The 51,299-nt window shown below is 67.4% G+C and carries 50 protein-coding genes; 21 read left to right on the top strand and 29 right to left on the bottom strand.

Annotated features, from left to right (window positions below; all coding sequences use genetic code 11):
* Positions 1-184: 184 nt before the first annotated feature.
* Complete coding sequence (locus tag ASF16_RS10960; protein ID WP_235507339.1) at positions 185-1,318, top strand: alpha/beta hydrolase; 1,134 nt, start codon at positions 185-187, stop codon at positions 1,316-1,318.
* 243 nt (positions 1,319-1,561) lie between these two features.
* Positions 1,562-1,939, top strand: a complete 378-nt coding sequence (locus ASF16_RS26460; RefSeq protein ID WP_162241070.1) for a DUF4952 domain-containing protein — start codon at positions 1,562-1,564, stop codon at positions 1,937-1,939.
* Positions 1,940-1,954: 15 nt separating this feature from the next.
* Here the strand turns inward: ASF16_RS26460 and ASF16_RS10970 are convergent, their stop codons facing one another.
* Together ASF16_RS10970 and ASF16_RS10975 are read right to left on the bottom strand one after the other, a co-directional pair.
* Entirely contained in the window at positions 1,955-2,578 is a 624-nt protein-coding gene (locus ASF16_RS10970) for a flavin reductase family protein (RefSeq protein ID WP_056166575.1), read from the bottom strand.
* A 144-nt stretch (positions 2,579-2,722) separates the two neighbouring features.
* Positions 2,723-3,544, bottom strand: a complete 822-nt coding sequence (locus ASF16_RS10975) for a helix-turn-helix domain-containing protein (protein ID WP_056166578.1) — start codon at positions 3,542-3,544, stop codon at positions 2,723-2,725.
* Between the two features lie 130 nt (positions 3,545-3,674).
* On the opposite strand from ASF16_RS10975, the gene ASF16_RS10980 reads away from it, so the two are divergent.
* The 4 genes from ASF16_RS10980 (at position 3,675) to ASF16_RS10995 (ending at position 7,089) form a co-directional block, all read left to right on the top strand.
* Positions 3,675-4,928, top strand: coding sequence for an MFS transporter (locus tag ASF16_RS10980; protein WP_056166581.1), 1,254 nt, complete (start codon positions 3,675-3,677; stop codon positions 4,926-4,928).
* A 180-nt stretch (positions 4,929-5,108) separates the two neighbouring features.
* Positions 5,109-5,990, top strand: a complete 882-nt coding sequence (locus ASF16_RS10985) for a hypothetical protein (RefSeq protein ID WP_156372031.1) — start codon at positions 5,109-5,111, stop codon at positions 5,988-5,990.
* 41 nt (positions 5,991-6,031) lie between these two features.
* Positions 6,032-6,415 (top strand): VOC family protein, encoded by a 384-nt coding sequence (locus tag ASF16_RS10990; protein ID WP_056166587.1) that lies wholly within the window; start codon positions 6,032-6,034, stop codon positions 6,413-6,415.
* A gap of 161 nt (positions 6,416-6,576) precedes the next feature.
* The gene (locus ASF16_RS10995; protein WP_056166591.1) at positions 6,577-7,089 is read left to right on the top strand and encodes a DUF1993 family protein; all 513 of its coding nucleotides are present in this window, start codon (positions 6,577-6,579) and stop codon (positions 7,087-7,089) included.
* Positions 7,090-7,415: 326 nt separating this feature from the next.
* On the opposite strand, the gene ASF16_RS11000 is transcribed toward ASF16_RS10995, so the two are convergent.
* Genes ASF16_RS11000 through ASF16_RS11010 form a run of 3 tightly spaced genes read right to left on the bottom strand, consistent with a single transcriptional unit; the run spans position 7,416 to position 9,756 of the window.
* Positions 7,416-7,754 carry a DUF3325 domain-containing protein gene (locus tag ASF16_RS11000; protein ID WP_235503861.1) on the bottom strand — a complete coding sequence of 113 codons (339 nt, stop codon included), beginning with the start codon at positions 7,752-7,754 and terminating at the stop codon, positions 7,416-7,418.
* Positions 7,747-9,432, bottom strand: a complete 1,686-nt coding sequence (locus tag ASF16_RS11005) for a PepSY domain-containing protein (RefSeq protein ID WP_056166597.1) — start codon at positions 9,430-9,432, stop codon at positions 7,747-7,749. The genes ASF16_RS11000 and ASF16_RS11005 overlap by 8 nt, the downstream gene beginning before the upstream one ends.
* A 27-nt stretch (positions 9,433-9,459) precedes the next feature.
* The gene (locus tag ASF16_RS11010; protein ID WP_056166599.1) at positions 9,460-9,756 is read right to left on the bottom strand and encodes a hypothetical protein; all 297 of its coding nucleotides are present in this window, start codon (positions 9,754-9,756) and stop codon (positions 9,460-9,462) included.
* 257 nt (positions 9,757-10,013) lie between these two features.
* On the opposite strand from ASF16_RS11010, the gene ASF16_RS11015 reads away from it, so the two are divergent.
* Together ASF16_RS11015 and ASF16_RS11020 are read left to right on the top strand one after the other, a co-directional pair.
* Positions 10,014-11,408 carry an ATPase domain-containing protein gene (locus ASF16_RS11015; protein ID WP_082516871.1) on the top strand — a complete coding sequence of 465 codons (1,395 nt, stop codon included), beginning with the start codon at positions 10,014-10,016 and terminating at the stop codon, positions 11,406-11,408.
* Between the two features lie 16 nt (positions 11,409-11,424).
* The gene (locus ASF16_RS11020; RefSeq protein ID WP_056166604.1) at positions 11,425-11,871 is read left to right on the top strand and encodes a response regulator; all 447 of its coding nucleotides are present in this window, start codon (positions 11,425-11,427) and stop codon (positions 11,869-11,871) included.
* Between the two features lie 109 nt (positions 11,872-11,980).
* Here ASF16_RS11020 and ASF16_RS11025 read toward each other — a convergent pair whose 3' ends face one another.
* From ASF16_RS11025 to ASF16_RS11050, 6 genes are all read right to left on the bottom strand, one after another.
* Positions 11,981-12,883, bottom strand: coding sequence for a sugar phosphate isomerase/epimerase (locus ASF16_RS11025; RefSeq protein ID WP_056166607.1), 903 nt, complete (start codon positions 12,881-12,883; stop codon positions 11,981-11,983).
* 5 nt (positions 12,884-12,888) lie between these two features.
* On the bottom strand, positions 12,889-14,100 hold the full coding sequence (locus ASF16_RS11030) for a dihydrodipicolinate synthase family protein (RefSeq protein WP_056166609.1): 1,212 nt from the start codon (positions 14,098-14,100) through the stop codon (positions 12,889-12,891).
* A gap of 94 nt (positions 14,101-14,194) precedes the next feature.
* Positions 14,195-15,358: a Gfo/Idh/MocA family protein gene (locus tag ASF16_RS11035; protein WP_056166613.1), complete on the bottom strand. Its 1,164-nt coding sequence runs from the start codon at positions 15,356-15,358 to the stop codon at positions 14,195-14,197.
* Between the two features lie 152 nt (positions 15,359-15,510).
* Entirely contained in the window at positions 15,511-16,503 is a 993-nt protein-coding gene (locus tag ASF16_RS11040) for a tripartite tricarboxylate transporter substrate binding protein (RefSeq protein WP_056166615.1), read from the bottom strand.
* Between the two features lie 273 nt (positions 16,504-16,776).
* Positions 16,777-17,427: a TetR/AcrR family transcriptional regulator gene (locus tag ASF16_RS11045; protein ID WP_056166618.1), complete on the bottom strand. Its 651-nt coding sequence runs from the start codon at positions 17,425-17,427 to the stop codon at positions 16,777-16,779.
* A 141-nt stretch (positions 17,428-17,568) separates the two neighbouring features.
* Complete coding sequence (locus tag ASF16_RS11050) at positions 17,569-18,030, bottom strand: Lrp/AsnC family transcriptional regulator (protein WP_056166706.1); 462 nt, start codon at positions 18,028-18,030, stop codon at positions 17,569-17,571.
* Between the two features lie 241 nt (positions 18,031-18,271).
* Here ASF16_RS11050 and ggt point away from each other — a divergent pair, with 241 nt between their 5' ends.
* The gene (gene ggt, locus ASF16_RS11055) at positions 18,272-20,149 is read left to right on the top strand and encodes a gamma-glutamyltransferase (protein ID WP_056166623.1); all 1,878 of its coding nucleotides are present in this window, start codon (positions 18,272-18,274) and stop codon (positions 20,147-20,149) included.
* A gap of 166 nt (positions 20,150-20,315) precedes the next feature.
* Here ggt and ASF16_RS25445 read toward each other — a convergent pair whose 3' ends face one another.
* Together ASF16_RS25445 and ASF16_RS11065 are read right to left on the bottom strand one after the other, a co-directional pair.
* Complete coding sequence (locus tag ASF16_RS25445; RefSeq protein ID WP_235507340.1) at positions 20,316-21,542, bottom strand: S9 family peptidase; 1,227 nt, start codon at positions 21,540-21,542, stop codon at positions 20,316-20,318.
* A gap of 91 nt (positions 21,543-21,633) precedes the next feature.
* On the bottom strand, positions 21,634-22,584 hold the full coding sequence (locus ASF16_RS11065; RefSeq protein ID WP_056166626.1) for a LysR family transcriptional regulator: 951 nt from the start codon (positions 22,582-22,584) through the stop codon (positions 21,634-21,636).
* Positions 22,585-22,729: 145 nt separating this feature from the next.
* Here ASF16_RS11065 and ASF16_RS11070 point away from each other — a divergent pair, with 145 nt between their 5' ends.
* Complete coding sequence (locus ASF16_RS11070; protein WP_056166630.1) at positions 22,730-24,130, top strand: hypothetical protein; 1,401 nt, start codon at positions 22,730-22,732, stop codon at positions 24,128-24,130.
* A gap of 208 nt (positions 24,131-24,338) precedes the next feature.
* Here ASF16_RS11070 and ASF16_RS11075 read toward each other — a convergent pair whose 3' ends face one another.
* The 7 genes from ASF16_RS11075 to ASF16_RS11105 all read right to left on the bottom strand — a co-directional run bounded on the left by ASF16_RS11075 (position 24,339) and on the right by ASF16_RS11105 (position 34,424).
* On the bottom strand, positions 24,339-26,576 hold the full coding sequence (locus ASF16_RS11075) for an NADP-dependent isocitrate dehydrogenase (RefSeq protein ID WP_056166633.1): 2,238 nt from the start codon (positions 26,574-26,576) through the stop codon (positions 24,339-24,341).
* A gap of 298 nt (positions 26,577-26,874) precedes the next feature.
* Positions 26,875-27,258 carry a tetratricopeptide repeat protein gene (locus ASF16_RS11080; RefSeq protein WP_162241071.1) on the bottom strand — a complete coding sequence of 128 codons (384 nt, stop codon included), beginning with the start codon at positions 27,256-27,258 and terminating at the stop codon, positions 26,875-26,877.
* A 115-nt stretch (positions 27,259-27,373) separates the two neighbouring features.
* The gene (locus tag ASF16_RS11085) at positions 27,374-27,862 is read right to left on the bottom strand and encodes a hypothetical protein (protein ID WP_056166638.1); all 489 of its coding nucleotides are present in this window, start codon (positions 27,860-27,862) and stop codon (positions 27,374-27,376) included.
* Between the two features lie 64 nt (positions 27,863-27,926).
* Entirely contained in the window at positions 27,927-28,670 is a 744-nt protein-coding gene (pdeM, locus tag ASF16_RS11090) for a ligase-associated DNA damage response endonuclease PdeM (protein ID WP_082516873.1), read from the bottom strand.
* Between the two features lie 26 nt (positions 28,671-28,696).
* On the bottom strand, positions 28,697-31,522 hold the full coding sequence (locus ASF16_RS11095; RefSeq protein ID WP_056166641.1) for a ligase-associated DNA damage response DEXH box helicase: 2,826 nt from the start codon (positions 31,520-31,522) through the stop codon (positions 28,697-28,699).
* Positions 31,519-33,357 (bottom strand): ATP-dependent DNA ligase, encoded by a 1,839-nt coding sequence (locus ASF16_RS11100; RefSeq protein WP_056166644.1) that lies wholly within the window; start codon positions 33,355-33,357, stop codon positions 31,519-31,521. The genes ASF16_RS11095 and ASF16_RS11100 overlap by 4 nt, the downstream gene beginning before the upstream one ends.
* On the bottom strand, positions 33,354-34,424 hold the full coding sequence (locus tag ASF16_RS11105) for a ligase-associated DNA damage response exonuclease (protein WP_056166646.1): 1,071 nt from the start codon (positions 34,422-34,424) through the stop codon (positions 33,354-33,356). The genes ASF16_RS11100 and ASF16_RS11105 overlap by 4 nt, the downstream gene beginning before the upstream one ends.
* Positions 34,425-34,753: 329 nt before the next feature.
* On the opposite strand from ASF16_RS11105, the gene ASF16_RS11110 reads away from it, so the two are divergent.
* Positions 34,754-35,212: a BON domain-containing protein gene (locus ASF16_RS11110; protein WP_056166713.1), complete on the top strand. Its 459-nt coding sequence runs from the start codon at positions 34,754-34,756 to the stop codon at positions 35,210-35,212.
* Between the two features lie 51 nt (positions 35,213-35,263).
* On the opposite strand, the gene ASF16_RS11115 is transcribed toward ASF16_RS11110, so the two are convergent.
* Both ASF16_RS11115 and ASF16_RS11120 read right to left on the bottom strand, forming a co-directional pair.
* Positions 35,264-35,965 (bottom strand): hypothetical protein, encoded by a 702-nt coding sequence (locus tag ASF16_RS11115; RefSeq protein WP_056166649.1) that lies wholly within the window; start codon positions 35,963-35,965, stop codon positions 35,264-35,266.
* A 65-nt stretch (positions 35,966-36,030) separates the two neighbouring features.
* A complete protein-coding gene (locus ASF16_RS11120; protein WP_156372033.1) occupies positions 36,031-36,534 on the bottom strand; it encodes a hypothetical protein in 504 nt (167 codons plus the stop codon).
* 296 nt (positions 36,535-36,830) lie between these two features.
* Between ASF16_RS11120 and ASF16_RS11125 the strand changes: the two genes are divergently transcribed.
* Positions 36,831-38,369: an ABC transporter substrate-binding protein gene (locus ASF16_RS11125; protein ID WP_369817138.1), complete on the top strand. Its 1,539-nt coding sequence runs from the start codon at positions 36,831-36,833 to the stop codon at positions 38,367-38,369.
* Between the two features lie 377 nt (positions 38,370-38,746).
* Here ASF16_RS11125 and ASF16_RS11130 read toward each other — a convergent pair whose 3' ends face one another.
* Together ASF16_RS11130 and ASF16_RS11135 are read right to left on the bottom strand one after the other, a co-directional pair.
* On the bottom strand, positions 38,747-39,070 hold the full coding sequence (locus ASF16_RS11130) for a YnfA family protein (protein WP_056166658.1): 324 nt from the start codon (positions 39,068-39,070) through the stop codon (positions 38,747-38,749).
* Positions 39,067-39,828, bottom strand: coding sequence for a helix-turn-helix transcriptional regulator (locus ASF16_RS11135; RefSeq protein WP_082485698.1), 762 nt, complete (start codon positions 39,826-39,828; stop codon positions 39,067-39,069). The genes ASF16_RS11130 and ASF16_RS11135 overlap by 4 nt, the downstream gene beginning before the upstream one ends.
* A 90-nt stretch (positions 39,829-39,918) precedes the next feature.
* Here ASF16_RS11135 and ASF16_RS11140 point away from each other — a divergent pair, with 90 nt between their 5' ends.
* Together ASF16_RS11140 and ASF16_RS11145 are read left to right on the top strand one after the other, a co-directional pair.
* Positions 39,919-40,263: an NIPSNAP family protein gene (locus tag ASF16_RS11140; RefSeq protein ID WP_056166661.1), complete on the top strand. Its 345-nt coding sequence runs from the start codon at positions 39,919-39,921 to the stop codon at positions 40,261-40,263.
* A complete protein-coding gene (locus ASF16_RS11145) occupies positions 40,260-40,604 on the top strand; it encodes an antibiotic biosynthesis monooxygenase (protein WP_056166664.1) in 345 nt (114 codons plus the stop codon). The genes ASF16_RS11140 and ASF16_RS11145 overlap by 4 nt, the downstream gene beginning before the upstream one ends.
* Before the next feature lie 44 nt (positions 40,605-40,648).
* Here the strand turns inward: ASF16_RS11145 and ASF16_RS11150 are convergent, their stop codons facing one another.
* From ASF16_RS11150 to ASF16_RS11165, 4 genes are all read right to left on the bottom strand, one after another.
* On the bottom strand, positions 40,649-41,386 hold the full coding sequence (locus tag ASF16_RS11150) for a metallophosphoesterase (protein WP_056166669.1): 738 nt from the start codon (positions 41,384-41,386) through the stop codon (positions 40,649-40,651).
* A gap of 14 nt (positions 41,387-41,400) precedes the next feature.
* Positions 41,401-42,156 carry a hypothetical protein gene (locus ASF16_RS11155; RefSeq protein WP_056166671.1) on the bottom strand — a complete coding sequence of 252 codons (756 nt, stop codon included), beginning with the start codon at positions 42,154-42,156 and terminating at the stop codon, positions 41,401-41,403.
* A 101-nt stretch (positions 42,157-42,257) separates the two neighbouring features.
* Positions 42,258-42,998, bottom strand: coding sequence for an alpha/beta fold hydrolase (locus ASF16_RS11160; RefSeq protein ID WP_056166675.1), 741 nt, complete (start codon positions 42,996-42,998; stop codon positions 42,258-42,260).
* A gap of 88 nt (positions 42,999-43,086) precedes the next feature.
* Entirely contained in the window at positions 43,087-44,511 is a 1,425-nt protein-coding gene (locus tag ASF16_RS11165) for an FAD-binding oxidoreductase (RefSeq protein ID WP_056166679.1), read from the bottom strand.
* Between the two features lie 373 nt (positions 44,512-44,884).
* Between ASF16_RS11165 and ASF16_RS11170 the strand changes: the two genes are divergently transcribed.
* The 5 genes from ASF16_RS11170 (at position 44,885) to ASF16_RS11190 (ending at position 48,896) form a co-directional block, all read left to right on the top strand.
* A complete protein-coding gene (locus ASF16_RS11170; RefSeq protein ID WP_056166681.1) occupies positions 44,885-45,748 on the top strand; it encodes a GntR family transcriptional regulator in 864 nt (287 codons plus the stop codon).
* Positions 45,745-46,566 carry a transporter substrate-binding domain-containing protein gene (locus ASF16_RS11175; RefSeq protein WP_056166684.1) on the top strand — a complete coding sequence of 274 codons (822 nt, stop codon included), beginning with the start codon at positions 45,745-45,747 and terminating at the stop codon, positions 46,564-46,566. The genes ASF16_RS11170 and ASF16_RS11175 overlap by 4 nt, the downstream gene beginning before the upstream one ends.
* Before the next feature lie 214 nt (positions 46,567-46,780).
* A complete protein-coding gene (locus tag ASF16_RS11180) occupies positions 46,781-47,455 on the top strand; it encodes an amino acid ABC transporter permease (RefSeq protein WP_056166688.1) in 675 nt (224 codons plus the stop codon).
* Between the two features lie 6 nt (positions 47,456-47,461).
* Entirely contained in the window at positions 47,462-48,115 is a 654-nt protein-coding gene (locus tag ASF16_RS11185; RefSeq protein WP_056166691.1) for an amino acid ABC transporter permease, read from the top strand.
* Positions 48,099-48,896, top strand: a complete 798-nt coding sequence (locus tag ASF16_RS11190; protein WP_056166694.1) for an amino acid ABC transporter ATP-binding protein — start codon at positions 48,099-48,101, stop codon at positions 48,894-48,896. Before ASF16_RS11185 ends, ASF16_RS11190 begins: the two co-directional genes overlap by 17 nt.
* Positions 48,897-49,087: 191 nt before the next feature.
* Here ASF16_RS11190 and ASF16_RS11195 read toward each other — a convergent pair whose 3' ends face one another.
* A complete protein-coding gene (locus tag ASF16_RS11195; RefSeq protein WP_056166696.1) occupies positions 49,088-49,450 on the bottom strand; it encodes a calcium-binding protein in 363 nt (120 codons plus the stop codon).
* Between the two features lie 370 nt (positions 49,451-49,820).
* Between ASF16_RS11195 and ASF16_RS11200 the strand changes: the two genes are divergently transcribed.
* A complete protein-coding gene (locus ASF16_RS11200) occupies positions 49,821-50,258 on the top strand; it encodes a hypothetical protein (protein WP_056166699.1) in 438 nt (145 codons plus the stop codon).
* Between the two features lie 230 nt (positions 50,259-50,488).
* A complete protein-coding gene (locus tag ASF16_RS11205) occupies positions 50,489-51,058 on the top strand; it encodes a cob(I)yrinic acid a,c-diamide adenosyltransferase (protein WP_056166700.1) in 570 nt (189 codons plus the stop codon).
* Positions 51,059-51,299: the final 241 nt, after the last annotated feature.

Consider the following 51,299-nt stretch of genomic DNA (forward strand, 5'->3'; position numbering starts at 1 on the left):
CGACGCTCAGGGGCGGGGTGGGGGCTATCTTTGCCAGTCGGTCAAAGCCGATAGCCGGTATTCAGGCCCTCCACCCCAACACCTCCACCATACAAGCCAGTTCCACGGTGGCACTTGCCTGGGGCGTGCCAGTGCGGGGCGCTGTGCCATAGTGTTTGACGGCATTTCTGAGGACATTGCGGCCATGCCAGACTTCGGTGTGCACCACGCCCGGCAACCACCGCTCCAAACCCTTTCCTTTCGGTCGTCCGCCGCATCGCTGCGGCCCCGGGCCAGCCTTGTGCTGGCCTTTTGCATGGTGCTGGGTGTGGCGGGGCTGCTGACCGGGTGCGCGGCGCCGGTGCAGGTTGATGCATCGGCAGTGTCTGAGACCATGGCGGGCGGGTATGAACCCGCTTCTGCCGATGACGCCGACGCTGCTGCAGTGGCTGCAGCGCAGGGCGAGCACTTCGTGCGCCGGTCGCTGCCAGGTGCGGACGGGGCCACGACGCTGCAGGTCCTCACGCGCGACGCGCGCACCGCGCCGTTACGTTACCGCGTGATCGTCATCCCGGGCTCCGGCTGCGCGGGCATGGGGCCGATCGCCGAGCGCTACTTCGCCAGTCTGCTGCACGCGCAGGTGCTGGTGCTGCACAAGCCCGGTGTGGACCCGCAGGCACGCACGGCCCCGGGCGATTGCGCGCGGGACTTTGTGCTGCACGACCGCCTGTCCGCCTGGCTCGCGCATGCACGCGCTGCCCTGCAGGCCGATGCGCAGCAGCGCGCGCGGGAAGGCGGGCCCGCGCTGCCCCAGCTGCTGGTCGGCATCTCCGAAGGGGCCGAGCTCTTGCCCGCCCTGGCGCCCGAAGTGCCGCAATTGGCGGGTCTGGTGATGCTGTCGGCCAGTGGGCTCGATCCGCAGGAGGCGGGCACGCTGCAGGCGCAGCGCCTGGGCGCGCAGGCGGACTGGGACGCACTGGCCCGCAGGGTGGCCAGCCGCCAGCCCGACACCGTCGTGGCACAGGGCCGCAGCCTGGGCTACTGGCGCGACCTGTGGAGCTGGCCGCTCACGCTGCCGCTGGTGCACAGTCCCTGGCCGCTGCTGCAGGTGTGGGGCGCCGACGATGCGCTGGTGCCTGCTGCGGCCTACGAACGTTTTGCCGGGCTGGCCGCGGTGCGCACCGTGCCGTACTGCGCGCGCAGCCTTGCCGGCGCCGACCACGGCCTGCAGCGCCGCACTGCCGATGTGGCCGCCGACGGTGTGCAGCAGGTCTGGGCCTGGACCGAGCAATGGGCACGCACCCCGGCCGCCGGGCTGTGCGCGCCCCTGGGGCGCTAGCTGGCAATGGCGCAGCACCACGTTGCACCGCAGCCTTGCGATAGAGCGAAAGCGCCTAGCGGGAATGCGCAGCTTGGTTGGCAACACGGTGGACACTGGCGGTTCTGGCCGTGCCGCGGGGGCTTGGGTCAGCCTGGACGCGGCGGCTTGGGTCAGCCTGGACGCGGCGGCTTGGCGCGCACCGCTGCGCTGTGTTTAAGCCTTGGCCTGGCCCTGCTGGCACCTGCCGCGTTTGGCCAGACCATGCCTGCTCCCACATGCGGTGATTTCCTGGCAACGCTGCGGCACAAGCCGCCGGGCCTGGAATGGACGGGCTGTACCGAAGACCACTTTCACCAACTGCGCGCCCTGATAGCCACCTACCGCGTGCCGGGCGCGCAGGCCGCCGCTGTGGAGCGCTACCTCGCGCGCCGCACCGGCATGGCGCGCCTGCACTTCGTCTGCTGCGGCTGGGAGCCCCGCAGCCGCCGGGGCCGCGAGGGCGCTGGCAGCCTGTCGGGTCCGGCCGAGGCCTACATTGTGGAGATGAGTGCGGGCGAAACCCTGGTCACGCGCCGCAGCGACTGGGCGCAGATCCCGTGGTTCGAGGTGCGCGTCACGCTGCCGCTGGAGTCGCCGTAGCCCCGGCGCTTCCGTTCAGCGCGGCCGGTGCATCTTGAACAACTGCTCCGGCCCCACCGTGAAGTAGTCGGCCGGGCCCCCGGCGCGCAGGATGTGGCCGGCGTTGGCGGTGTCATACACGCCGTCCTTGAGCAGCCGCTTGTCGATGTGCACGGCCACCACCTCGCCCAGCACCAGCCAGGTGGGCACCTGCACGCCATCGGCGCCCTGCAGCTGCAGGATCTGCGTGCTGCGGCATTCGAAGGCCACGGGGCTCTCGGCCACGCGCGGCGGGCGCACCTGCGTGGACGGCTGGGGCGTAAGGCCCGCAAGGGTGAACTCGCTGACCTCGGGCGGCGCGTTGGCGCAGCTCTGGTTCATGGCCTCGGCCAGGTCGCGCGTGGCCAGGTTCCACACGAACTCGCCGGTCTCCTGCACATTGCGCACCGTGTCCTTGAAACCGATGCTCGCAAAGCCCACGATGGGTGGCACGTAGTTGAACGCGTTGAAAAAACTGTAGGGCGCCAGGTTGGTGGCGCCCGCCGCGCTCTGCGTGGAGATCCAGCCGATGGGGCGCGGCCCCACGATGGCGTTGAACGGGTCGTGCGGCAGGCCGTGGCCTTGGCGGGGTTCGTAGCTGTGGATGTCGGTGGCGGTCATGTCGTGCGTCGCAAAGGCAAGGGTGAGTCCATCGTAGGCGCTCGGGGCGCCCGGCGCAGGCCTGGGGTCATGCGGACAACGTATGTGGCCCTATGGTTTGAAATGCTATAAAAATAGTAGCTGGTAGCGCTTGTGCAGCAAGCGCTAGGCCGCATTTTTGCCCATGAAACCGCTTGGCGGCTGTCCCATGGCCGTCTTGAACATCGCCGAAAACGCGCTGTCGCTCGCGTAGCCGCTGGCCGCCGCCACCTGGCCCACGGGCTCGCCGCGCGCCAGGCGGGGCAGGGCATGGGCCAGCACCGCCTGGCGGCGCCACTGCGCAAAACCCATGCTGAACTGCGCGCGGAACAGGCGCGCCAGCGTGCGCTCGCTGGCGCCGCTGTCGGCCGCCCAGTCGTGCAGCGTGGCATAGCGGCCGGGCGCATCCAGCACCGCTTGGCACAGCGCACGCAGGCGCTTGTCGCTGCCCGGCCCGGGCAGGGGCACGCCCAGGGCCAGGCTTTCGGCGTGGCCGATCTCATCGAGCACCAGACCGGTCAGGGCGGCCATGCGCGCGGGGCCGGGCGGCGGGCCGCCCACCGGGTCCAGCGCGGACACCAGCTCGCGCAGCAGCGGCGTCACCGCCATCACGCGGCAGTGGGCCCCCACGGCCGGCACCACGCTCGGGTCGATGTACAGCGTGCGAAAGGCCGCGGCCTCCAGCACTGCCACCGCATGCAGCGCGCCGGGGGCGATCCACACTGCCCGCGAGGGCGGCACGATGTACGCCGTGGCGGCGGCCGCGGCATGCACGCTCACCTGGATCACCCCGCTGGCGCAGTAGGCCAGCTGCCCCCAGGCGTGGCGGTGGGGCTCGAAGTGCATGTCGGCCGGCATGTCGCGCGCCCGCACCCGCACGGGGCTCTCGGGCGTGGGGGTGAACGGGTCGATGTCTCCAAGCGGAGCGGCTTGGCTGGTGCGGGCCATGGCGGGGTTGGCAAAAAAAGCGGTGTGTTGCGCTGGCGGTCTGCCGCAGACCGACGGTTTGGCGCAAATTCGCCGAAACCTGTCGTTCCGTCGCATTCCAGAAACCGGGGCCCAATACTACGATGCCCCCATGACCACCGCAAACGCCACCAGCCTTCCGCCTGCCCCCATCCCGTTGCGCGCTGACGCCAGCGTCATCGGGCTGGTCGGCATCGCCCACCTCATCAGCCACTACAGCCAGCTGCTGCTCGCCCCGCTGTTCCCGTGGCTGAAAGACGCGTTCCAGGTCGGCTACACCGAGCTGGGTTTTCTCATGACCATCTTCTTCGTGGTCTCGTGCGCGGTGCAGGCGGGCTCGGGCTTCGTGGTGGACCGCTTCGGGCCCCGGCCCATCCTGTTCGGCGGCCTGGCGTTGCTGGGCCTGGCGGCCTTCGGTTTTGCGGCCAGCACCAGCTACGCCATGCTGGCGGGCTTTTCGGTGCTGGCAGGCATCGGCAACGGCGTGTTCCACCCGGTGGACTACACGCTGCTCAACCGCCGGGTGAGCGCGCCGCGCCTGGGCCATGCCTACAGCGTGCACGGCATCACCGGCAGCCTGGGCTGGGCGCTTGCGCCCGCCATGCTGGTGCCGATCGCCATCGCCACCTCGTGGCGCGTGGCGCTGGTGTGCGCGGGCGTGCTGGCGTTCTCGGTGCTGCTGGTGCTGCTGGTCAGCCGCCGCCACCTGGCGCTGCCACCCCTGCCTGCGCCGAGCCCTGCGGCCAAGTCCGCCGCCACGGGTGCGGCGGGGCAGGGCGGCAACTTCGCGTTCCTGCGCATCCCGGCCGTGTGGATGTGCTTTGCGTTCTTCTTCTTCTACGCCGTGGCGCTGAACGTGGTGCAGGCCTTCGCCCCCGAGGCCGCGCGCCAGCTGCACGCCGTGCCCGTGGCGCTGGCGGCGATGTGCCTCACGGTCTACATGGTGGCCAGCGCGGGCGGCATGGTGCTGGGCGGCTTCCTCGCGGCCGACCCCACCCGCTGCGAGCGCATCGTGGGCATCGGTTTCGGCCTGGCGGCCTGCGTGGCCGTGGCACTGGCCCTGGCGCACCCGCCCGGCGTGCTGGTGCCCGTGCTGTTCGGCGTGATGGGCTTTTGCGCGGGCATCGCCGGCCCGTCGCGCGACCTGCTGGTCAAGCGCTCCACGCCCGAGGGCTCCACCGGCCGCGTCTACGGCATCGTGTACTCGGGCCTGGATATCGGCCAGGCGCTGTCGCCGCTGCTGTTCGGCGTGCTGCTCGACCAGGGCCGCTTCACGGCTGTGCTGCTGGGGCTGGCCGTGGTGCAGGGCGTGCTGATCGCCAGCGCGTTCAATGTGCGCCGGGTGCGCAGGACAGCCCTGGCTTGATGGAGAGAACTGGCTGAGCCACCAGCTGTTGCGACCCCTGTGCGGTGAGATCGTGCGACGAGGCTGGGCGACGATGTAGCCGTGCGTTGGACGATGCAAGCCGTGACTTGGTACGCGATGTCCACCGCAGCCGCAGGTTCAGCGAGAGCCTATTTCGTTGTGGCAATAGTGGACTGAAAGATGGCTAAAAAGAAATTGACCACCAAAGGGGTGGCATTGCCTGGTAATCCTGACGGCATGCCGCTCAGTGAACTGCTGGCATTGCTGGAGAACGACTCCAACGACGAACATGCGCAGACGGCAATATTGGACACCGGAAAAATCCTGTTTTCGTCTTCGAGGCGCAAAGGGCTCGCTGCCTGGAAGACGCTCGGGACCTCGATAACTGCAGCGCCGAAGACCAGCTTGGCTGCCTGGCTAGGACACCGCGATTCCATTGCGGCCTTGGAGCGGCAAGGTCTGGCGGTTCCCCACTCGAAAATCTTTGCGCGCGATCCACAATTGAAGTCCGACCCCCATGGCCTGGGGCTTTCTGTGGAGCAAAAAGCTACGGATCTTTTTGTGCGCTGCGTGGCCTTCTGGGGCGCGCAGTCGATACAGCGCGCGGCTCTCGCGTGCGCAGAGCTGCAGTTCGCTGCGCGCAACCGCGCTCCTGCTGCGTTGTTGGTGTTGCGAAACGCTGCGATGGCCGCGGCCCGCAACTACATCGCTTGTCCCGGTGACGCCACCCGGTTGGCTGCGGTACAGGCATCCGAGGCTTGCTGGCAACACTGGGAAAAGCACCGCAACCCAGACAGTGCTGCTGCCCGTGCCACCTGGGAACACCTAGGCGCCCCCTGGTTTGCCGCCACGTTGGCGGGGGACGCCATGGACCTGACGGAATATGACGGCCCTCCGCCCCGAGTCGCCAGCAGTACCTGGGGTGCCCGCAGCACGAGTCATCTGAACCGTGCTGCAGAAGCCGCAGGGCACTGGACAAGTCCAGCCGAAGCCTTGCGTGCGATGCAGGAGGCCTTGCTGGCTTGGGCACTGAGCGACGCACCAGAGGCAGAGTTCACCTAGACTTCTCGTCCACCATAGCTTCAGGAAAAATTGTGTCCACCATGCCCCCGTCCGGCGCCGTCGTTTTTGCCAAGGATATTCAGCGGCTCGCTGCGTTCTACGAGCAGCTGTGCGGCCTGACCGTGGTGCATGCCGAGAGCGACCACATCGTGCTGGAGTCGGGCGCGGTGCAGATCGTGGTCCACGCCATTCCGAAGCGGATCGCCCGGACCATCACCATCACGCAGCCGCCCGTGGTGCGCGAGGAGACCCCCATCAAGCTGTTCTTCGCCGTGCCGGACCTCGCCCAGGCCCGGCTGCGGGCTGTGGAGCTGGGCGGGCAGATAGCGCCTGCAGGCAAGGAATGGGAGGCCCGGGGCTTTCGGGCCTGCGATGGCCATGACCCCGAAGGCAATGTGATCCAGCTGCGCCAGCGCCTGGCCTGACGCGGCCGGGCCGGCGCGCAGAAAAAGGCAGGGTGCCAGCACGGAGTGCGCCGATGTGCTGCAATGCGCTCCGGTCCCGGCAGGCAACGAACAACCCAGCCGCCGGGCACTGACCATTCTTTCCCTGTGCTTGACCCCATCCCCAGACCAGAAACCCTGCCATGACCTCTCCCCTGTACAACGCCAGCGTCCCGGTCCTTCGCCAGATGCTGAACTCGCTCAAAGACATCCTGGCCAAGACCGAGGCCCACGCCACGGCCCGCAAGATCGAGCCCGACGCCCTGCTGCAGGCGCGGCTGTTCCCGGACATGTTTCCCCTGGCGCGCCAGGTGCTGATCGCCTGCGACTTCGCCAAGGGCGTGGCGGCGCGGCTGGCGGGTGTGGACGTGCCCTCGTACCCGGACGCGGACCGCCCCGGTTTTGCTGATCTGAACCAGCGCATCGACACCGTGCTCGCCTTCATCGCGAGCCTGCCCGTGGAGGCCTTTGCCGATGCCGCCACGCGCACCATCATCCTGCAGGCCGGCACGCCGAAGGAAAAGCAGTTTGTGGGCGAGCAGTACCTGCTGCACTACGGCCTGCCGCAGTTCTTCTTCCACGTGACTACCGCCTATGCGCTGGCCCGCCACAACGGCGTGGAGCTGGGCAAGCGCGATTACATGGGCAAGGCCTGAAGCCCCCTGAGCCGCTGCGCGGCTTCCCCCTCAGGGGGACGCACCCAGTGGCCCGGCGAAGCCGGTTCCACGGGAAGGACTGGCTGCCCCCTGAGCCGCTTCGCGGCTTCCCCCGAGGGGGACGCACCCAGTGGCCCGGCGAAGCCGGTCCCACGGGTGCACTGGCGTTGGGGCGCGCCAGTGTTTGAGGGCGTGGAGGAATCGGGCTTGGGCAGCCACGCCTCCCGATATTTCACAACCCGTTCGGGCTGAGCTTGTCGAAGCCGGTGCGCAAACGTTGCACCATCAAGCCCTGAGTTCAGCGAGCAATCTGTGGGTGACGGCGGTTACCTGGCCACGCCAGCGGGACTGCGGCGCACCCAGGCAATCAGCACCCCCAGCACGCGGGGCCGCCACGACAGCGTGAACGCGATGGTGAGCGCCGCGCCCGCGAGCGCCATGAACCATACCAGCGACGCCATCGATGCGTGGTCCACGGCCAGGCACAGGGCCAGGGCCACGAGCAGGCCGGTGGCGCCCATCCAGCGCAGGGTGCGCACGGTGTGGCGCTGCAGTGGCTCGGTGCCGCGCACCTGCTCCCAGTGCGCGTCCATCGACAAGGCCAGCCATCCGAGGCTGATCACATTGACCGCCACGGCGGCGGTCAGCAGCAGGGCGTCAGGCACGGGCGGTCTCCAGCGCAGCGGCGGCGCCTGCATCTGTGCCAGAGGGGGTCAACTGACCCTGAGCGCGGCGATGGAGCTTGCGCGCGGCGAGCACGGCGATGGCGCTGCTGGCCAGGATGGCCAGGTCCACACCGGCCACCGGCCAGTAGCCGTTGCCGATGGTGCGCAGCAGGTGGTCGCCGGTGGTCACCCAGTTGAGCAGCACCGCGGCCACGCCCAGCACGGCGATGGCCCAGCACTGCTCGGCCCAGGCCGGTGCCATGCGGGCGCTGGCGACGGGGGCGGTGCGCCAGATGCCGTGCGCAAACGCCAGGGCCCAGGCGCCCCAGAAGATGGCTTGTTCCCAGTCTCCGCGCCCGGCGAGGTCTGTGGGCAGCAGGCGGTTGCCGATGAGCATGGTCAGCGCTGCGATGACGATGCCCGTCACGGTGGACACCGCGAACGCATCCACCCAGCGCGCACCGGTCACGCCCTGCTTGGCGTGCTGGCGCTTGCGCTTTTCCACGAAGAAGATGAAGCCGGTGGCAATGCACACGCAGCCCGACAGGCCGCCCAGCACATACAGCCAGCGCAGCAGCCAGTGGCGAAAGTGCTGCAGGTGCAGGCCGGTGAGGAAGGTGTTGACGCTGGCCACCGCGGTCTGGGGCGGGTCCTCGCGCAGCACGTCGCCGGTGCTGCCCTTGAAGTGGATGCCGTTGCCCACCAGCGCAATGCGGTCGGTGCCGGCGCGGTAGATGCTGACGTACGCGTTGGCATCGCCCACGTGCCGCACCACCAGAAAGCCCACGTCGCCCGCCATGCCCTGCGCGGCCCATCGGCGCTGGGCTTCGGTCACCATGGTGTCCACGGAGGCCAGGGTGCCCGGCACGTTGGCGCGGTCGTGGGGCAGGCCGGTCTCGGCGGCCTCGTGTTTTTCATGCAGCTCGTGCAACGGGTGCAACTGCGTGTGCGTGATGGGGAAGTACGTGCCGCCAAAGATCACCAGCCCCGAGAACGCGAAGATGAAGTGAAACGGGAGCGCTACCACGCCCGTGAGGTTGTGCAGGTCGAGCGCGCTGCGCTGCGTGTGCTTCTTGGGCCGAAAGGTGAACAGCTCGCGGAAGATCTTGCGGTGCATCACCACGCCGCTGACCAGGGCCACCAGCATCATCAGGGCTGCGAACCCCACGATCCAGGTGCCCAGGCTCTTCCAGTTCAGGTTCAGGCTGTAGTGCAGCGGGTAGAAGAACTGGCTGCCGATCTTGAGGTGGTCATCGGGCAGCGAGGCCCCTGAGCGCGGGTCGATGGTGCGGTTGCCCCAGACCATGTCCTCGGGGTCCTTGGCGTTGGGCAGCTCGTAGCCCGCAAACAGGCCCAGCACCGGATCGCGGTGGGTGGTGTAGGCGCTCCAGGTGTTGATGACCGGAAAGCTCTGCGCGATGGGCCCGTTCACGCGGCTCTTGGCCGCCTCCACGTTGGCCGCATCGGGCTTCATGTCCTGGAACACCGGCTTCAGGATCTTGTCGAACGAGGGCATCGGCTGCGGCTCGAACCGGGTCGCAGGAATCGCCCAGCGGTCGATCTCGCGGTCGAACACCGACAACGAGCCGAAGAAGAAAACGACCATCAGCACGAAGCCCAGCACCAGGCCAAACCAGGTGTGCAGCCAGGCCATGGTGAGCCGGAAATTTTGAAACATGGGACCTATCTCCTCAAGGCGTGCAGGTCACAGAATGGCGCGCTGCACCAGCCAGGCCGCGCCGGTCATCACCGCGCCGCCACCCGCCAGCACCAGCCACACGCGCTTGACGCTCGCCGCCGCAAAGGCCCACACAAAGGCCACCAGAAAGATGATGAAACCCACGATGTAGCCCAGCGCCTCGGCGTCGTGGAACTCCATGCGGGCCGCGAACAGCAGGCCGATGGCCAGCGCGATGAAGCCCCAGGTGAAGGCATAACCGCCCAGCACCCCCGCTGCGATGCGCGAAACGATGTTCAGGCGGGAGACTGCGCTGGTGGCCATGGGTGCGAAGATGCGAGTGGGATTGTGGATGAGACTGATTCGTAATTATGCCGTCCCTCGACCGATTACCCCATGGATGCCATGGTGATTGGGCGTCTTGCGGCGGCTGTGCGGCGCGCCGGAGGCGGGCGCTCTGCGCGCGTTTCGCAGGCCGCGTGCCGTCCTAGAATCGGCATTTCCGGTACCCCGGTCCCGCGCGCCGCCGGCGTGCGGTGGCGCGGGTCTCTTCTCCACCACCTCCTGTCACGCCAATAAGAATGAAACGATTGCCCACCCTTGTGGAAGGTTTGGACGAGATCCTCAACGGCGGTCTGTTCGAGGGCGGCGTGTACATCTTCGAGGGCCCGCCCGGGGTCGGCAAGACCACGCTGGCCAACCAGATCGCCTACACGCTGGCCCGGCGCGAGATCCGCACGCTGTACGTCACCATGCTGGCCGAATCCCATGCGCGCATGCTGCAGCACATGGAGCAGCAGATCTTCTTCGACCAGCAGGAAGTCAGCGCCACCGTGTTCTACGTGAGCGGCTACCGCGAGCTGGAGCAGGGCGGCCTCAAGTCCGTCGTCGAGCTGCTGCGCGCCGAGCTGATGCGCCACCGGGCATCGCTGCTCGTCATCGACGGCCTGGTGGTCAACAGCCTGGAGACCATGACCAACGACTCCGTGCGCCAGTTCGTGCACGAGCTGCAAAGCCTGGTCAGCGCCATGTCCTGCACCAGCCTCGTTCTCACCAGCGGCAACGGCAACGCGCTGAGCGCAGAGCAGACCATGGTGGACGGCATCTTCTCGTTCGAGGACCACGGCTTTCATTGGCGTGCAGAGCGCCGCATGCAGGTGCGCAAGTTCCGCGGCAGCCAGATCATCCGCGGGCAGCACACGTTCTGCATCTCCACGCAGGGCCTGCAGTTCTTTCCGCGGCTGGAGAGCCTGCCGCTCACCGGCACCCACGCGAAACTGGGCAAGACCGCCATCTCCACCGGCATGCCCGCGCTCGACGGCGTCCTACACGGCCGCGGCATCCTGACCGGCAGTGCGTCAGCGGTGATAGGGCAAACTGGCACAGGAAAAACCACATTGGCTCTGGCCTTTGCCGCCTGCTCCACACCCGACGCGCCAGGCTTGGTGCTTTCGTGCACGGAACTGGGCAGCGACCTGCGCCAGCTCGGCTCGGAACTGGGGCTCGGCATCGAGGCCGCGGTCGCCTCCGGGGCCCTGTCGATCAGGAACCTGGGACACGAGGACGAGTCGATGGACGAGATGGGCCACAAACTGCTGCGATTGGTCGATGAGCTGAAGATTCGGCGGCTGGTCGTGGATGGGGTTGCCGGGCTGGCGGACACCCTGGCGTTTCCGGAGCGTGGCTACCGGTTCCTGGGCCGGCTGCTCATCGAGTTGCGGCTGCGCGGTGTGACATCGTTGTTCACGGTCGATCCGGATGCGCTGGCCGTGGCGGCAGGAACGCCGCTTGCAGATGGCGTGACGGGCTGGTTCGACAACGTGTTCACGTTCGAGACGGTGCCCACGCGCGACAGAAAGGTGGACCAGCGTGTCCTCACGATCGGCAAGGTGCGTGGAGGCGGCGGCGGGGCCACGCAGTCGACCGTCGACTTGTTCGTTTCATTCTCCAAGGCCGCTGAGCCCTCAGCCGTTTAAATGAAAGATCGTCTCGATGAAACTAGTTCTGATTGTCGAGGACGAATATGGGAACGCCGAAGTGCTGCAACTCCTGCTCGAAGCGGAGGGCTATCGCGTCGCCGTGGCGTCCAATGGCAAGCACGCGCTGGACATACTGCAAACCGGTGAGCACCCTGCGCTGATCCTGTCGGACTTCATGATGCCCATCATGAATGGCGGTGAGTTCGGCACCGTGTTGAAGCAACATGCCACGCTGGGCCAGATCCCATTCGTGTTCATGAGTGGAACCAGCGAGGACGTGGTGCGGCGCGTCTTCCAGGGCTACGACGCCTTCCTGGTCAAGCCTATCGAGCTCGACAGCCTGCTGGCCGTCGTCAAGCGCTTGGTAGAAGAAGGTCCGCAGCGCCAGTCCAGCGCCGAACGGGTGGAAGCATCGACGCGCCAGGTGCTGCAAGGCATGCGCGTACCACCCCGCGACTGACGCGGCCCCGTGCCGCGCTGGTGCACCCCATCGCGGCGTCACGGCCATCGCCGTGCCATGCCAGAGTGATGTCGGCGATCGCGGCGATCGCATCGCCTGCGTTGACGGGTCAGACCACGCTGCGGTGCCGCTCGATGCAGGTGTCCAGCGTCTCCTCGCCCGTGCGCTGCCACCAGTCCAGCGCCGAGAAAATCTCCACCTCGGAATAGCCCGCAAAGCCCGCAGCCTCCACCCACTGGCGGATCTTCTTTAGCTCGATCACGCCGTCGCCCATCATCCCCCGGTCACTGAGCAAGTCGCGCGTGGGCAGGCGCCAGTCGCAGACGTGAAAGGCCAGCAGGCGCTCCTTGCCGGCGCGTGCGATCTGCTGCTGTAGCTTGGGGTCCCACCACACGTGGTACACGTCCAGGGCCACGCCCAGCGCGGCTTGCCGTGCGTCTCCAGTCGCGCCGGTGGCGAGCGGGTCCAGCGCATCGCAGATGTCGAGCGCGTGCTCCAGCGTGTTGATGCAGGCGCGGTCGGCCGCCTGCATGGGGTGCAGCGGCTCGATGGCCAGCGGCATGCCCACCTGGCGCGCGTACTCCAAGGATGCGGCGATGCCGTCGACCACCTCGCTGCGCGCACGGGCGAGGTCGGTGTAGTGCGGCGTGCCGTCGAGCGCACCGGGCAGCGCACCCACCACCAGCACCAGGCAGGCGGCGTTCAGCGTCTTGGCCTCGTCGATGGCGCGGCGGTTGTCGTCGAGCGCGGCGCGCAGGCCCGCTGCGTCCGCGGCCGGGAAGAACCCCCCGCGGCAGTAGCCCGACAGCTCCATGCCGTGGGCGCGCAGCTGGCGCGCGGTGGCATCGAGCCCGGCCGCCGCCACCTGGTCGCGCCAGGGGCTGATGGCGCGGATGCCGCGCTCCGCGCACTGGTCGATGATGCGTGCGAGCGGCACTTCCGCACCCTGCTGCTTGCGCACGGTGGCGGTGTTGATGGAGAGCCAGCGGTGGTCTTGGGTGAAATCGCGCATGGTGGTCAGGCGCTCACGCCATGCAATGCCAGCAGATGGCCCATGCGCTGCACCGCCAGCTCGGGCTGCTCCAGCAGGTCGGCCTGGTCGGCCAGCCGGAACAGCTCGGCAAAGTGCACCAGCGAACGCGTGCTCTGCTGCCCGCCCACCATGGTGAAGTGGCTCTGGTGCCCGTTGAGCCAGGCCATGAAGACCACGCCGGTTTTGTAGAACCGCGTGGGCGCCGCGAAGATGTGGCGCGACAGCGGCACCGTGGGCCCCAGGATGGCGTGGAAGCGCGCCGTGTCGCCCGCGGCCAGGGCGGCCAGCGCCGCGCTGGCGGCCGGTGCGATGGCGTCGAAGATGCCCAGCAGCGCATCGCTCTGGCCCTGGCGCGGCGTGCCGCCCGCGCCGTCGCCGGCGATGAGTTCCGCGTAGTTGAAATCGTCGCCGGTGTACATGCGCACGCCCTGGCCGTCGGTGCCGCCGGTGGCGGGCAGGCGGCGGCGCATGGCGACTTCCTTGTCCTTGTCGAGCAGCGAGATCTTGATGCCGTCGACCTTGTCCGGGTGCGCGGCGATCACGGCCAGGGCGGTGTCCATGGCCGCATCCACGTCGCGCGAGCCCCAGTAGCCCGCGAGCGCCGGGTCGAACATGTCGCCCAGCCAGTGCAGCACCACGGGCTGCTGTGCCTGCGAGAGGATGCGGTCGTACACACGCTCGTAGTCGGCGGGGCTCTGCGCCACGCGGGCCAGCGCCCGGCTGGCCATCACGATGAGTTTGCCTCCCAGCTTCTCGATGGCTTCCATCTGCTCCTCATAGCCGCGGATCACGTCGTCCACGGACTTGACCTCGTCGAGTACCAGGTGGTCCGTGCCGCAGCCCGAGGCCACCAGCGCGCCGTGGCCGAAGTCGCGCGCCGCGTCCAGCGAGCGGCGGATCAGCTCCAGCGACGTCGGCCAGTCCAGCCCCATGCCGCGCTGCGCGGTGTCCATGGCCTCGGCCACGCCCAGGCCCAGCGACCACAGGCGCTGGCGGTAGGCAATCGTCGCGTCCCAGTCCACCGCGCACTGCAGCCACGGGTCGATCGCGGCCAGCGGGTTGGCCACCACGTGGGCGGCCGAGTAGGCGATGCGGTTGAACGCCGCGCCTTGCTGCGGCACGACCGGCGGGCGGCCTTGCAGGGTGTAGGGGCTGATGCGGCCATCGGCCGTGGGCAAGGGGAGGCTAAGGGCCATGGTGTGCTCGCGGATTGAAGTCAAAATGCTGCCTGCCGCTTGATGAGTAAGCGCTAGCAGCTATTAAATTGATAGTGATTGCCTTTGGTAGCCGTCACGCCTGCAATGGCGCCACGTCCACCCAGCGGCGTTCCTTCCAGCTCTCCAGGGCCGCTTCGACCAGCTGCACGCCCTTGGCGCCTTCGGGCAGGGTCCAGCGGTACGGTGCGTCTTCCACCACGTGGCGGATGAAGTGCTCCCACTGGATCTTGAAGCCGTTGTCGTAGACCTGCGAGTCCGGAATCTCCTGCCACTGGTCGAAGAAGTTCATGGTCTGCTTCTCGTCGGGGTTCCACACCGGGCGCGGCGTGGCAACGCGGCTCTGCGCGCGGCAGCTGGAGAGGCCCGCAACGGCCGAGCCATCGGTGCCGTCCACGTGGAAGGTCACGAGGTCGTCGCGCCGCACGCGCGTGGCCCAGCTCATGTTCAGCTGCGCGATCACCGGCTCGCCGTTGTGGCCGGTCAGTTCGCAGGTGGCATAGGCCGCATCATCGGCCGTGGCCTGGTACGGCTGGCCGGCCTCGTCCCAGCGGGTGGGGATGTGCGTGGCACCGATGCAAGACACCGACTTCACCTCGCCGAACAGGTTATCCAGCACGTAGCGCCAGTGGCACATCATGTCCAGGATCATGCCGCCGCCGTCTTCGGTGCGATAGTTCCAGCTCGGCCGCTGGATGGGCTGCAGGTCGCCTTCGAAGACCCAGTAGCCGAACTCCAGGCGCACGCTCAGCATGCGGCCGAAGAAGCCCGCGCGGCGCAGCATGTCGAGCTTGCGCAGGCCGGGCAAAAAGAGCTTGTCCTGCACCGCGCCGTGCTTGAGGCCCGAGCCCGAGGCCAGGCGCGCAATCTCCACCGCCTCGTTCAGGTTGGTGGCAATCGGCTTTTCGCAGTACACATGCTTGCCCGCGCGGATCGCCTTGGCCAGCAGTGTGGGGCGCATCTGCGTGGTGCCGGCGTCGAAGAACACCGTGTCCTCGGGGTTGGCCAGGGCGGCGTCCAGGTCGGTACCCCAGCGCGCGATGCCGTGGGCTTTGGCCAGCGCCTCCATCTTCTCGGCATTGCGGCCGATGAGGATGGGGTCGGGCATCACGCGATTGCCATTGGAGAGCACCACGCCGCCCTGCGCGCGGATCGCGCAGATGGAGCGGATCAAATGCTGGTTCATGCCCATGCGGCCGGTAACGCCGTGCATGATGAGTCCGAGTCGTTGGGTTGCCATGGCGGTGGTGCTTTCGTTCAGTTCTAAGGTTGCGAATAGAGAAGAAAAAATGGGCAAAGCGCGGCCCGCACGCCCCGCGAATGCAGGGCGCTGCTGACGGGGTCACTGCATCGCGGTATTCACCGCGCGCTGCGTGCCCTGACGGATCGTGTTTACTGCGCGGGCTGCAAACCTGCGGCTTTCACCAGCGTGGCGTTGCTCTTGATCTCGTCCTTGATGTAGGCATCGAACTGCTCGGGCTTGAGCGTCCAGGCATCGGCGCCGAGCTTCAGGAAGCGTTCCTTCACCTCGGGCGTGGCCAGCGCCTTGACCACCTCGTCGTGCAGGCGGTTGACGATGTCGCGCGGCGTCTTGGCCGGCACCATCATCCCGATCCAGAAGTTGAACTCCGAGCCGGGCACGCCGGCCTCGGCCGTGGTGGGCACATCGGGCAGGGCGGCGGCTCGCTTGGGCGAGCCCACGGCCAGCGCCAGCAGCTGGCCGTCCTTGATCTGGCCGATGACGGGCGCAATGGGCGAGAAGTAGTAGTCCACGCGGCCCGACAGCACCTCGGTCACGGCCTCGGCCGAGCCCTTGAAGGGGATGTTCTGCGCGTCGATCTTGGCGGCCAGCTTGAACTTCTCGGCGTTCAAATGCGTGGCACTGCCCTGGCCGGCCGAGGCGAAGTTCACCGTGCCCGGCTTGGCCTTGGCCGTGGCCACCAGATCCTGCAGCGTCTTGATGCCCTTGGCGGGCGAGATCACCAGCGCGTTGGGCAGCGACGAGATCGGCGTCACGCCCGCGAAGTCGCCCACGGTATCGAACGGCAGCTTGGCGAAGGTCGAGGGGCTCACGGTGTGCGACGACGAATGGATCATCACCGTGTAGCCGTCCGGCGCGGCCGTGGCAACGGCCTGCTGCCCGATGGTGCCGCTGGCGCCGCCGCGGTTGTCCACCACCAGGGTCTGTCCCATGCTCTGCCCCATCTTGTCGGCAATGGCGCGCGCAATGATGTCGGTGGTGCTGCCCGCCGCGAACGGCACGATCACGCGCACCGGTTTGGTCGGGTAGCTGCCTTGCGCCAAAGCGCCGAAGGACAGGGTGGTGAGCGCGGCCGCCGCCAGGGCGGTGGCCGCTGCGCGGCGGGTGGTGCGGGTGATGGGCATGGATTTGTCTCCGTTGGCAGGCTTGGACTTGCTCTTTAATTCACTGATTGGTGAATAGAGTGCATTTTTGAGGAATGCGCTGCGCACGTCAACGCGCTGTGACTGCCAAGGTTTAGGGGTTTACCCGGGGCTGCGCCGAAGCCCCGGCACTGCGGTGCCTCGCCTGACCGTCCTGCCGCCTGCCGCGCGCCGCTCAGTGGCGAGGCGAACTGCGGTCCCGTCGCGCAGCGTGCAGTTGTTGAAGGGCCTGCGCCATCAGCGCGCCAGGCGCCTCTAGCCCCGCAGCACGTAGCCGAGGATCACATCGCACATGTGCGACAGCCGCTCGTTGCACGCCTTGGGCGCCATGAGGTCGCGGCCGAAGATGGCCGACAGGGTGTGGTTGTTCGACAAATAGAAATATGACAGCCCGGCAATCGACACGTACAGCTGCAGCGGGTCCACCCCGCCGCGAAAACTGCCGTCGCTGCGGCCGCGCTCCAGCACCTCGGCCAGGGTGGCGATCAGCGGCGAGTTCATCTCCCGTGCACGCTGCGACTCCTGCAGGTGCCGCGCCTTGTGCAGGTTGGCGCTGTTGAGCAGGGTGAGGAACTGCGGGTTCTCCAGGTAGTACGTCCAGGTGAACTCCACCAGCCGCCGGATGGCCGTGGCGGGCGCCAGCTCCAGCAGGTTGAGCTTGCGCTCCTCCTCGCGGATGTGCAAATACGCCTGCTCCAGCACCGCCTGGAAGAGCTTTTCCTTGTCTTCGAAGTAGTAGTAGATCAGCCGCTTGTTCAGCCCCGCCCGCTCGGCGATGCGATCCATGCGGGCGCCGCCCAGGCCGTGCTCGGCGAACTCGTCGCGCGCGGCGCTGAAGATCACGCCCTGCGAGCGGTCGGCATCCCGCTGGCGCTCCTTGGCGGGGGTCTCGGTGTCTTTGGTCATGCCCGAATAGTTCACTATCTGGTTAACAAAATCCAGTCCGGGCTGGATATCAAGGGGCGGGCAGCGGCGATGTGGGGGCGCGCGGTGCGGCGCAGTGGCCGGATTGTGCCGTGCGCGCAAGCGCTGGCTTGTACAGCGATCTCACTGCGCATAGTCGAGCGGCAGCGCGGTGGTGAACTTGATCTCCTCCATCGCAAAGCTGGAGCTCACGTCCGACAGCGCCACGGCCCGGGTCAGCCGCTTGTACACCGCGTCGTACGCGCGGATGTCGGGCACCACCACGCGCAGCAGGTAGTCCACGTCGCCGCTCATGCGGTAGAACTCCACGATCTCCGGGATGCCCATCACCACGTCGCGCAGGGTCTCGAACCACTGCTGGTGGTGCTGGTTGGTCTTGATGGCCACGAACACGGTCACGCCCACGTTGACCTTGCGCGGGTCCACCAGCGCGACGTGCCGGGTGATGTAGCCCTTCTCGCGCAGCCACTGGATGCGCCGCCAGCAGGGCGTGTTGGACAGGTTCACCGCATCAGCCAGTTCGGCCAACGGTGTCTCGGCGTTGTGCTGCAGCAAAGCCAGCAGTTGGCGGTCGATGGAATCCAGATTCTGTTTCACGGCAAATATGAAAACTCGTTTCTCCTATTTGGCGCCCCGGCGGGAATAAAAGCAAAATGATTTTCATCAAACCGTCACATACTGGATGGGCGCTTCTGGCACGGAATCTGCGCACTGTTGCTGCGCGGGGCCGAGCCGCACCCACCGTGGTGCGAGGCGGTCGGTGGCGTGCCGTGCCACGGTGCGGGCGATTCGTTTACTTTTCCCTTTTCTACCAAGGACTTCATCCATGACGGCTTCTGCCTTTCGACGCCAACCCGCCCTCTGGGGCTTGAGCATTGCCGCCCTGGCCGTGCTGGCCGCCTGCGGCGGCAATGACGGCCCCGCTACGCCCGTCGCCACGCCCGAGCCCGTCGAGCAGTACGTGCCGCCAGAGCCGCCCTCGGGCTACACGCCTAAGACCATCAGCTATGCCAACAAGGACATGGTGTCCACGGCCAACCCGCTGGCCACCAAGGCCGGGGTCGACATCCTGGCCAAGGGCGGCTCCGCGCTCGATGCCGCGATTGCCGTGCAGATGGTGCTGAACCTGGTGGAGCCGCAGTCGTCGGGCATCGGCGGCGGCGCGTTCATGCTGCATTTCGACAAGGGCGCCAACAAGCTCCTGGCCTATGACGGCCGCGAGACCGCGCCCAAGAACGCCACCCCCAACCTCTTCATCGGTGCAGACGGCAAGCCCCTGGCCTTCTTGGCGGCGGTGGACGGCGGCCTCTCGGTGGGCACGCCCGGCGTGCTGCGCATGCTCGAAGCCGCGCACAAGGTGCACGGCAAGCTGCCCTGGAAGGACCTGTTCGAGCCCGCCATCGCGCTGAGCGACAACGGTTTTGCCATCTCGCCGCGCATGAGCGTGTCCATCGCCGGCTCGGCCGCGCGCATCAAGGCACAGGGTGAGCCCGGCGCCAGCTACTTCCTCAACGCCGACGGCACGGCCAAGGCGGCCGGCACGCTGCTCAAGAACCCCGAGCTGGCGGCCACGCTGCGCGCCATTGCGGCCGGCGGTGCCGATGCGTTCTACAAAGGCGACATCGCCAAGGACATCGTGGCCAAGGTTGCGAGCCACCCCACCAACCCCGGCAAGCTCTCGCTGGACGACCTGAACAGCTACACCCACAAGGTGCGCGAGCCCGTCTGTGGCGTGTACCGCACCCAGTACCGCGTCTGCGGCATGCCCGCGCCGAGCTCGGGCGGCATCGCCGTGCTGCAGACGCTGGGCCTGCTGCAAGGGTTCGATCTGGCGGCCATGAAGCCCAACACGCTGGATTCGGTGCACGTGGTGTCCGAGGCCTACCGCCTGGCGTATGCCGACCGCGCCGTGTATGTGGCCGACCCTGACTTCGTCAACGTGCCGCAGGCCGGCCTCATCAACGCCGACTACCTCAAGGACCGCGCCAAGCTCATCAGCCTGACCAAGAGCATCGGCACGCCCACTGCCGGCACGCCGCCCGGCGTGAGCGGCGCCAAGGGCCTCGACAACTCGGCCGCCCTGCCGTCCACCACCCACCTGTCCATCATCGACAACGCGGGCAATGCGGTGTCCATGACGACCACCATCGAGAACGGCTTCGGCAGCCTGCAGATGGTGCGGGGCTTTTTGCTCAACAACCAGCTCACGGACTTCTCGTTCACCGCCACCGACGCTGCAGGCTTGCCGATCGCCAACAGCGTGCAGCCCGGCAAGCGCCCCCGCAGCTCCATGGCGCCCACCATCGTCTTCAACGCCACCACCGGCGACCTGGAAGGCGCCATCGGCTCGCCCGGCGGCAGCGCCATCATCCAGTACACCGCCAAGGCCATCCTGGGCATGACGGACTGGGGGCTGAACGTGCAACAGGCGATCAACCTGCCCAACTTCGGCGCGCAGACCAACGCCACCACGTCCATCGAAAAAGGCTCGGTCATCGACACGGTGGCCATCCGCGACGGCCTGAAGACCCGCGGCCACACCGTGGCGCAGACCGACACCTTCACCAGCGGCCTGCACGGCGCGGTCTACAACGGCGTGCGTGGCAACGGCACCCCCGGCCTGTTCGCGCGCAACCCCGGTGCAGGCACCTTTGCCGGTGGCGCGGACCCACGGCGCGAAGGCACGGCGCAGGGCAACAACTGATCGGTTGATATGCAAAAGGCCGCCGCGCTCCGAGAGGGGCGCGGCGGCCTTTTTTTGTGGCCCGCCCGCTGGGTGGCGATGGTGTGCGGTGGGCAGGCATCGGCCCACCGGCCCACGCTCAGCGCGGCGGAACGACCCGCTGCAGATAGTCCGTGACTGCGCTCTCCTACAAAGTTCTTTCGGTGTGGATGAAGTGCCCGTTGCCGCCCGCGGGCGCGGGCAGTGCGATGAATTGGCCCGTGCCGCCGGCTGCTTCAAAGGCCGCGAAATTCTGCCGGCTGTGTTGTAGAGAGTAGTACGGGTCCTTGTCCCCATAGAGCCACAGCGTTGGCTTGCGAAAGGCCGCGCCCCGGCGAAAGGCCACCGGGTTGATCTCGTCTGCCGCAGGGCACAGGTCACCCACCCAGCCGCCCACGAAGTTGATCACGCCCGCGAACATCTGTGGCTGGCTGCCCGCATACGCCACCGACAGGATGCCGCCGCGCGACACGCCGCCGATGAGCGGGCGCGTGGTGTCGACATCCGGCCGCTGGCGCAGGTAGGCCATGGTGGCGTCGAGGTCCGCGATGGCACGGTCCACGCCGGGCAGGGACCGCTCGGGCCGGCACGCATAGCGCGAGCGGTCGGCTTCGAAACCCTCGTCGTACAGCCCGTCGGACTGGCCGCGCCCGCGACGCTGCGGAAACACCACCTGCCAGCCGCGTTCGGCAAAGTAGCGGCCGACCTCGGGGCTCGCCGAGGTGAACTTGAACCACGCGGGCTGGTTGCCCTCGCCGGTGGAGCCGTGGTTGAAGACCAGCGTGGGCCAGGGTCCGGGCGTTGCCACCGGGCGGTACACCACCATCTCCAGCGTCTGGGCCTGGCCGTTCTCCGTCCAGGGCGTGGGCACGCGCTCGGTGCTGCTGCGGTAGGGCCGGGCCTGCGCTTTTTGCGTCAACACACCTGCAGCCAGCAGCTGCGCATTCGGGCGCCACAGCGACATGTCCATGTCGCCGTCGGCCCGCAGGCGCAGCACCAGCTTCGTGCCGGTCTTGAGCTGCGCGACGAGCTCCCCGTCGACAAAGAGGGCGTCCGTGCGTTCGGTGAAGGCCGGTTGCCCGCTGCTGGCCGCTGCGTACACCAGGGTGGCGCCCGTGGGCGATAGTTTCTCGACGGCCAGCTTCACATCGCACACCTGGGCGACACAGGCCCAGCCCTGCCACACGCCGCTCCAGCGTGAGATGCCGGGCGACACGGTGCTGTCGGGCGCGACCACCGCCACATCGGCCGGCAGTGCGGCGTCGATGGGACTTTCCGACACGCCAGCGGACAGGCGCGGCATGTAGTCCGGCCACGCCGTGGGCTCTGCGTGCACCGCGCCTGCGGCAGCCCATAAAGCTGCTGTAGCGACCATGGTGGCCCTCAGCCGCCAGCCCTGTCCTGCCATCGTTGTCCTCCTGTCGAATGATCGAACGACTATAGCAACGGCACTGTGCGCCCCGGCACTACTGGCGCGGCGTTGTTCGCCGTGGCGCTGCCGCCGGCAGTGCGCCCGCCAGTGTCTTGAGCAGCGTGGTGAAGGTCGCCGTGGGGCCCACGTTGTCGTCGCTGCGGTAAACCAGCGTCAGCGGTACCTCCAGCCGGCCATGGTCCACCAGGTGTCGGTACGCAATCGCATGGCGGTGCACGCCCAGCATGGACGATGGCACCACCGAAATGCCGGTGCCTGCGGCCACCAGGTTCAGGTTGGTCAGCATGCGCGCCACTTCGGCCATCACGCGGGGCTGCACGCCGTGCTCGTCGCACAGTGCCAGCAGGTTGGCGTACAACCCCGGCGCGCCGGTGCGGCGCACCAGGATCATCGGCTCGCCGTGCAGGTCGGCCACCTCGATGGGCAGCGGCTTGCCGCGGCGCTGGCGCAGCGCGAGCGGGTGGTCGATGGGCAGCGCCACCATGGCAGGCTCGTGCTGCAGGGTGTCGAACGCCAGGCCGGCAGGCCGTGCCACAGGTACACGCAGCAGGCCGCAGTGCAGGCGGCCATCGGCCACGGCCTCGGTGATCTCGGCGGCGTTGTTCTCGCCGATCTCCAGCACCAGGTCGGGGTGCCGCGCGCGGCATTCGCGCAGGGCAAACGGCGTGAACTCGTGCGCTGCTGCCGAGCTGGTGAAGGCAATGGACAGCCGCCCGGTCTTGCCTTCGGCCAGCAGCTGCATGCGGCTGTGCAGCGCATCGAAGTCGTGCACCAGGCGCGTGGCGTCGGCCTGCAGCGCGCGCCCGGCCTCGGTCAGCGTCACGCCCTTGGCATGGCGTTTGAAAAGGGCCAGGCCCACTGCGCCTTCCAGCGCTTTGATCTGCTGGCTCAGCGGTGGCTGGGCCATGCCCAGTTGCTCGGCGGCGCGCGTGATGTGGCCTGCATCGGCGACGGCCAGGAAGTAGCGCAGTTGGCGGATGTCCATATCAGTGACAGCAGCGGGCTGTGGAGCGGGTCATAGGCGAATCGTATGGCATGCCGCAAATCAGCATATTTGACGTATGGAACGCGCGTTCCTACGATGCGCTGCGACAGCCGATTTCATGACAATTCCAACGGAGACACATCGCATGACTGCAACGCAGCCCTATCCCCTGATGATGACGCGCCTGGGCCTCGCCGCACTGGCCAGCCTGGGCGCTGCCTGCGCCCCGGTGCAGACCACGCCCCCGTCGGCCACGCGCACCGCGCCTGCCGTGGCCGCCAGCGAGGCGGCGCCCGCACCCACCGCCTGCCCCCAGGACCTGGCTGCGATCGCCCGCTGCCTGTCGGGCCAGGACTCGGCCGGGGCCTTCTACCTGATCGCCATGCCCACCACGTGGAACCAGCGCCTGGTGTTGCATGCGCACGGCGGCCCGGCCCTGGGCGCGCCCAAGGCCGAGCGGTCGGTGGAGGACCTGGAGCGCTGGTCCATCATGGTCCGCGCGGGCTATGCCTGGGCGGGCAGCACCTTCCGCCAGGGCGGCGTGGAAGTGCGCGCCGCGGCGGAGGATACCGAGCGCCTGCGGCAGATCTTCGTGCAGCACGTGGCCCAGCCGCAGCGCACCATCCTGCACGGCCAGTCGTGGGGCGCCAGCGTGGCGGCCCAGGGAGCCGGGATGTTCCAGCGCACGGCCGACGGCAAGCGCCCGTACGACGCGGTGCTGCTGACCAGCGGCGTGCTGGCGGGCGGCACGCGGTCGTACGACTTTCGCACCGACCTGCGCGTGGTCTACCAGTACCTGTGCCACAACCACCCGCGCCCGACCGAGGCGGCCTACCCGCTCAACATCGGCCTGCCGCGTGATGCCACCATGTCGCAAAACGACCTGCAGGCGCGGCTCAACGAATGCCTGGGGCTGAACAAGCCGGCCGCAGAGCGCACGGCGGAGCAGCAGGCCAAGGTCAAGACCATCGCGGATGTGATCCGCATTCCGGCCAGCTCCATCCAGGGCCACATGAACTGGGCCACCTTCCACTTCCGCGACGTGGTGCAGCACCGCACCGGCGGCGCCAGCCCGTTCGGCAACCGGGGCGTGGTCTACAAGGGTTCGCCGGACGATGCGGCGCTCAACGCAGGCGTGCTGCGCTACCAGGCCGACCCACAGGCCGTGGCGCGCTTCGGCCAGGACACCGACCCCACGGGCCGCATCCCCGTGCCGGTGCTGACGGTGAAGGGCGTGGACGACCCCACCGCGTTCGTCGAACTGGACGCGCAGTTCAAGGCCACGATGGAGCAGGGCGGCAGCGGCGCGCGGCTGGTGCAGACCTTCACGCGCCACAACACCCACAGCTACCTGAGCGACCCGACGTACCCCACGCTGTTGACCGCGCTGCTGCGCTGGGCGGATGAAGGCGTCAAACCCACGCCCGAGAGCATCGCCCAGCAGTGCCCTGCCAACGAAGCTGCCTTCGGCAAGGGCTGCGCGTTTTTGCCCGACTACGTGCCGGCGCCCCTGGCCAGCCGGGTGTACGACCGCACACGGCCCTGAGCCCACGACGGCAACAGGCGCCGCAAAGCACAAAGGCCCTGCTGGTCAGCAGGGCCTTTTTTTGGTGTGCTATGAAAAATATAGCTGCTAGCGCTTGTTGGGAGAGCGGTAGGGGCTTATTTCATCAATAAATCACCATCTACCTCGCCCTTGGCAACTGGCGCATCCCCTTTCGGGGCGTGCGCACAGCGGATCGGGGGCGCAGCTCTCAGGCGGCGACGCTTTTCAGCGCGTCGTTCAGCGTCTTGCTGGGGCGCATCACGGTGTCGAGCTTGGCGGTGTCGGGCAGGTAGTAGCCGCCGATGTCGGTGGGCTGGCCCTGCACGGCGTTGAGCTCGTCCACGATCTTCTGCTCGTTGTCGGCCAGTTGCTGGGCCAGGGGCGCGAACTTGGCGGCCAGGTCGGCGTCGCTGGTCTGTGCGGCCAGCTCTTGCGCCCAGTACAGCGCCAGGTAGAACTGGCTGCCGCGGTTGTCCAGCTGGCCGGTCTTGGGCGACGGGTTCTTGTTGTTGTCCAGCAGCTTGCCCGTGGCGGCGTCCAGCGTCTTGGCCAGGATCTTGGCCTTGTCGTTGCCGGTCTTCAGGCCCAGGTCTTCGAACGACACGGCCAGTGCCAGGAACTCGCCCAGCGAATCCCAGCGCAGGTGGTTTTCTTCCACCAGCTGCTGCACGTGCTTGGGGGCGGAGCCGCCGGCACCCGTTTCGTACATGCCGCCACCGGCCATCAGCGGCACGATGGACAGCATCTTGGCCGAGGTGCCCAGTTCCATGATGGGGAACAGGTCGGTCAGGTAGTCGCGCAGGATGTTGCCGGTGGCACTGATGGTATCGAGGCCGCGGATCACGCGTTCCAGCGTGTAGCGCATCGCACGCACCTGGCTCATGATCTGGATGTCCAGGCCGACCGTGTTGTGCTCATGCAGGTACATCTTCACCTTGGTGATGAGTTCCTTTTCGTGCGGGCGGTACGAGTCGAGCCAGAACACCACGGGCATGCCGGAGTTGCGGGCGCGGTTCACGGCCAGCTTCACCCAGTCGCGGATCGCAGCGTCCTTGACCTGGCACATGCGCCAGATGTCGCCGGCTTCCACGTTCTGGGACAGCAGCACTTCGCCTGTGGCCAGGTCGGTGATGTTGGCCACGCCGTCTTCGGCGATCTCGAAGGTCTTGTCGTGCGAGCCGTACTCTTCGGCCTGCTGGGCCATCAGGCCCACGTTGGGCACCGTGCCCATGGTCTTGGGGTCGAACGCGCCGTGCCACTTGCAGAAGTTGATGATCTCTTGGTAGATGCGGGCGAAGGTCGACTCGGGCATCACGGCCTTCACGTCCTTCAGGCGGCCGTTGGCGTCCCACATCTTGCCGCTGTTGCGGATCATGGCGGGCATGGACGCGTCCACGATGATGTCGTTGGGCGAGTGAAAGTTGGTGATGCCCTTGGCCGAATCGACCATGGCCAGCTCGGGGCGGTTTTCGTGGCAGGCGTGCAGGTCGCGCTTGATCTCGTCGCGCTGGCTTTGCGGCAGCGTCTCGATCTTGCTGTACAGGTCGACCATGCCGTTGTTCACGTTCACGCCCAGCTCGTCGAACGTCTTGGCGTGCTTGGCGAACGCGTCCTTGTAGAAGATGCGCACGCAGTGGCCGAACACGATGGGGTGGGACACCTTCATCATGGTGGCCTTCACGTGCAGCGAGAACATCACGCCGGTCTTGCGCGCGTCTTCGATTTCCTTCTCGTAGAACTCCAGCAGCGCCTTCTTGCTCATGAACATGCTGTCGATCACCTCGCGGTCGAGCAGCGCGACCTTGGGCTTCAAGATGATGGTCTTGCCGCTCTTGGTGATCAGTTCCATCTTCACTTCACGGGCGCGGTCCAGGGTCATGGACTTTTCACCGTGGTAGAAGTCGCCGTGGTGCATGTGCGAGACGTGGCTGCGCGATGCCTGGCTCCATTCACCCATCGAATGCGGGTTCTTGCGCGCGTAGTTCTTCACGGCGGCGGGCGCGCGGCGGTCGGAGTTGCCTTCGCGCAGCACGGGGTTCACGGCAGAGCCGATGCACTTGCCGTAGCGGGCCTTGATGTCCTTTTCCTTGTCGTCCTTGGGCTGGTCCGGGTAGTCGGGCAGTGCGTAGCCCTTGCCCTGCAGCTCGGTAATGGCTGCCTTGAGCTGGGACACCGACGCGCTGATGTTGGGCAGCTTGATGATGTTGGCATCGGCCTGCAGCGTCTTCTTGCCCAGCTCTGCCAGCGTGTTCGGCGCGCGCTGGTCTTCCTTCAGGAACTCGGGGAACTCGCCCAGCACGCGGGCGGCCACGGAGATGTCCGATTCCGCCACGTTGATGCCGGCCGGTGCGGCAAAGGTGCGGATGATGGGAAGAAAGGAAGCCGTGGCCAGGCGAGGTGCCTCGTCGGTCAGGGTGTAGATGATGGTCGGTTGCTGAGTCGTCATGGCTTGTCTCACGAAACGAGTATGTGGACGGCCCCTACCGGTGCAGGACAGAGGCCAAACGCGGATGCTCTCGCATTCTCCTTCCTTGGCGCTGGCTTGGCCCCCGGTTTTTGCAATCGAATTCCACTATGCAAAATTTACTGGCGGGTAGGACCATTTTTTTATCGCTGGTGCCCCCGTACGAGAGCGGTGCGCTACCCAATGCGAGTGCATGCAGGCTGCAAAGGCCTCACTCATACAGGGGCCAAGCAGGACGGCTGCGAGGGGGCAGCAAGCCCCAAAAACGGACCCTTACCGCTCAGGAGCGCCGGTAGCGCAGGCTCTGCAAAACGCCTTGGACGCGCAGCAGGGCTTGCGCCTCCTCGCGCCCCGCGGGTGTGATGAACCGGGAGCGCATCGCGCGCCTCAGGCACTCCCTGGCGCGGGCTGCGGACAACGATGTTCCTGAGCCCTTCAAATGGCACTTTGCCAGTTCGACCCAGGCGTCGCCATCTCCGTCCAGGGCTGCTTTGCGGAACCAATGGAAAGAGCTGCGATGGGCATGCCGCTCACGAAACAAGATGGCCAAGTTGTTGGAGGCTACAAAGTCGCCTGCGTGACGCGCTTTGCGGTACCAGATCTTTGCCAGGTGTTTGCTGGCAGGTGTACCCAGGCCTTCGTCGTAGAAGAACCCCAGATTCATCATCGCGCTCCTAAGACCCTCGTATGCGCAGGACCGAAACAATTGGAATGCGCGCGTGGCAGATCGCCGGCGTCCCACGCCTCGTGGGCCTGTTCTTCTCTGGCATCAACAGGTGTCACTGCAAAGGCTCCTGAGCATGTCGAATGTCTGCGCATTCGATCCGAAGCGTTGACCCGCGTTCGAACACCATATCGTGCACCAGCATGCCCGCGGGATTTATCCAAATCGCATGGGCGAGCAGGTCTCCATGGGCCGTATGCGAGTAGCGAGGCTCGCCATGCCGCGCAGGGCTCTGAAAGGCATATGCCTCCACCGCGGTGTAGTGCAGATGGATGCGCCGATCGTGGTATGGGCCCAAGAGGCACAACCGTACTTCCGTTTGCCGCATTTCCTGCCTACTTCCCTCTGCTGTTTCGCCAATGGTCAGTGACTGCAGCCATGCATCGTGAAGCGAACTGCGGGCGTTGAGATCGTGGTGCGCAGGATCGGACGCGAATTCATAGACATGGACAGGCATGCGCGCCTGGATGGAATCCAGATAGCGCAGGTAACCCGTGAAATCTATGTAGCCTGTGTGAAGGCTGAAAAGGTGTTCAATGGCCATATGTGCTGGGCGGAATGTGACCATGTTAAAGCCCGTTCGCGCGAGCCCAGTGCCTCGTGGACGGTCATCCTGGGTCTGTTCGCGCAGGAACAGCCAGCACCCGGTCCCCCACCACCGCAAACCGCCGGGCCATCGGCGGTACCGATTGGCTCGACGTGCCCGTGAAGGCACCGAACGCCGGCAGCACCAGCAGCCCGGGCGTCAGGGCATAACAGGGCAGGCGCATGGCATCGCGCGCCGGGCCGTACAGCGTGGTGGTGGGGTGTAGATGGCCGGCCAGCACGGTGGCGCCTTCCACGGTCTGCGGGTGGTGGCAGGCGGCCACAGGGGCGCCTGTCATGGGTTGCCAGGGCTCGTCGGCCAGGTCGATGCCCAGGGCGCGCGGCGGGTCGCCTGCGTGCAGGTCGTGGTTGCCGCGCACCAGGGTCATGGCGATGTGCGCGTGGTGCTGGCGCCAGGGCAGCAGTTGCTGCCACAGCCGCTCGTCGGCACCGCTGCGGGCGTGCAGAAAGTCGCCCAGAAAGACCAGGTGCACGGCGCCCGTCACGGCCAGCACGGTGTCAAGCCGGGCCAGGTTGTCGGCCGTGGTGCCGTGCGGCACGGGCTGGCCTGCGCGGCGGAAGGTGGCCGCCTTGCCGAAGTGCACGTCGGCCACGAAGGCCATGCGCGCGGCGGGCCACCACACGGCGCGCTGGGGCAGCAGCCACAGGGCGGTGCCGCAGGGCAGGGTGATGGCGTGGGCGCCAGCAGGTGGGGATGCCAGCGAAGGGGCGGTGGCGGTGGCGGTGGTGTCTGCGGTCACGGGCAAGGTCGGTGTCGTCTTCGTCGTCGTGCTCAGAATCCGTGGCGTCCCCGGGGCCGGCGGGGTGCGCCCTCAGTGTCGCCGCGGCGTGCGCGCCGGGGGGATGCGGTGGCGCCGTCGGGGACGTCCCAGGCCATGTCGGCCGGGGCCACGGTATTGTCGGCGAGGTGGGTGCCGGTGGTGTCGTCGGCGGCCTTCTCCAGCGCCTGCACCATGCGCGCCAGGCGGTCGGCCAGCGTTTCGGTGCTCAGGCGTTCGCGAAAGCGCTCCACCATCAGCGGCAGGGCGAACGGGGTGGGGCGTTGCAGTGCATGGATGGACAGGGTCTGCGCCTGCATGCCGCGCAGCGTGCGGGCCAGCCGCTCCATGTCGAGCTCGTTGGCCAGCAGCTCGGCGCGGGCCTGGGCCAGCAGCAGGTTGTCCGGGTCGTACTGGGCGAACACGTCGTAGTACAGCGACGACGAGGCCTGCAGCTGGCGGCTGCTGCGCTGCTCGCCGGGGTGGCTTTGAAAGATGAGGCCTGCGATGCGCGCGATCTCGCGAAAGCGCCGGCGCGCCATCTCGGTCGCGTTCAGGCTGGCGAGCACTTCGTCCTCCAACCCGCTGCCGATGGTGGTGTGCGTGCCCTCGCCGATGAGGCGCGGCAGCAGCGCGGCCCAGTCCACGGGCTTGGCCGACAGCAGCTCCAGCCCGTAGTCGTTGACGGCGATGGAGAAGGTGTTGGGCACCTGTTCGGACGCGCGCCAGGCCAGCAGCCCCGCCAGGCCCAGGTGCACCAGGCGGCCCGCCAGCGGGTACAGGTACAGGTGCCAGCCTTCGCGCGTGTGCAGGGTTTCGGCCACCAGGCGGCTGGGCGTGGGCAGGGCCGACCAGGCGTGCTGCAGCGCCAGCAGCGGCTGGGCGCACTGCATCTCGGGCGATGCGTAGACGCCGCGCTCGGCCTGCTCCAGCATCTCCAGCATGGCGTCGGCCAGCGTGTTCGACAGCGGCATGCGCCCGCCGTTCCAGCGCGGCAGCGCGGCGCTGCCCTTGGGGGCGATGCGCACGTAGGCCGTCATCTGCTGGGTGCGCACCAGCTCCAGCAGGCGGCCGGCGAACATGAACACGTCGCCCTTGCGCAGCCGCGCGATGAAGCTTTCTTCCACCGAGCCCAGGCGCCCGCCGCTCACGAACTGCACCTGCATGCTGGAGTCGCTCACGATGGTGCCGATGTTGCTGCGGTGCCGGCGCGCGAGCCGCGCATCGGGCACGCGCCACACCCCTTCCTCATCAGGCGCTGCGCGCTGGAAGTCGGGGTAGATGGCCAGCGAGGCCCCGCCCTGGCGCACGAACTGCAGCGCCCACTGCCAGTCGTTGTCGGCCAGCGTGGCATAGGCCGGGGCACGGCGCACTTCGGCCAGCAGCGCATCGGGTTCGAAGCCGCCGCCCAACGCGATGGTGACCAGGTGCTGGACCAGCACATCGAGCGGTGCGCGCGGCGTGTGCCGGTCTTCGATGCGGCCCTGGGCCAGCGCATGGCGCGCTGCGGCGGCTTCCACCAGCTCCAGGCTGTGCGTGGGCACCAGCGTGATGCTCGACGTGCGCCCCGGTGCATGGCCCGAGCGGCCCGCGCGCTGCACCAGCCGCCCCACGCCCTTGGCCGAGCCGATCTGCAGCACCTGCTCCACGGGCAGAAAGTCCACGCCCAGGTCCAGGCTCGACGTGCAGACCACCGCCTTGAGCAGACCGGCTTTCAGCCCGTTCTCCACCCAGGCCCGCACGTCCTGGCTCAGCGACCCGTGGTGCAGCGCAATGGTGCCGGCCCAGTCGGGCCGCGCCTCCAGCAGCGCCTGGTACCAGCGTTCGGCCTGCGAGCGCGTGTTGGTGAAAACCAATGAAGAGGCGCAGGACTCGATGGACTCCACCACCTGCGGCAGCAGTGCCAGGCCCATGTGCCCGGCCCAGGCAAAGCGGTCCACCTTGGCCGGCAGCATCACCTGCACCTTGAGCGCCTTGTCCACGCGGCCCTGCACCAGCACGGCCGGTGGTGCAGCGGGGGCGCCCGGGGAAGGGCGGGGCAGCAGCGTGTCCAGCGCTTCTTGCAGGTTGCCCAGCGTGGCCGACATGCCCCACACCTGCAGTGCCGGGTTCCAGCCCGACAGGCGCGCCAGCGCCAGCTGCGCCTGCACGCCGCGCTTGTTGCCCACCAGCTCGTGCCATTCGTCCACCACGACCAGTTGCACATGGCGCAGGCGCTCGTGGGCATCGGCGCGGGCCAGCAGCAGCGATAGACTCTCGGGCGTGGTTACCAGCAGCGTGGGCAGGCGGCGGTCCTGCGCGGCGCGCTCGCCGCTGGCGGTGTCGCCGGTGCGCAGGCCGCTGGTCCAGTCGGGGGCCAGGTCGGGCATCGGTGCCTGCAGGGCGCGCAGCGTGTCGGCTGCCAGGGCGCGCATGGGGGTGATCCACAGCACGGTCAGGGGAGGGGCGGCTGCGCGGCGCTTGCGCAGGGCGGTGCGGTCGCTGGTGCTGGTGCTGGCCGACGGCGTCGCAGCTTCGATGGAAGCGGCCCCGCCTTCGACAGGCTCAGCCCGAACGGGTGGGGATGTGATCTGACTGGTCGATCCGGCTGTCGGCATCAGCGTGTGCCCGGCCAGCGCCAGGTGCTGCAGCGCGCCCAGCCACACCGCATAGGTCTTGCCCGCGCCGGTGGTCGCGTGCAGCAGGCCCGAGCGGCCCTTGCCCAGGGCGCGCCACACGTCTTGCTGAAAGCCGAAGGGCTGCCAGCCACGCGCCGCCATCCAGCCCGCTGCGGCACTCAACGCGACGGTGGGCAACGGCTTGCGCGGACGGCGGGGCGCGGCCTTGGCAGCGGTGCTCATCCCGGTGCGTCCTGCCCCGGCAACAGCGCCATCAAGGTTTGCAGCGTGTCGGCCTCGGCCACGGTCTTGTCCTTGCGCCAGCGCAGCATGCGCGGAAAGCGCACCGCGATGCCGCTCTTGTGGCGCGGGCTCTTGCCGATGCCCTCGAAGCCGAGTTCGAAGACCATGGTCGCATCCACGCTGCGCACGGGCCCGAAGCTCTCGCGCGTGGTCTTGCGCACGATGGCGTCCACCTGGCCGATCTCCACATCCGTCAGGCCCGAATACGCCTTGGCGAACGGGACCAGTTGGCGCTCGGGGTCGTCCGGCGGGCCGTTCCACACGGCAAAGGTGTAGTCGCTGTACAAACTGGCGCGGCGGCCGTGGCCGCGCTGGGCGTAGATGAGCACGGCGTCCACGCTCATGGGGTCGATCTTCCACTTCCACCACACGCCCACGTCCTTGGTGCGCCCCACGCCGTAGTGCGCCTGGCGGTTCTTGAGCATGAAGCCCTCGGTGCCCATGCCGCGCGCGGCCTCGCGCTGACGCGCGAGGTCGTCCCAGTTGGCGCCGTGCAGCAGCGCGCTCAGTCGCAGGGTGGGTTGCCGTGCGGTGGTGGTCGAGGGCGAGGGTGTGGGTTCGAGGTCAAGCTCCACCAGCCGTGCGGACTGAGCCTGTCGAAGTCCAGCGCCGCGCTTCGACGGGCTCGGCGTGATCGGTTCGGCGGTTGTTGGGAGTGTTCCTTGCGGTGCATCGGCCGACGGTTGCAGCAGCGCCTCCAGCAGCGCACGGCGCGCCTGCTGGGGCTGCTGGCGCAGGTCCTGGCCCGCATGTTCAAGCAGGTCGTAGGTCACCAGCACCACTGGCAGCTCGCGCAGCAGCTTGGGGCCGAGGGTCTTGCGGCCCAGGCGTTTTTGCAGGTCGGCGAAGGGGCGGGGCTGGGGCTCGCCGGGCAGCCACACCAGGATCTCGCCATCGACCACCGAGCCATCGGGCAGCTGCGCCATCGCGGCCCCGGCCAGTTCGGGGAAGCGATCGGTCACCAGTTCTTCTCCACGCGACCACACCCACACCGCGCCGCCGCGCCGCACGATCTGCGCGCGGATGCCGTCCCATTTCCATTCCACCAGCCAGTCGCCGGGCGTGCCGAGCAACGCAGGCATCTCGGCCACGGGCTGGTTGAACGGGTGGGCCAGGAAGAAGGGGTAGGGCTGGCCGGCCATGCCGGCATCCACGGCATCGCCCGCGTCGCCATCCGCAGCCTCGCCCACGGGCGCCACGAGCGCGCTGTAGTCGTCGGCCTGGGGTTGCCGGCCGATCTGCGTGTAGCCCATGAGCCGGTGGGCGATGCGCTTGGGGTCGAGCGCGCTCACCGTGGCCAGCGCCTGCGTGACCTGCAGGCGCGACACCCCCACGCGGAAGTTGCCGGTGATGAGCTTGAAGTACACGAAGCGCTGCTCCGGCGCCAGCCTGTCCCACTGCGCGCGCAGGCGGGCGTCGGCCTCGTCGGGCGGCAGCGCGCGCAGGGGCAGCAACTGGGCCATCCACTCGGCCAGCGGTAGGTCTAAGGGTTGCACCGGCGGAGGCAGCAGCAGGGCCAGCGTTTCGGCCAGGTCGCCCACGGCCTGGTAGCTTTCTTCGAACAGCCATTCGGGCAGGCCGGCGGCCTCTTGCGCCAGGGCCTTCAGGCGCTTGGTGGGCACCATCTGGCGCGGCTTGCCACCGGCCAGAAAGTAGGTGGCCCAGGCTGCATCGGACGGCGGCGCCACACGCAGGTAGGCCACCAGCGCCGCGAGCTTGGCCGACTGCCCGGTGGTGGCATCCAGCGCCTGGAACAGCTCGGCGAACGCCCTCATGGCGCGGCCTCAGGCAGCGCGCCGGCTTCTTCGGCAAGGGCTGCAGGAGGCGCCGCGTTGCTGTCGTCCTCGTTGTCGTCGGCCCCGTATTCGGTCTTGAACACCTGCGCATCCAGGCCCTGCTCGCACAGCCAGCGCACCATTACCTCGGTGCTGCCGTGGGTGACGATGACGCGCTCGGCCCCGGTGGCGCCGATGGCCTTTTGCAGGCTGGGCCAGTCGGCGTGGTCGCTCATCACGAAGCCCCGGTCCACGCCGCGGCGGCGGCGTGCGCCGCGCACCAGCATCCATCCGCTGGCAAAGGCATCGGAATGCTCGCCAAAGCGCTTGAGCCAGGGCGTGCCCGCCGCCGAGGGCGGGGCCAGCACGAGCGCGCGGCGCAGCTCGGCCTTGGTGACGCCCGGGTCCGTCACGCGCAGCGTGGGTGGCAGTGCCACGCCGGCTGCGCGGTACACGCCGTTGAGCGGGTCCACCGCGCCGTGCACGACGATGGGGCCGATGTTCGGGTCCACCCCGTGCAGCAGCCGCTGCGCCTTGCCGAAGGCATACGCATACAGGATGCTGGCCTTGCCCGCCGCGGCATTCGCAGCCCACCAGGCATTGATGTCGGCGAACAGCACCGGCTGCGACGGCCAGCGGTAGATGGGCAGGCCGAAGGTCGACTCGGTGATGAAGGTGTGGCAGCGCACCGGCTCGAACGGCGGGCAGGTGCCGTCGTCTTCGAGCTTGTAGTCGCCCGACGCCACCCACACCTGGCCGCCGTGCTCGATGCGCACTTGCGACGAGCCCAGCACATGCCCCGCGGGATGGAGCGACACGCGTACGCCCTGCTGGTCGATGACGTCGCCATAGGCCAGCGTCTGCAGGTCGATGTCCGCACCCAGCCTATTGCGCAGCGTGCCTTCGCTGTCCGTGTGCGCCAGGTAGTGCGCCGAGCCCATGCGCGCGTGGTCCGAATGCGCATGCGTGATCACAGCCCGGCTCACCGGCCGCCAGGGGTCGATGTAGAAATCGCCGGGCGGGCAGTACAGGCCTTCAGGGCGGTGAACGATGAGGTCGCTGGGCATGGCGTGGGACGGCAGGGTGGCGGCAGGCTCTCAGAAAAAATCAGCGCTACCGCTTAATGGAATAGGTCTTTTTGCTATGAATTAGAGAGCAAACGATGCTGTGCGAGTTGCCCTCATCATCACCACATCGGCCGAGCTGTCTGCAGGCCAACGCCGCATGTTTGTGAGCACTGGATGGGGCCTTCAGGCGCGCGCGCAGCGGGGCGCCGCGCCGTACCATGTGCATTCTTTTGCCAAAAGGAAGGGGTCCCATGCACTTCATCTTGCCCTGGCGCCTGCTGCGCTCCGTGTGCGTCGTGGGCGTCCTGGCCAGCGCGGCGGCTGTCGCCATGGCGCAAGGCGCAAAGGCCCCGACGCCTGAGCGCACCAACGCCTTCAACGACCCCTTCGTGCAGGTCACGTCCGCCATGCCCGCCTGCCCCGTGCCCGAGGGCCCGCTGTATACCGAGACCGAAGTGCGTGATGTGGCGCATGTGCGCGCGCAGCACGGCGGCAGCTGCTACCGCGTGGGCCGATGCCGGCTGCCCAACTCCTACCTGTACGACGCCGAGATCATTCCGCGCGTGCGGCTGTACCTGCGCGAGGACGGCCGGTTTGGCGACACCAGCGTATGGGTGCTGGGCGAGCGCCGCCTGGTCACGCTGATGGGCTGCGTGCAGTCGGCCGAGCAGTCCCTGGCGATGGAGCAGGCCGTGCAGCTGGTGGACGATGTGTTGGGGGTGGTCAACCTGCTGCAGGTGGGCACTGCGCCTGGCACTGCGCGCTACCCGGCATTGCAGCAGCGGTAAGGGGGACGATCCGGTCTGCACCCATGACGTCTCAGCGGGCGCCAGGGCCGGTCAGACAAACAAGGTGGACAGCATGTGCGCCGGGACGGGCAGGCCGGGCGTGGCGTCCGTGGCTTCAAAAAAATCCGCACCTTGCTGGGCTGGGCGGATGGACGAAAAAATGGGCGGGAACACGGGCTGCGTGATGTGGTGCTGGGTCTTGCATTCTTCGCAGGCATGCAGCTTGGGGACGAACTGGCGGTTCTTGCGCGACCCCACCGGGCCCAGCGTGTCCCAGACGACGCGCGAAGCCTCTGCCGACACGGGCTTGCAGTGGTTGCGCCAGTCCACATTGCCCAGCACGGCCACGTAAAAGCCGAGCAGGTTCGACACCAGATCTTCTTCGCTGAAGCCGCTGTCCGTGAAGGCCGACAGCGACGCCTGCACGTCCTCGAAGCCCAGGGAGACTTCCTTGAAGATCGCCAGCGCCACCGAGCGCTGGGTGGCCAGCGGCAGGCCCTTGCGGATGAAGTAGAACTTCGTGAAGTCACGCGAGAAGCCGAACTTGCGCATCCCCTGGCGGTACATCACCAGATGGTGGTCCGGCTTGCCCGTGACCTGCAGGCCGCGCTCCAGCGAGACGTCCTTCCACAGATAGGCGGCGCTCGCATGGCGGTTGGCCGGCTTCTCGACGGACACCAGGTGGCCAATATCGATCCAGCCGCAATTGCACGTGTAGATCAGGCGATTGGGAATGTCCGAGCGAGATGACATGGGTGTTCAACGAGGAAGTGGAGAAAAAAAGGGGGCGCTGCGTGCGCGGCTGCGGTGGGATCAAATCAATCGTAGTGAGTGATTTCAAAGCGGATCAGTGGGGTGCCCCCATCGCTGTCCTGGTAGGTGGTCAGCAACACCAGGTCGCGCTTGTCAGAGGTGTATTGCGCTTCGCGGAGTCCGGGCGAGACGATGTTCTTGTTGCTGGCCACCGCCGATTCATTGCCCGTCGCGCTGACGGAATGCAGCGCCAGGTTCTGCAGCTGGCGGCTCACTTGGTCCCAAACCGCGTCGGCGGTGTCGAGCGGCACCTTGAAGCTCAATTGCGATTGGGGCGGCTTGTTGCCGTCGCCGACCGAGCCGAAGTATTCGCGGCCCTGTGCGACGTCGGGCACCTGTACATCGCGCACCAGCGACGAGATGCCCAGGTAGTACACGGGCGAGCCGGGCCGCGTGACGTAGTCCTCTACGGAAAAGAGGTAGCCCAGCGTCCCCATCGCAGCCAGGACGAGTGCCGTGGTCACGGCGGCGGCCAGTCGAAAGATAGTGCGGAAGGAAAGCCCTGGCATGGTGGGATGGGGGTCGTGCAGAGGGGGGACCGGCGATTCTGGCCGTGAAATTCCCAGGTTCGGGTGTAAGAGATGTAATGGGCCGTATGCAGCGGCAGCTGGTGGCATGTCATGTGCATACGTCCCGGGCCCCTTCACTTTCACTGCGGAAACACCACCCAGGGATTTCCATATCTGCAGAAGCGTGGAGGTATTGCACATTGCGTGCTGACAACAATCTGGAGGTTTGTATGCCCTTGCGTTTCGATCGTTACTCGCTGCTATCTGCGCCCGCACTGGCGGCCGTCCTGGCGTGCATGGTGCCCGCCGTGGCGGGGGCAAAGCCTTTCAAATGGGCCGGCTCCAGCGACATCCAGTCCATGGACATCCACTCGCAGAACAGCGCTTTGGGCAACGGCATCCACGCGGCGGTGTATGAGTCGCTCGTGATGTTCAACAGCCGCACGCTCAAGGTCGAGCCCCTGCTGGCCACGTCCTGGCAGCAGGTCAGCCCCACGCAGTTGCGCCTGAAGCTGCGCCAGGGCGTGAAGTTCAGCGACGGCTCGGCCATGACGGCCGACGACGTGGTGTATTCGCTGCAGCGCGCGATGAGCAAGACGTCCACCTACGCCATCTACACCCAGGGCATGGACCGCATCGCGAAGGTGGATGGCGAGACCATCGACATCTTCCTGAAGAACCCCAACCCGGTGCTGCTCAACCAGCTGACCGAGCTGCGCGTGATGAGCAAGGCCTGGGCCGAGAAGAACAATGCCGTGGAGCCCAAGGACATCAAGGCCAAGGACGAAACGTTTTCGCACCGCAACGCCATGGGCACGGGCCCGTTCGTGCTGAAGGAATGGGTGCCCGACCAGAAGATCGTCTTCGCCGTCAACCCGCTGTGGTGGAGCGCCGGCAAGACCGAGGGCAACGTGACCGAGATCACCTACACGCCCATCAAGTCCGAGGCTACGCGCATCGCGGCACTGCTGTCCGGCGAGGTCGACATGGTGCGCGACACCAGCCTGCAGGACCTGGAGCGGCTTCGGGCCAACCCCAATCTCAAGGTCATGGAGATGGTCGAGAACCGCACCATCTACCTGGCCATGGACCAGTTCCGCGACGAGCTGCCGGGCAGCAATATCAAGGGCAAGAACCCGCTCAAGGACCTGCGGGTGCGCAAGGCGCTGTACCAGGCCATCGATGTCGGTACGTTGCAGCGTGTGACCATGCGCGGCATGTCCAAGCCCACGGGCGCCATCGTCTCGCCGCTGGTCAACGGCTGGACGGAGGCGGTGGACAAGCGCCTGCCTTACGACCCCAGCGCGGCCAAGGCGCTGCTGGCCGATGCGGGCTACAAGGACGGCTTCGAGGTCGACCTGGCCTGCAGCAACAACGCCATCATCCAGGACGAAGGGCTGTGCCAGGCCATCACCTCGATGTGGGCGCGCGTGGGCGTCAAGGCCAAGCTGCGCACGCTGCCGGCCGTCACCTACTACCCCATGGCCCAGCGGCACGAGGCCAGCATCGCGCTGCTCAGCTGGGGCGTGCCCACGTTCGACGCGCTGTACACCCTGCAGTCGCTCACGCGCACCAAGACCACCGGCGGCGACGGCAACTACAACCTGGGCCGCTACAGCAACGAACGCATGGACTACATCGTGGACCGCGTGAAGACCGAGATCGACCTGCCGGTGCGCAACCGGCTGCTCACCGAAGGGCTGCAACTGCAAAACGACACCGTGGCCAACATTCCACTGCACAACCAGATGCTGGCCTGGGCCATGAAGAAGAACGTGGATCTGGTGCAGCGGCCGGACAACCGCATCGACTGGCGGTTGATCAAGGTGAATTGAGGGTTGGCGGGTTGCTGGTTGGAAGGTGGCTGGGGTGAAGCAGCCGTAGTGCGCGGAAGACGGCCCCCTCTCCCCGACCCTCTCCCGCGAGGGGCGAGGGGGTCAAAGCCGGGGTAGGGTACGACTCTGGTGGAAATGGCCTCTGGCGCGCTTTCTAAAAGCGCTAGAAGCTATTATTTGTATAGCATTCTTATCCACTGCATCTCGCCGCACACAACGGCAACAGAGCCGCAGACAGCCCCCCCAAACTCCCTCTCCCCTCGCGGGAGAGGGCTGGCGAGAGGGGGCGTGAGCAGCAGAGCCTCAATACAAACCCCCGCTCTGCGCACGCTGGCAGCCAGCGCGATCGATCCATCCGTCTGCACCCCATCGGTTGCTCACTTCATGGGCTGCCACACGATGATCGCCATGCCCGCCAGCGCCACCAGCACCCCCGCCACATCCCACGGCGTGGGCCGGATGCCGTCCACTGCCCACAGCCAGGCCAGCGCCACGCCGATGTAGACGCCGCCGTACGCCGCATAGACGCGCCCCGCGCCGGCGGTGTCGTGCAGCGTCAGCAACCAAGCAAACAGCGCCAGGCTCAGCGCGGCGGGCACCAGCAGCCATGCCGGCTTGCCCTGACGCAGCCACAGCCACGGCAGGTAGCAGCCCACGATCTCGGCCAGCGCTGTGGCCACGAAGAGTGCGAAGGTCTTCACAGGCCCACCTGCGCTTTCGTTTTCGCATTCGCCAGACGGGGGCGGTGGGCCGTGTCGTTGCTCGCTGCCTCGCCAGCGGCAGGCGCCGTCCATGCGCGCAGGGCCAGCTCGCCCTCGGCCGAGAAGTGCACCACGCGCGAGTCCTTGTCGCGCCGCGCCCAGCCGCGTTCCACCAAGCGCTGCAGCAGCGCGGCACCGAGCGCGCCGCCCAGGTGGTGGCGCCGCTCGCTCCAGTCCAGGCAGGGGCGGCACAGCATGCGCCGCTGGCGCTCCACCACGGCCGTGTCGATGCCTTGCTGGGCAAACCACTCGGCACCCGCCGTGGTCAGCGCGAGGCCGCCATCGGCAGCGTGCAGATAGCCCTGGCGCAGCAACGCCTCGTGCAACTGCACGCCCACTTCGCCCGCCAGATGGTCGTAGCAGACGCGGGCGCGCCGCAGTGCGGGTTCGCGCGGGCTTGCGCGCAAGCGCACGGCGCCTGCACGGAACGCCACGTTCATCAGCGACTCCAGCAACTGCGCCACGTCGCGGTCGGCCAGGCGAAAGTAGCGGTGCCGGCCCTGGCTCTCCACCGACAGCAGGCCGGCGTCGAGCAGCTTGGCCAGGTGCGCGCTGATGGTCTGCTTGGTGACGCCGGCAATGTCCGCCAGCTCGGTGGCCGTGAGGGCGCGGTCGGCCATCAGTGCGGTCAGGACTTCGGCGCGCGCGCTGTCGCCGATGAGCGCGGCAATGCGCGCGATGTGGGGGCCGTCTTTCATGGTTCGATGTTGGGCGAACCATCCCGGGCCGTCAAGCGCCTATCGTCAAACCCTCACACACCACACGCATCCCGACCCGGGCATCACACCATGATCACCTGCTTCATCCGCTACGACATCGACCCCTTCCAGCGCGAGCAGTTCGCCGAATACGCGCGCCGCTGGGGGCAGATCATCCCGCGCTGCGGTGGCCACCTGCTGGGCTACTTCCTGCCACACGAAGGGACCAACTACGAGGCGTGGGGCCTCATCGGCTTTGACTCGCTGGCCGCGTACGAGGCCTATCGCGCCCGCCTGCGCACCGACCCCGAAGGCCGTGCCAACTTCGCGATGGCGCAGGAAAAGCGCTTCATCCTGCGCGAGGAGCGCACCTTCACCCAGGGCGTCGAAGGCACGCTGGGCCTGCCCGCGCACGCCGTGGAGTCCGCCCCATGATGGCCGTGATCTTCGAGGTGCTGCCCGCACCCGGCCGCAAGGACGCCTACCTGGCCGCCGCCGCCGCGCTGCGGCCTGCGCTGGAGCAGGTGGACGGCTTCATTTCCATCGAACGGTTCGAGAGCCTGAGCGAGCCCGGCAAGCTGCTGTCGCTCTCGTTCTGGCGGGATGAAGAGGCCGTGGCCCGCTGGCGCCAGGTGGAGGCCCACCGCAGCACCCAGCAGGCAGGCCGCGCTGGCATCTTTGCCGACTACCGCCTGCGCGTGGCCGCCGTGGTGCGCGACTACGGCCTGCACGACCGCGCACAGGTGCCGGTGGATTCACGCCGGGTGCACGGCTGAGCGGTGCGCTGCATTGCGGCCCTGCCTGAGGCGCACGATCTGCGTCAGGGCATGTACCCTGTGCGAAGCGCATGCGCCCAATCCGGCCTCTGCCGCTGCTCGGCGAGCAGCGCCATCGCTTCATGGTTGTAAGCCACGGCGATGTGCTCCACCTGCCACTGGCCGCCGTGCAGCGTGATCAGCGCGTAGCGCGCATCGGGCGTGCCAGATTCCACCGCGTGGTAGACGGGGTGGTCGTCGCTGTACGCCTGCAACCCCACGCTGCCGGGGTTGACCAGCAACTGCGCGCCCAGCCGCACTGCGCGCGGCACATGGGTGTGCCCGCAGGCGATCACAGGCACCGCAGTCTGTGCATCGAGTCGCTCGCGGATCTCTGCGGGCCGCGCCAGGCGCAGGGCGTGGCCGTCCAGCGTCTCCAGCAGGTATTCGTGGTCACTGCGCGGCGAGCCGTGGCACAACATTACGTCGTCGGTCAGGCGCAGGCTGTGCTGCAGCGTGCGCATCCATGCGAACTCGGCCTCTGTGAGCTGCGCGTGCGCATACTGGTCCGATGGGCCTGCGCGCCCGGGCTGCAGGTGCAGTACCTGCCGCTCGTGGTTGCCCGCCAGCGACAGCCATCCCGATGCCATGAGCCACTGCGCCGTCTCGCGCGGCAGCAGCGGGCCCGAGAGGTTGTCGCCCAGGTTCACCACCCGGTCGGCGCCGCGCTGGCGGATGTCGGCCGCCACGGCTTCGAGGGCTGCCAGGTTGCCGTGGATGTCGGAGACGAGGGCGATGCGCATGGTGAGAAAAACTTTCAGCAGGGTGACACGGAGATGCTCCCCATGCCCTGGCACAGGTGTCCGCTCACGCGGGCCTGGTTGAACAGCAGGTCGCACAGCCACGCGTACACCACCGCAATGTAGGCCAACTGGCCCCATCCCACGTAGCTGCCGAAGACGATGGTGGAGAGCCAGTTCTGGCCCCACAGGTACACGCCGCTGCAGATCAGCGTAGCCGCCAGCAGCGTGGCCGCGGCCGGTACCAGCGCCGCCGCTTGTGCACCGCGGCGCCGCCATGCGGCCAGCCCCAGCAAGGCAAACGCGAGCGCATTCGCGCCGCTGAAGATGCGCAGCTCGCGCAGCAGCTTGTCTGCCGTGTCGAGGTAAGCCGTGCGGATCAACGCGTCGAGGCGGGCCTGCATCTGCTGCGCCGTGCCGATCTCCAGCTGCAGGCGCTGCTCGCGCCGCTTGCGGCACTCGCAGGCGGGAATGCCCATCTCGGCGGCTATGGCGGCCACGCGCGCTGGCAGGCCTGCCGACAGCGCCTTGCGGGCGGCTTCGATCTCTTGCTCCTTGCCCTGCCAGAGAAGCCGCGCCCGCCCGGTCAGAAAGCGCTCATCCAGGGCCTGCAGCTTCTCGCCGGTTTTCTTTTCAATGTGCTGGCGGATCATGTCGCGCGCCGTGTGCTCGACCCAGGTGGGTTGCAGCAGGGAGGTGATCAGCAAGGCGCCAAAGAGCAGGCTGCCAAGAAGCGCGATGAGCAGCGTGAACGAGCGAATGAACTGGGGCATTGGCCGAGCATAGATGGGCACGCCCGGGCGGCCGCCGCATGCGGCGCCGCCACCGGATCGCGCCGTGAAATCCATCACTCTTGGCGAGAAAACCTGTGGGATCAGGCCGTACCGACTGGCCTTGCGGCCGGCTCTGCGGCGGACCTCCACCCGGCTTCCGCCCGCGCAGAGAAAGCGGCCACCGCCGTTGCGGCAGCGGTGTGCGCGACCTGCAGCAGCAAGTGTGGAGCCTCGATGCGAACGATCTCCACGTTGGGCAGCGCGCGCTTGATCACCTCCGCCGATGCGCGCTTGATCAACCGGTCTTCCGTGGCTTGCAGGTACAGCACCGGCACTTGCACCGCGCGCAGCTGGGCGACCACGTTCACCCTCAAGAGGGCGCCCGCCCTGGCGCGCAGCGCTGCCCCCGACACCTTGGCCAGAGTAGCGCGCAACAGGCGCCCCAGATCCGGCGACGTATGCCGGCCCATGAGAAGTTTTCGTACCAGCCATGCGGGTGCAAGCTCGAAGGGCGTGATGGCCGCAAGCGCGCTCACGGGGTGCAGCAGCGGCACCGGGTTCGTCGCAAAGGTGGCACACAGCACCACCCCGGCCAGCCCTGGCGGGCAGGACGCAGCCAGCGACAGGGCGATGGGGCCTGAAAACGACTCACCCAGCAGCACATAGGGTCCGTCTTGCGGCAGTGCCTGCCGTGCCACCACTTCCAGTGCTTGGTAGCCGAGCGCACTCTGCGTGGGATAGCGCACCACCACCGTTCTGATCGATGGGCCCAGCGCTGCGACAAACGGGGCGAACAAGTCGCCCGTGCCGTCCATGCCAGGCAGGAGTACGACGGTGACCATGCTCGTTGACAGTGGCTCAGCACACGGCGGCATCCGCACAGCGCCCTGGGATGGCACCACGGCGCGCCTCACACTGCGCCCACAGTGATCACATCGCGAAAATCTTTCCCGGGTTCAGGATGTTCTTCGGGTCCAGCGCCCGCTTGATAGACCGCATCATGTCCACCGCGCCCGCCCCCGTTTCGTCCAGCAGGAAGCCCATCTTGTGGATGCCCACGCCATGTTCGCCGGTGCAGGTGCCGCCCATGCTCAGCGCGCGGGCCACCAGGGTGTGGTTCATGGCTTCGGCCTTCGCGCGTTCTTCGGCGCTGTTGGGGTCGATCAGGTAGCCGAAGTGGAAGTTGCCGTCGCCCACGTGGCCGACAAGGAAGTACGGGATGCCGCTGGCTTCGGCCTCGTCCACGGATTCGAGCAGGCAGTCGGCCAGGCGGCTGATGGGCACGCAGGTGTCGGTGCTGATGGCGCGGCAGCCCGGGCGGCTTTGCACGGCGGCGAAGTAGGCGTTGTGCCGTGCGGTCCACAGGCGGGTGCGTTCCTCGGGCGTGCTGGCCCATTCGAAGGCCTGGCCGCCGAATTCGCTGGCGATGTCCTGCACGGTCTCCGCCTGTTCCTTCACGCTGGAGGGCGAGCCGTGGAACTCCATCAGCAGCATCGGTTCCTCGCGCAGCGAGAGCTTGCTGTGGGCGTTCACCATGCGCACCGTGTGGTGGTCGATGAGCTCCACGCGCGCAATGGGCACGCCGAGCTGGATGGTCTGGATCACGGTGTGCACGGCCGCCTCGATGCTCGGGAACGAGCAGATCGCCGCGCTCACGGCCTCGGGCAGCGGGTACAGGCGCACGGTGATCTGCGTCATGATGCCCAGCGTGCCCTCGCTGCCCACCAGCAGGCGGGTGAGGTCGTAGCCCGCGCTGCTCTTCTTGGCGCGCGTGCCGGTGTGGATGATGTCGCCGCTGGCCGTGACCACCTCCAGCGCCAGCACGTTCTCGCGCATGGTGCCGTAGCGCACGGCGTTGGTGCCGCTGGCGCGCGTGGCGCTCATGCCGCCGATGCTCGCGTCGGCGCCGGGGTCGATGGGGAAGAACAGGCCCGTGTCCTTGATCGCATCGTTGAGCTGCTTGCGCGTGATGCCGGGCTGCACGGTCACCGTGAGGTCTTCGGCGTTCACACTGAGCACCTGGTTCATGCGGCTCACGTCGATGCTGATGCCGCCTTGCACGGCCAGCAGGTGGCCTTCGAGCGAAGACCCCGCGCCGTAGGGGATCACGGGCACCTCGTACTGGCTGGCCAGCTTCACGGCGTCGGCCACGTCCTGCGTGCTCTGGGCAAACACCACGGCCGAAGGCGGGGGCGCCTGCAGCGAGCCCTCGTCGCGCCCGTGCTGCTCGCGCACGGCCTGGGCCGTGGAGCACTGCGCGCCAAAGCGACTTTGCAGTGCCTCGATCAAGGCCTGCGGTACATCGCGCAGGTGGATTTCTGGAAGCAAGTGGACGGTGGCGGTCGGGGCGTTCATGGGTATGTCTCCGTGGTCGGCGTGTGGAAAACATTCTAGGGGTCACGGACCGGGAACGTGCTGGCGACCCACGGTGCAGGCAGGGTCAGCCGGCGAGTATGGCCGAGTGGCTTCGGGGGAAGCGGGAGCTGCGGCGCTAAGCCACGGCCGCGGACCGCCTTTGCATCCGGTGGTTGCCTGCCGGGCACATGAGGAGTGCTAGCGGGACGGCGCGCCGCTGCAGGCGCCCCTTAGACGCCCCGAACTGACGCTGTGATGCCCCAGGGCGGGGCGCGCAGGCCCGATCCGGACGCCGTCAAACCCCTGTGTGCTCCAGCCTGGTGCGCAGAACTTGTATACCAGTTGGCACGGAACCTGCAATCGGTGGAGCGCAATGACCACCGCCAACGACATCAGCAACCGCATCATCGAAGCCGTGATGGCCCAGAAGCTGGCCCCCGGCTCGCGCCTGGGCGAGCAGCAGCTGGCGATGCTGTTCGACTGCAGCCGCACCATCGTGCGCGAGGCGCTCACGCGCCTGTCCACCCGCGGCATCGTCACTGTGAGCGCGCGGCGCGGCTGGTATGTGATCGAACCGTCGGAAGACGAGGCCCGCGAGGCCTTCGAGGCGCGCCGCGTGATCGAACTCGGCCTGTTGCACCAGCTCAAGTCGGTCGACAAGGCCGCCGTGCGCCAGCTCAAGGCCCACCTGCAGCGCGAGAAGGCGGCGCTGGTGGGCAGCGATGTGGGCGTGCGCAGCTTCCTGCTGGGCGACTTTCATGTTTGTCTGGCCGAATGCCTGGGCAACGGCCTGCTGGCCGACACGCTGCGCGACTTCACGGCGCGCACCACACTGATCGCCATGCTCTACCAGTCGTCGCACGATGCGGCGCAGTCCTGTGCGGACCACGTGCGCATCGTCGAGGCGCTGGAGGCCGGCGACATCGCCCGGGCTGAGGCGCTGATGTCCGAACACATCGGCTCGGTGCAGTCGGCACTGCGCCTGCAGGCCAGCACCGACCCGCTGGCGGGGCTACGCGACGCGCTGGCTCCCATGCACAAGAGCCCTGCCGCCGATCCGGGCGCTGCCAGGTCCGCCATTGCTGCCACGCCGGCCCAGCCTGCAACCCCCGTCGCACCTGACAAGAAGCGCCGGCCCCGCAAGCCGCGCGCCGCCACCGCACGTTCCCTTTCCACCGCGTCCGACAACGACGCAGCACCCGCCGACGCATCCACCTACCTAGGAGCCCTGCTATGACCATCCGCCGCACCCCTGCACCATCGACCCGCCGCCTGACCCTGGGCGTGCTCGCCGCCGCCGGCCTGTCGGCCGCGCTCATGGCACCCGCTGCCCACGCGCAGAACGCACTGGACAACATCCTCAAGGCCAAGGAAATCAAGATCGCCATCCCCACCGACTACCCGCCCTACGGCTTCGTCGGCACCGACCTCAAGCCCCAGGGCCTGGATGTGGAAATGGCCAACTACATTGCTGCCAAGCTGGGTGTGAAGGTCGAGCTGATCCCCGTGACGAGCGCCAACCGCATCCCCTACCTGCAGACGCAGAAGGCCGACCTCGTGATCTCCACGCTGGGCAAGAACCCCGAGCGCGAGAAAGTGATCGACTTCACCGCGTCGTATGCGCCTTTCTTCCAGGCCGTGTTCGCCAGCAAGAGCCTGTCGATCAAGAGCTTTGCCGACCTGACCGGCAAGTCGGTCGCCGTGACGCGTGGCGCGATGGAAGACCAGGAGCTGGGCAAGGTCGCGCCCGCTGGCGTGGACGTGAAGCGCTTCGAAGACCACGCCGCCAGCATCTCGGCCTTCGTGTCGGGCCAGACGCAGGCCATCGCCACCAGCGCCTCCACGGCCGGCACCATCATGATGAAGAACCCCAACCTGCAGACCGAATACAAGCTGCTGCTGAAAGACAGCCCCAACTTCATCGGCGTGGCCAAGGGCGAGGACAAGCTGCGCCTGCGAGTGAACGAGATCATTGCCGAGGCGAAGAAGTCCGGCGACATCGACAAGCTGTCGAGCAAGTGGCTGGGCCGCCCCGCAGGTGAATTGCCTCTGTGATCAACGGCGCGTTGTGACTCCTCCCCATCGTTCAGGCTGATGAGCCTGTGGAAGCCGCTCTCTGCGTGCTGTGTGCGCTGTGTGCGCGCCCTGGCTTCGACAGGCTCAGCCCGAACGGGTGTGAGGGCGCTGGCGGAGGCCGTGAAGGTGCTATCCCGCCATCCATGACGCGCACTGCAGGACACAGGCATCCACAACCTAAGCCGCTAGCACCATGTTGATCCAACTCGACTTCTCTGCCGTGCTCTCGTCCTGGCCGCTGCTGGTGCGTGGCCTGGTGTGGACCATCGGCCTCACCGTGGTGGGCACCGTGCTGGGCCTGCTGCTGGGCACGGCCTGTGCCTGGGCGCGTGCCCGCAATCTCGGCCCGCGCGCGGCGCCGCTGCGCTGGGCGGTGGCAACCTATGTGGAGCTGGTGCGCAATACGCCGTTCATCGTGCAGCTGTTCTTCCTGTTCTTCGGGCTGCCGGCGCTGGGCCTCAAGCTCTCGCCCGAGGTCGCGTCGGTGCTGGCCATGGTGATCAACCTGGGCGCGTACTCGGCCGAGATCATCCGCGCCGGCATCGAGGCCACGCCGCGCGGCCAGATTGAGGCTGCGCAGAGCCTGGCGCTCACGCCCGGCCAGACCTTCCGGCGCGTGGTGCTGCCGCCCGCGCTGCTCAAGGTGTGGCCTGCGATGGTCAGCCAGATCATCATCGTGATGCTGGGCTCGGCCGTGTGCGGCCAGATCTCCACGCCCGAGCTGAGCTACGCCGCCAACCTCATTTCAAGCAACACCTTCCGCGCGTTCGAGGCCTTCATCCTGGCCACGCTGGTGTACCTGGCACTGTCCATGCTCACCCGCCGCCTGCTGATGTGGGTGGGAGCGCGTTTTCTGGTGGGGAGGTAGATCGCCATGGTTGACTTTTCGTTGTGGGACATCCTGCGCAACCTGCTGCTGGCCGCGCGCTGGACGGTGTCGCTCTCGCTCATTGCCTTCATCGGCGGCGGCCTGGTGGGCCTGTTGCTGCTGGTGCTGCGCCTTTCCAAGATGCGCGGCACCGAGCGGCTCATCGGCGCCTACGTGCAGGTGTTCCAGGGCACGCCGCTGCTCATGCAGCTGTTCCTCGCGTACTTCGGCATCGCGCTGTTCGGCATCAAGACATCGCCGTGGACGGCGGCTGCGTTTGCTCTCACGCTCTACACCAGTGCCTACCTTACCGAGATCTGGCGCGGCTGCGTGGCGTCCATCCCCAAGGGCCAGTGGGAGGCCGCGCAGAGCCTGGCGCTCAACTTCGGCGAGCAGCTGCGCCACGTGGTGCTGCCCCAGGCGCTGCGCATTGCGGTGCCGCCCACGGTGGGCTTTCTGGTGCAGGTGATCAAGGGCACGGCGCTGGCGTCGGTGATCGGTTTTGTCGAACTGACGAAGGCGGGCAGCATGATCTCCAACGCCACCTACCAGCCCTTCCTCGTCTACGCCTGCGTGGCCCTGCTGTACTTTGTGTTGTGCTTCCCGGTGAGCCTGGTCGCGCAGTCCCTTGAAAGGAAACTCCATGGCAACCGCCACTGACACCAGCGCAGCTCCCGTGGCTGCCCAAGACGCAACGCTCGTGGGCCGCCCCATCGTCGAGATCACCGCGCTGCGCAAGTCGTACGGCACGAACGAGGTGCTTAAAGGCATCGACCTCAAGGTGCGCAAGGGCGAGGTGATCGCCATCATCGGCAAGAGCGGCTCGGGCAAGAGCACGCTGCTGCGCTGCGTGAATGGCCTGGAAGTGTTCCAGGAAGGCGCGCTCAGCGTCGATGGTCAAAAACTCATGCACGAAAGCGCCATGGCCATGCGCGCGCTGCGCCAGCAGGTGGGCATGATCTTTCAGAGCTTCAACCTGTTTCCGCACCTCTCGGTGGGCCGCAACATCATGCTCGCGCCCACGCTGGTCAAGGCGCGCGACGCCAAGGCCGCCGAGGCCCAGGCGCGCAAGCTGCTTGAGCGCGTGGGCCTGGCCGAAAAGTTCGATGCCATGCCCGAACAGCTCTCGGGCGGCCAGCAGCAGCGCGTGGCCATTGCGCGCGCCCTGGCCATGGAGCCACAGGTGCTGCTGTGCGACGAGATCACCTCGGCGCTGGACCCCGAACTCGTGGGCGAGGTGCTGCGCGTGGTGGAGTCGCTGGCGCTGGAAGGCATGACGCTGATGATGGTCACGCACGAGATGGCGTTTGCCCGCAAGGTGAGCGACCGCGTGATCTTCATGCACCAGGGCCGCGTGCATGAGTCCGGCGCACCCGCCGAGATTTTTGGAAACCCGCAGACGCCGGAGCTGCAGCAGTTCCTTTCGTCGTTGCACGATTGAGTGGCGCCGAGCTGCCGAGCTCCACTGATCTGCGCGATCGGCCCACGCGCAAGAGCCTGCCCACGCCCTGGAGTTCCAGCGCGGGCAGGCTCACGAACCCGCGTTACAAACGCCGGGCCCGCATAAAACGTGTGGGTAGCGCCGTGGCTTAGGGCGTGGCGGCCCTGTGCGGTGGCGTCAGTGCAGGGGCATCAGGAGTTGGCGCCTTTCTCGAATTCGGCGCGGGACAGGGTGCCGCTCTTGTCGGCGTCCAGCTCCTTGAAGCGCTGCACGATGGCCGGCAGTTTGGCGGCTTCCTGCGTGCTGAGCTGGCCGTCCTTGTTCACATCGGCCCGGTCAAAGGCCGCGGTGGAAGCGGTGGATTGAGGGGCCGGCACGAGGGCCGGTCCGGTGGAATTTTTGGAGCCAGCCTGGGGCGCAGTCTTTTCACTGGGGCCGAACTGGGGCGAAGACGTCTGTGCTTGCAATGCGCCCACGCCGCCCAGAGAAAGGGCCGCGAAAAGCATCACGCTGCGCGTGTCGAACGAATAGGTGCGTCGTTGCAGTGCCTTCATGGAAGTGGATTCCTTCGAAGTTGAACAGGGCTCTATTGCACCGCAGCAAGGGCCTCAGTACCAGCACTCTTGCCTGCTGTTGCCTTACCCAACATTTGCCATCGTGGTGTAACTGCCAGGGCCTGTTTTGTGGAGCAATGCATCGTGCATGTAGCCAAACGTACCGCCTCTCACAGCGGCCCCCGTGGCGTTCAAAACGACTGGCTGGCGGGGTTTTCACCGGTAACTGAGCGCCCCGCACGCTGACCAGCGTGACCGCGAAAGTCCTACACCGTGCTGGCGCATCGCTTCCAACAATGAACTCCAAGCCCGCAACAGTTGCGTGCTTCATTTAACCCTGTTGTGTCACTGATCAATCAAGGAGCCATCCATGCAAAAGCAAACCCTCATCGCCGCCCTCGCCACCATTGCCTGCACGGCCGCCCTGGCCCAGGCTCCCAATGCCCCACGTCCTCCATCGGAAGTGAATCCTGCCGCATCGGGTGGCCCCGCAGCGGCCAACGCACAAAACAAGGCCGATGACCGCGCTGCACGCAGCACCGCCACCCCTGCCAACCCTGCCGCCGGTGACGGCCGCGGCGCCCCTGTGGCCGAGATCAACCCCAGCGCGTCTGGTGGCAAGGCTGCGGCCAAGGCAGACACCCGCGTCAACGCCCGCCTGATGGACACCAACGGCGACGGCATGGTGTCTCGCGCTGAATGGGATGCGTACCACACATCGTCCTGGAACAACATGAAGCCCACGGGCTCGGGCGTGTCGACCGCCGACATCGACCGCATGAACCGCACGCCCACCACGACCCACTAAAGTCGTGGACGGCTGTTTGCAGGGGGCGCTGGCCAGCTAGCTCCCTCTGCGCAAAGCCCGCACCCACTGATCCACTTTGCGGTGAGTCAGTGGGTGCGGGCATTTTGCTGCGGCGTGGCTGTACAAGTCTTGACGGAGCCTGTGGCGCAAAATTAGGTCTGCACAGTTTCAGGCTGGCAGCTTGCGATGACGCAAGTGCGCAGACCGCCACCCTTTATCTCAAGGCACCCATGGGCAACCGACTCACACAAATCGCCACACGCACCGGCGACGCCGGCACCACAGGCCTGGGCAACAACGAACGCGTCTCCAAAGACAGCCTGCGCATCCACGCGCTGGGCGATGTGGATGAACTCAACTCCCACATCGGCCTGCTGCTGTGCGAGCCCCTGCCCAGCGATGTTCGCACCCTGCTTGTCGAGATACAGCACCAGCTCTTCAACTTGGGCGGCGAGCTGTCGATCCCTGGCTTCGAACTGCTCAAGCTCCAGGCGGTGCTGGACCTGGACGAGGCCCTGGCGCACCACAACGCCGCGCTGCCGCGCCTTCAGGAATTCATCCTGCCCGCCGGCACCCGCGCCGCAGCCCAGGCCCACGTCTGCCGCACCGTGGCGCGCAGGGCCGAAAGGGTGGTGGTCGCCCTGGGCACCGCCGAGCCGCTGAATGACGCCCCGCGCCAATACCTGAACCGCCTGTCGGACTTGCTGTTCGTCCTGGCCCGCGTGCTCAACCGCATGGACGGCGGCGACGACGTGTACTGGAAAAGCGAGCGCCTTGCGGCGCAGAATGCTACTGAATAGATAGCTGCTTGCGGTTTTTGGCGGGTCGCTGCAAGCCGATTGCATCCAGAGTCGGTATTGCGCACAGCCCGTTGTGACTGGCACGCTGCCAACACCAGGGACACCGTGGAACTGGCTTGTATGGTGGAGGTGTTGGGGTGGAGGGCCTGAGTACCGGCTATCGGCTTTGACCGACTGGCGAAGATAGCCCCCACCCCGCCCCTGAGCGTCGATAAGGAACTGAGCCGCACCTCAGCGCCGA

Source organism: Acidovorax sp. Leaf78, from assembly GCF_001422735.1.
Lineage (GTDB): Bacteria > Pseudomonadota > Gammaproteobacteria > Burkholderiales > Burkholderiaceae_C > Acidovorax.

Excerpts from the sequence above, each read along its gene's own strand:
- ASF16_RS10960 (WP_235507339.1), top strand. The coding sequence starts at position 185 with ATGCCAGACTTCGGTGTGCACCACGCCCGGCAACCACCGCTCCAAACC.
- ASF16_RS26460 (WP_162241070.1), top strand. The coding sequence starts at position 1,562 with ATGCCTGCTCCCACATGCGGTGATTTCCTGGCAACGCTGCGGCACAAG.
- ASF16_RS10970 (WP_056166575.1), bottom strand. The coding sequence starts at position 2,578 with ATGACCGCCACCGACATCCACAGCTACGAACCCCGCCAAGGCCACGGC.
- ASF16_RS10975 (WP_056166578.1), bottom strand. The coding sequence starts at position 3,544 with ATGGCCCGCACCAGCCAAGCCGCTCCGCTTGGAGACATCGACCCGTTC.
- ASF16_RS10980 (WP_056166581.1), top strand. The coding sequence starts at position 3,675 with ATGACCACCGCAAACGCCACCAGCCTTCCGCCTGCCCCCATCCCGTTG.
- ASF16_RS10985 (WP_156372031.1), top strand. The coding sequence starts at position 5,109 with ATGGCTAAAAAGAAATTGACCACCAAAGGGGTGGCATTGCCTGGTAAT.
- ASF16_RS10990 (WP_056166587.1), top strand. The coding sequence starts at position 6,032 with ATGCCCCCGTCCGGCGCCGTCGTTTTTGCCAAGGATATTCAGCGGCTC.
- ASF16_RS10995 (WP_056166591.1), top strand. The coding sequence starts at position 6,577 with ATGACCTCTCCCCTGTACAACGCCAGCGTCCCGGTCCTTCGCCAGATG.
- ASF16_RS11005 (WP_056166597.1), bottom strand. The coding sequence starts at position 9,432 with ATGTTTCAAAATTTCCGGCTCACCATGGCCTGGCTGCACACCTGGTTT.
- ASF16_RS11010 (WP_056166599.1), bottom strand. The coding sequence starts at position 9,756 with ATGGCCACCAGCGCAGTCTCCCGCCTGAACATCGTTTCGCGCATCGCA.
- ASF16_RS11015 (WP_082516871.1), top strand. The coding sequence starts at position 10,014 with ATGAAACGATTGCCCACCCTTGTGGAAGGTTTGGACGAGATCCTCAAC.
- ASF16_RS11020 (WP_056166604.1), top strand. The coding sequence starts at position 11,425 with ATGAAACTAGTTCTGATTGTCGAGGACGAATATGGGAACGCCGAAGTG.
- ASF16_RS11025 (WP_056166607.1), bottom strand. The coding sequence starts at position 12,883 with ATGCGCGATTTCACCCAAGACCACCGCTGGCTCTCCATCAACACCGCC.
- ASF16_RS11030 (WP_056166609.1), bottom strand. The coding sequence starts at position 14,100 with ATGGCCCTTAGCCTCCCCTTGCCCACGGCCGATGGCCGCATCAGCCCC.
- ASF16_RS11035 (WP_056166613.1), bottom strand. The coding sequence starts at position 15,358 with ATGGCAACCCAACGACTCGGACTCATCATGCACGGCGTTACCGGCCGC.
- ASF16_RS11040 (WP_056166615.1), bottom strand. The coding sequence starts at position 16,503 with ATGCCCATCACCCGCACCACCCGCCGCGCAGCGGCCACCGCCCTGGCG.
- ASF16_RS11045 (WP_056166618.1), bottom strand. The coding sequence starts at position 17,427 with ATGACCAAAGACACCGAGACCCCCGCCAAGGAGCGCCAGCGGGATGCC.
- ggt (WP_056166623.1), top strand. The coding sequence starts at position 18,272 with ATGACGGCTTCTGCCTTTCGACGCCAACCCGCCCTCTGGGGCTTGAGC.
- ASF16_RS25445 (WP_235507340.1), bottom strand. The coding sequence starts at position 21,542 with ATGGTCGCTACAGCAGCTTTATGGGCTGCCGCAGGCGCGGTGCACGCA.
- ASF16_RS11065 (WP_056166626.1), bottom strand. The coding sequence starts at position 22,584 with ATGGACATCCGCCAACTGCGCTACTTCCTGGCCGTCGCCGATGCAGGC.
- ASF16_RS11070 (WP_056166630.1), top strand. The coding sequence starts at position 22,730 with ATGACTGCAACGCAGCCCTATCCCCTGATGATGACGCGCCTGGGCCTC.
- ASF16_RS11075 (WP_056166633.1), bottom strand. The coding sequence starts at position 26,576 with ATGACGACTCAGCAACCGACCATCATCTACACCCTGACCGACGAGGCA.
- ASF16_RS11080 (WP_162241071.1), bottom strand. The coding sequence starts at position 27,258 with ATGAATCTGGGGTTCTTCTACGACGAAGGCCTGGGTACACCTGCCAGC.
- ASF16_RS11085 (WP_056166638.1), bottom strand. The coding sequence starts at position 27,862 with ATGGCCATTGAACACCTTTTCAGCCTTCACACAGGCTACATAGATTTC.
- ASF16_RS11095 (WP_056166641.1), bottom strand. The coding sequence starts at position 31,522 with ATGAGCACCGCTGCCAAGGCCGCGCCCCGCCGTCCGCGCAAGCCGTTG.
- ASF16_RS11100 (WP_056166644.1), bottom strand. The coding sequence starts at position 33,357 with ATGAGGGCGTTCGCCGAGCTGTTCCAGGCGCTGGATGCCACCACCGGG.
- ASF16_RS11105 (WP_056166646.1), bottom strand. The coding sequence starts at position 34,424 with ATGCCCAGCGACCTCATCGTTCACCGCCCTGAAGGCCTGTACTGCCCG.
- ASF16_RS11110 (WP_056166713.1), top strand. The coding sequence starts at position 34,754 with ATGGCGCAAGGCGCAAAGGCCCCGACGCCTGAGCGCACCAACGCCTTC.
- ASF16_RS11115 (WP_056166649.1), bottom strand. The coding sequence starts at position 35,965 with ATGTCATCTCGCTCGGACATTCCCAATCGCCTGATCTACACGTGCAAT.
- ASF16_RS11120 (WP_156372033.1), bottom strand. The coding sequence starts at position 36,534 with ATGCCAGGGCTTTCCTTCCGCACTATCTTTCGACTGGCCGCCGCCGTG.
- ASF16_RS11125 (WP_369817138.1), top strand. The coding sequence starts at position 36,831 with ATGGTGCCCGCCGTGGCGGGGGCAAAGCCTTTCAAATGGGCCGGCTCC.
- ASF16_RS11135 (WP_082485698.1), bottom strand. The coding sequence starts at position 39,828 with ATGAAAGACGGCCCCCACATCGCGCGCATTGCCGCGCTCATCGGCGAC.
- ASF16_RS11140 (WP_056166661.1), top strand. The coding sequence starts at position 39,919 with ATGATCACCTGCTTCATCCGCTACGACATCGACCCCTTCCAGCGCGAG.
- ASF16_RS11145 (WP_056166664.1), top strand. The coding sequence starts at position 40,260 with ATGATGGCCGTGATCTTCGAGGTGCTGCCCGCACCCGGCCGCAAGGAC.
- ASF16_RS11150 (WP_056166669.1), bottom strand. The coding sequence starts at position 41,386 with ATGCGCATCGCCCTCGTCTCCGACATCCACGGCAACCTGGCAGCCCTC.
- ASF16_RS11155 (WP_056166671.1), bottom strand. The coding sequence starts at position 42,156 with ATGCCCCAGTTCATTCGCTCGTTCACGCTGCTCATCGCGCTTCTTGGC.
- ASF16_RS11160 (WP_056166675.1), bottom strand. The coding sequence starts at position 42,998 with ATGGTCACCGTCGTACTCCTGCCTGGCATGGACGGCACGGGCGACTTG.
- ASF16_RS11165 (WP_056166679.1), bottom strand. The coding sequence starts at position 44,511 with ATGAACGCCCCGACCGCCACCGTCCACTTGCTTCCAGAAATCCACCTG.
- ASF16_RS11170 (WP_056166681.1), top strand. The coding sequence starts at position 44,885 with ATGACCACCGCCAACGACATCAGCAACCGCATCATCGAAGCCGTGATG.
- ASF16_RS11175 (WP_056166684.1), top strand. The coding sequence starts at position 45,745 with ATGACCATCCGCCGCACCCCTGCACCATCGACCCGCCGCCTGACCCTG.
- ASF16_RS11180 (WP_056166688.1), top strand. The coding sequence starts at position 46,781 with ATGTTGATCCAACTCGACTTCTCTGCCGTGCTCTCGTCCTGGCCGCTG.
- ASF16_RS11185 (WP_056166691.1), top strand. The coding sequence starts at position 47,462 with ATGGTTGACTTTTCGTTGTGGGACATCCTGCGCAACCTGCTGCTGGCC.
- ASF16_RS11190 (WP_056166694.1), top strand. The coding sequence starts at position 48,099 with ATGGCAACCGCCACTGACACCAGCGCAGCTCCCGTGGCTGCCCAAGAC.
- ASF16_RS11195 (WP_056166696.1), bottom strand. The coding sequence starts at position 49,450 with ATGAAGGCACTGCAACGACGCACCTATTCGTTCGACACGCGCAGCGTG.
- ASF16_RS11200 (WP_056166699.1), top strand. The coding sequence starts at position 49,821 with ATGCAAAAGCAAACCCTCATCGCCGCCCTCGCCACCATTGCCTGCACG.
- ASF16_RS11205 (WP_056166700.1), top strand. The coding sequence starts at position 50,489 with ATGGGCAACCGACTCACACAAATCGCCACACGCACCGGCGACGCCGGC.